We start from the raw sequence: 54,849 nt of genomic DNA on the forward strand, positions 1-54,849 counted from the left end.
GACCGACACCCTCCGGACCGACACCCTCCGGACCGACACCCTCCGGACCGACACCGTCCGCGCACCCGCCCCCTCGGCCGGGACCCGACGCCGCGGCCCTCGCGGCCCCGACCGCCGCCGTGTCCACCGGCCCGCCCTCGGCCCCGGGCCACGCGGACCGGGGTGGGGCCGCCGCTCCCCCGCCGGTCCCGCCCACAGCGCAGGACGGCGCCGACGGGCCCCCGAGACCGCGGAGACGCCGCCAGGCCCTGCTCGTGCTCGCCGGCTGCCTGGTGATCGTGCTCGCGGTGGTCGCGGTGCTGCTCGTGGCCCTGCGCGACCCGGACACCGCGCCGGCGGCCCAGGGGTCCGCGGCGCCCGCGGTCAGCGCGCCGACGGCCGAGGTCACCGGGTCGGTGCCCACGCCGCCCACCCCGGGCTCGATGGCGGTCGCGCCGGGCGGGCGGATCGCCTACGTCGCCAACCGCGAGCCGCGCGTCCTGACCGTCGTCGACCTCCTCACCGGCACCACGCGCCGCACCGTCCCGGTGCCCGAGGCCCCGCCGCGCTTCATCGCGTTCTCCGCCGACGGCGCCCGGGCCTACGTCAGCGCGTACACCGAGGACGACGCCGTGAACGTCGTGCAGGTGATCGACACCGCCACGGGCGGCGTCGTCGCCGTCGTGCCGGTGGACCGGCGGCCCTACGCGCTGGCCGTCGCCCCCGACCAGCGCAGCGTGTGGATCCCCAGCCACGACGACGCGACCATCGACGTCCTCGACACGACCTCGCTCACCATCAGCCGGCGGATCGACGTCGCGCCGAACCCGCACTGGATCGCGTTCGGGGGTGGCCGCGCCTACGTCGCCAACCACGAGTCGGACCTGGTGACGGTCCTCAACACGACCACCGGGGCCACCCTCGCGACCGTGCCCGTCGGCCGGAGCCCGCACGCGCTCGCGGTCTCCCCCGACGGCTCGCGGGTGGCGGTCGCGAACTACGACGGGAGCACGGTGTCGTTCATCGACACCGCCACCAGCCAGGTCGCCGTCACCGTGCCGGTCGGCCGCGGGCCCCAGTACGCCTCGTTCGCCGGCGACGGACGGCACGTCTACACCGCGAACGTGCAGGACGGGACGGTGTCGGTGATCGACACGACGACGTCGACGGTGACGGGCACGGTGCCGGTGTGCTCGTCGCCGACCAGCGTCGTGGTGGTGCCCCCGGAGAACCGGACCGCGCGCGTGACCTGCCTCGACGAGTCCCGGCTCGCCGTGCTGCAGATCGCCCGGTGACGCCGGCCGGCGCCGGGGCGCGGGGCCCTGCAGGAGCCTAGGCTCGCCCGCGGTGGCGGAGCGGAGCACGGGGTGGCCCGGCGCGGCGGGCCGGTGGGTCCTGCTCGCCGTCCTCACTGCGGTCGCGACGGTCGCGCTCGCGGCGCTGGCGGTCCCCTCGGCGGCGCTGTTCGCCGGGCTCCTGGTGGCGACGGTCCTCGCGCTCGCCGGCCTCGGACCGCGCGCCGTCGCCCCGCGCGCCACCTCGGCCGCGCAGGCGGTCATCGGTGTCGTCATCGGCCTGCTCGCGCGCCCGGAGACCCTGGCCGCGGTGGCCGCCGACTGGCTGCCGGTGCTGCTCATCAGCGTCGGCACCCTGGTCGCCAGCATGGCCGCGGGGCTGGTCATGGGCCTGCAGCGCGGGGTGTCGGCGCTGACCGGGGTGCTCGCGCAGACCGCGGGCGGCGCGTCCGGGCTCGTCGCGATCAGCCGGGACCTCGGCGGGGACGAGCGCGTGGTCTCGGTCGTCCAGTACCTGCGGGTCGGGCTGGTGACCGCCGCGATGCCCGTGGTCGCGGTCGTCGGCTACGGCGCGACGCACGTCGACGGCACCGGCCCGCCGTCCGACGCGGGGCCGGCGGCGCCGTGGTGGCTCGGGGTCGTCGTGCTGGTGGGGTGCAGCGTGGTCGGCGCGCCGATGGCCCGCCTGCTGCACGTGCCGGCGGGCGCGCTGCTCGGGCCCATGGTCGTGGCGGCCGCGGTGGGCCTCACCGGCATCGTCGGCGGCGCGACCGTGCCGGGCCTGGTCGTCGACGTCGCCTACGCCGTGATCGGGTGGCAGGCGGGCCTGCGCTTCACGCGGTCCGCGCTGCTCACGGTGCTGCGGGTCCTCCCCCTCGCGACGGCGCTGATCCTCGCGGTGATCGTCGTGTGTGCCGGCCTGGGGCTCGTGCTGTCGTGGGTCACGGGCATGACGCTGCTCGAGGGCTACCTCGCGACCACCCCCGGCGGCATCTACGCGGTGCTCGCCACCGCGATCTCCTCGGGCGTCGACGTCACCTCGGTGGTCGCGGTGCAGGTGCTGCGCGTGCTGCTCATGCTGCTCGTCGCTCCCCTGCTGGCCCGGGTCGTGGGGCGGCGGGCCACGAACTGATCAGGAGCGGCGCAGCCCGTCGAGCAGACGGGCCGGCGACAGGGCGACCGCGAAGGGTCGCGTCACCTCCACGACCTCGTCGCCGACGGCCTCCGCGACGGTGACGTACCGCCCGCTGCCGTCGAGCTCGAGCACCTCCAGCGCGGCGGCGCCCTCCGGGTCGAGCAGCCAGTAGCTCGCCACGCCCAGCCGCTCGTAGTGCGCCTTCTTGGTGTTGCGATCGTGGAGGCGGGTGCTGCTCGAGGCCACCTCGACCGCCAGCAGCGGCGCCACCGGGAGGTTCGCCCGCGTGAGGTCGGCGTACCGGCAGACGATGACGTCGGGCTGGACCTCGTCGACCGTGCTGGTGGTGACCGCGAAGGGCGCCGCCAGCACGTGCAGCTCCGGGGGGCACGCGGCCCGCAGGACCGTGTAGAGCGTCAGCGCCATCTCCTGGTGCGGCCAGCCCGGCGCTGGGCTCACGAACAGCATCCCGTCGATGAGCTCACGACGACGGCCGTCGTCGGGCATCGCGTGCAGCTCGGCCACCGTGTAGGCCGAGGTCGACGCCGGCTCGCTCACGGGTGCCATCGTCGCGCTCCTCCCCTCTCCTCACCAGCGCCTACCGGAGCCGGCGGATCCCCGTCGGGGTGCTGGAGTAGACGCCGAGCGTGTCCAGCCCGGCATCGACGGCCGCGCCGCCGAGCGCGTCCGCCCACTCCTCGTCGTCGGCACGGACACCGGGCGGGCCGAGCCGTTCGAGCACGAAGAGGCAGGAGCCGCGCCCGCCCGCGGTGTCCAGCGGGCCGTCCGCGAAGTGCGCCAGCACGTCGCGGAGGCCCTGCACGAGGTGCGGGTCGGGTCGTCGCGGTGTGTCCTCGAGCGGGACGACGACCGGCGCCTGGCGGCGGTCGCCGTCGACGAGCATCAACCAGACGCAGCCGTCCTGGCGGGCCGGTCCGACGATCGCGTCGACGCGGGCGAGCACGTCCTCGTCGGTGAGGAGGGGCGCGGCGTTCTCCGGGCTGAGTGTCATGCGCCCACCGTGGGCGCCCCGGGGCCCGCGTGGGTGCCGTTTCGCACAAGCCACCGCGCTCCACGCCTCGACATCGACGCTGGGGACACTCCCGAGAGATCGAACTGGAGAGCTCCCCGTCACGAGGTCGGGCGCAGCCGCCCCAGCAGCGGGATGGCCGTGATCTTCTCCTCGGTCAGCGCGTCCCAGTCGATCCGGCCGGGGTGGCGGGCCTCGCGGGTGCAGGTGACGACGCGGTCGGCCGTGACGACGAGGTCGAGACGCACGTCGTGGTCGGTGACGGGGATGTCGCCGACGGGGACGATCTGCTGCTCGTGCACGGTCGTCACGACCGGCGTGTCCGGCGCGACCAGCCCGGCCTCGCTCGCCACGGCGAACTCGAGGTCGGAGAACCCGCCGCCCTTGCCCAGCCGCGCGCCGTGCTCGTCGACGGCGACGCACCCGGTGACGACGAGGTCGACCGGCTCGAGGTCCTCGACGGCCACCGTGCGCCCCGACCGCGACGCCCCCTTGATCGACGACGCCTTCCGTGGCGTGTCGGCGAGGTGCTCGGGGTCGAGCAGGACGAACGGCGCCTCCTCGGCCAGGCGCGGCACGGCCATGTAGACGGTCTTCCCGTCCTCGAGAGCGCGCTGGCGGACCGGCCACTGCGCGGCGTCGGGGTTGCACTTCAGCGTCCGCGCCCGCTGCCAGACGTCGGTGCCGCGCAGGCGCTCGGCGGCCGCCTCGGCGCCGCTGACGTTCGGGATGCGCCCGTGCGCGCCCGGGAACCGCGCGAGCTTCCCGTCGCGCAGCGCGTCCCAGACCCGCTCGCGCACGGCCGCCTTGGCCTCGTTCACCGCCGCCGGTCCCCCGGCGTCCGCGTCGTGCCGGCGTGCTCCTCGTGCCACGGACGACACGCTACGGCCACCGCTTATTGACAGAATTTCTTGTCAATGTTGTCGTGGGGCCGTGCTCGACGTGGACGTGATCGACGAACCGGCCGCCGCCGCGGCGGCCCTCGACCCGCTGCGCGCGCGCCTGCTGGCCGCGCTCGCCGAGCCCGGATCGGCCTCCACGCTGGCCGGACGGGTCGGCCTGACCCGACAGAAGGTCAACTACCACCTGCGCACGCTGGAGGCGCACGGCCTGGTCCGCGAGGTCGGCCAGCGCGCCCGGCGCGGGCTGACCGAGCGGATCGTGGAGGCCTCCGCCGCCTCCTACCTCGTCTCTCCCGCCGCGCTCGGGGAGGCCGCGAGCGACCCCGGGCGTGTCTCGGACCGGCTCTCGGCCCGCTACCTGCTGGCGCTCGGCGGCCGCCTGGTACGCGAGGTCGGCGATCTCGCCCGCCGCGCCGACGCCGCGGACAAGCGCCTGGCCACCCTCGCGATCGACACCGAGATCGCCTTCGCCTCGGCCGCCGACCGGGCCGCGTTCGCCGACGAGCTCGGCGCCGCGGTCCGCGACCTCGTCGCCCGCCACCACGCCCCGGGCGGGCGCCCCCACCGCCTCGTCGTCGGCGCGCACCCCGTGCCCGCCGCGACCCCGGCGACCCCGGACACCCAGGAGGACCCGTCATGACCGAGCAGGACCAGCGCACCGTCGACCTCGAGGTGACGGTCCCCGGCACGCCCGAGCAGGTCTGGGACGCCATCGCGACCGGGCCCGGCATCAGCTCCTGGCTGCACCCCACCCGCGTCGACGAGCACGTCGGCGGTGCCTTCGGCTTCGACATGGGCGGCTCCGAGGAGGCGGCGCACAGCACTCCGCAGGGCACGGTCACCGCCTACGACGCGCCCGAGCGCTTCGCCACCGAGGCCGCCTGGTCGATCGGCACGGAGAGCACCACGCTCGCCACCGAGTGGCTGGTCGCCACCCGCGACGAAGGTACGTGCGTCGTGCGGATGGTGATGAGCGGGTTCGGGTCGGGTGACGACTGGGACGACGAGATCGACGCCCTGCGCGAGGGCATGGGGGTCGCGCTGGAGACCCTGCGCCTCTACCTCGCGCACTTCGCCGGGCGCCGGCCCGTGACGGTCGACGCCGCAGCGCGGCTGGGCGGTCCGGCGGAGGACGCGTGGTCGCGCCTGGTCGCGGGCACCGGCCTGCCGGAGGCCCGCGTCGGCGAGCGCCTCACGCTCGGCGGGACGCCGGAGCTCGCCGGGACGGTCGAGGCCCTCTCCCCTGGCCGCTGGCACCGGGCCGCCGTCCTGCTCCTCGAGACGCCGGCGCCCGGCGTCGCCGCGCTCGTGGCGGCGGGACGGGACGCCCACGCCTCGGTGCACCTGACCTTCTTCGACGGCCCCGGGACCGACGCCGCCGCCGTCGCCGACCGCGAGCGGCCCCGCTGGCAGGCCTGGCTGGCGACGGTCGGGTCCGAGACCGCCGGGCAGACCCGATGAGCCCCACCCGCACACGGCTCGCGCTGGCCGTGCTCACCCTGCCCGCCCTGCTCGTCGCGCTCGACCTGTCCGTGCTGCTGGTCGCGCTGCCGACCCTGGCCGAGGACCTCGGCGCCGACGCGGCTCAGCAGCTCTGGATCACCGACGTCTACGGGTTCCTCGTCGCCGGCTTCCTCGTGACGATGGGCAGCCTCGGCGACCGGATCGGCCGGCGGCGCCTGCTGCTCGTGGGCGCCGCCGCGTTCGGTGCGGCGTCGCTGGCGTGCGCGTTCGCCCCGACCCCGGAGGTGCTCATCGCGGCCCGCGCGCTGCTGGGCGTCGCCGGCGCCACGCTCATGCCCTCGACGCTCGCGCTGGTCACGAGCCTCTACCCCGACCCGCGCCGCCGGGGCGCCGCGATCGCCACGGTGTTCTCCGCGATCATGGCCGGCGGGGCCCTCGGGCCCGCGCTCGGTGGGCTGCTGCTCGCCCACTCCTGGTGGGGCTCGGTGTTCCTGCCCGGCGTCGCCGTCATGATGCTCCTGCTCGTCGCCGGGCCGCGGCTGCTGCCCGCGGGCGAGGGCACCGAGGTCGGGCGGCTCGACCTCACGAGCGTCGCGCTGTCCCTGCTCGCCCTGCTGCCGGTGGTCCACGGAGTCAAGGAGCTCGCCCGGGGCGGTGTCGGCGACGTCGGCGTCGTCACCCTGCTCGCGCTCGGGGTGGGCCTCGCCGCCGGCGTGGCGTTCGTCCGCCGCCAGCGCCGCCTGGCCCACCCCCTGCTCGACCTGCGCCTGCTCGCCCACCCGGCCCTGCGCGGCGCGCTGCTGACGATGCTGCTGGGCGGGGTGGTGATGGGCGGGATGTTCCTCGTCGTCACCCAGGACCTGCAGCTCGTGGCGGGCCTCGACCCGCTGGCGGCGGGGCTCGCGACGCTGCCGGGCACCGTGGCGATGCTGCTCGGCGTGCTCGCCGGGCCCGTCCTCGCGCGGCGGGTCCGCCCGGCGTGGGTGATGGCCGGCGGGACGGCCCTGGCAGCGCTCGGGCTGGCCGGCGTCGCGGTCGCCCCGAGCACGGTGTCGATGCTCGCCGCCTTCACCGTCGCGCTGCTCGGCATGGGCCTGCCCGGCGGGCTGGGCGTCGGCCTGGTGATCGGGTCCGCGCCGCCCGAGCAGGCCGGGTCGGCGTCCTCGCTCTCGGAGACCGGCCAGGAGCTCGGCATGGCCGTGGGGCTCGCCGGGCTCGGCAGCCTCGCCGTCGCGGGCTACCGGGCGCTGCTGCCCGCCGACGTCCCGGCGGCCGCCCGCGAGGGGCTCGCGAGCGCGGTCGCGACCGGCGACCCGGCGCTCCTCGCGCCGGCCCGGGAGGCGTTCACGGGCGCGGTGGGCCTGACCGCGGCCGTGTCCGCGGTGGTGCTCCTCGGGGTGTCCGCGCTGGTCGTCGCCACGCTGCAGCACGTCCCGGCGACGGCGACGAGCGAGCCCGCGACCGCGCCCGAGCTCGTCGACGCGTGAGCGGCGCCCGACCTCACGCCCCGCGCCACCGCCCGGGTGGGACCCCGTGCTCGGCACGGAAGCGACGCACGAAGTAGCCGGCGTCGCGGAACCCCACCCGGGCGGCGACGGCGGTCACGGTGAGGTCGGTGTCGGCGAGCAGGCGGCGGGCCTCGCGCAGGCGCCGCTCGGTGATCCACTGCTGGACCGTGCGCCCGGTGCGCCGGCGCACCACCGTCGTCACGTGGCCCGGGGTCAGCCCGACCGCGTCGGCGACGTCGCGCAGCGACAGGGGCGCGCGGAACCGCTGCTCGACGACGTCGAAGACCGCCGCGAGCAGGGGCTCGTCGCGGTCGCGGAGCTCGTCGGTGACCACCGCCTCGAGCCGCGTGAGCCCCACGAGCAGCAGCGTCAGGTACGCGCGGACCGCCGCGGCGGCGCCCTCCCGGCGCTCGCGGAGCTCGGTGTCGAGGGCCCGCACGTGCCCGACCCACCGGTCGCGCTCGTCGTCGGGGAGCGTGAAGCGCTGCCACCCGCCCCGCCCGTGGCCGACCAGCGGGGCGAGCAGGGGGTGTGAGCGCCACGAGACCAGCGAGCCGGTGGTGCCGGGGTCCACGACGTCGGCCGGGAAGTAGACCATCCACAGGTCGCTCTGCGTGGCGAGGTGCCCGGCGTGCGGGGCGACGACCGCCCCCGGCGCGAGCACCGCCACGTCGCCCGCGGCGAGCGGGACGTCGCGGCCGTCCACCCGCAGCGCACCTGCACCCGCCTCGACGAGCAGGAGCAGGAGGAAGTCGTGGGCGTGCGGGGTGCCGACCGGGGCCCCCGCGGGCGGGAGGTCCCGGACGTCGGAGACCCCGCGCCGGTGCTGCACGGTGACGTCGAGGCCGTCCGGCGAGCGGGGGTAGTCGACGACCGGGACGTCTCCCGTACCCGACGATCGTCCCATCGCACCCGACCCGCGTCCCTTGTCCGCAGGTGGACCCACGGGGAGCGTGGACGACGACACCGAATCCCGTCCCACGAGGAGAGCGAAGCATGACCGAGCCCGAGCGCGCCACCGCGGAATCCTCCCGTCCCGCCCGGGCCTTCCTGCCCGCGATGGGCCGGGAGTCGTTGCTGCCCGTCTACGACCTGACGAGCCGCCTGCTCGGCGCCGGCCCCGCCCACGCCCGGCTCGTCGCGCAGGCCGCGCCGCCGGCCGGCGGACGGGTCCTGGAGATCGGCTGCGGCACCGGCAACGTGCTGGCGGCCGTGGCCCGCCGCCACCCGGACGTCGAGCTCGTGGGCATCGATCCCGACACGGCCGCCCTCGACCGGGCCCGCGGGAAGCTGCCGGCCGGGGTGCGCCTCGAGCACGCCTACGCCGACGACCTGCCGCTGCCCGACGCCGACGTCGACCGGGTGCTGTCGTCGCTGATGCTCCACCACCTGCCGCCCGAGCAGCAGCGCGGCGCGCTCCGCGAGGTCCGGCGGGTGCTGCGTCCGGGCGGGTCGCTGCACCTCGTCGACATGGAGGGCGAGCCCTCGCGGAGCCCGCTGGCGCGCCTGACCACCGCGGCGATGCGGTGGACGGCGCGGGGCGCGGGTGGGGGCCAGGAGGCGCACGGCCACGGTCACGGTCACGGGCACGGCCACCAGGACGACGGCGACGAGCCGCGGCGGCACCTCACCCGCGCCGACGACGTCCTGGCCCTGATGCGCGAGGCCGGCCTCGTCGACGCCGCGGTCGTCCAGCGCCGCCGCTGGACGCTCGGGACGCTGGGGTTCTACACCGCCCGCGTGCCCGCCTGATCGCGCTCCGGCGTGACCCCGAGCAGGGCGAGGAGCTCGGCGGCGGACCCCGCTCGGTGGTCGAAGCGGTCGCCGGGCGCGGGCGGGTCGGCGCCGGGCCGGTCGAGGTAGGCGGTGCGCAGGCCGGCGGCCGCGGCCCCGCGCAGGTCCCAGGCGTGGGCGGCGACCATGAGCACCCGTTCCGGCGGACGGCCCGCGTGCGCGATCGCGAGCCGGTAGACGGCGGGGTCGGGCTTGTAGCTCGCGACGGTCTCCGTCGACAGAGCGGCGTGCCAGCGCAGCCCCGCGTGCGCGTTCATCCGCAGCAGCGTGGTGCGGTCGGCGTTGGACAGCCCGATCACCGCGACGCGGGCGGCGAGGGCGTCGAGCAGGGCGACGGTGTCGGGCCAGGCGTGCAGGCCCCGCATGACGTGGGCCGCGGCGACGAGGGCGTCCTCGGTCGGCGCCGGGCCGCCGGCGTGCGCGACGACCGCCTCGGCGGCCTCGCGGTCGAGGACATCGGCCGTCGCGTAGGGCCGCTCGCCGGACACGACGCGGGCGTGCTCGCCGGCGACGTGGCGGTGCCAGCGCGCGAGCAGGTCGTCGGGGTCGCCCGCGCCGCCCGTCAGCCCGGTGATCGCGGCCCGCAGCCCGCCGTCGTGGTCGACGAGGGTGCCGAGGATGTCGAAGACCACGGCGTCGACGTCGTCGATGGTCAGCACGGTCGGGCTCCTCTCCCGGCGGCGGGTGATTGCTGGTCCCCCAGCGCCGCTGTGATCGCCGTGATCGCCGCGACCGACCGGGTGACGTCCTCGGGCGTGGTCGACCAGTTCGACACCGAGAACCGCAACGCCGGCCGGCCCTGCCACACCGTGGTGCCGACCCAGCAGGTGCCGTCGCGGGCGACCGCGGCGGCGAGCTCGCGGGCGTCGCCGGCGCGCGGCCGGACCAGCACCTGGTTGAGCACCACCTCGTTCAGCACCTCGAGGTCGGGGTGGCGGGCGAACTCCTCGGCGGCCTGGCGGGCGAGCGCGCAGCAGCGGTCGACGAGGTCGGCGACGCCCACACGCCCGAGGTGGCGCAGCGCCGCGTGCACCGGGAGCGCGCGGGCCCGCCGCGAGCTCTCCGGGACCCGGCTCGAGGGGTCGGCGCCGGCGAGCGGGAGGTAGGCGGCCGAGGTGCTCATCGCCGCCGTCAGCGCCGCCCGGTCCCGGACGATCGCCATCCCGCAGTCGTAGGGGACGTTGAGCCACTTGTGCGCGTCGACCGTCCAGGAGTCGGCGCGCTCCGCCCCGGCGACGAGGTGCCGGCGCGCGGGCGAGGCCGCGGCCCAGAGACCGAAGGCGCCGTCGACGTGCAGCCAGGCGTGCTCCCGGCCCGCGACGACGTCGGCGATCGCGTCGAGCGGGTCGCAGGCGCCGGTGTCGACCTGGCCGGCCTGGGCGTTGACGAGCACCGGCCCGTCGATCGCCGCGAGCAGGTCCCGCAGCACGTCGGCGCGCATCCGGCCCTGGTCGTCGGCCGGGACGCGCACCGCCCGCGCCGACCCGAACCCGAGCAGGCGCAGGGCCTGCAGGATCGTCGAGTGCGCCTGCGCGCCGATGACCACCGTCGGCACCGGCGCCCCGGCCAGCCCGTCGGCCTCGACGTCCCACCCGACGGCGGCGAGCAGGGCGTGGCGGGCGGCGGCGAGGCCCACGACGTTGGCCATCTGCGCGCCCGTGGTGAACCCGACGGCGCACTCCCCCGGCAGCCCGAGCAGGTCGAGGACCCAGGCGCCGGTGACCTCCTCCACCGCTGTCGCCGCCGGCGACATCACCCGTGCGGCGACGTTCTGGTCCGCGGCCGCGGCCATCCAGTCGGCGCCGAGCGCGACCGGCAGCGCCCCGCCGGTGACGAACCCGAAGTAGCGCGGCCCGGGCGTCGCCACCAGCCCGGGCTCGAGCGCGGCGGCGAGGTCGTCGAGGACCTGCTCCGCCGGGGCGCCGTGCTCCGGGAACGCCCCGAGCCCGGCGCGCAGAACAGCGTCGTCGTCCACCGGGCGCCCGACGGGCCGGTCGGGCAGCGACGCGAGCCAGGCGTCGGCGAACCGTCGGGCACGGTCGAGGACGGGGTCGAAGCGCGGGTCCGCCACGTCCGGAGACGTTAGACCGCAGGTCGGTCCTCGGCCGGGGCCTCGACGGCGGAACGGCGGGCGTGCGCCAGCGCCCAGGCGCCGAGCAGGGCGACGACGAGGACCTCGGCCAGCGCCAGGCCGCGCTCGAGCAGGCCGAGCGGCACCGCGCGCCACCACGGCACGCCGGTCACGCCGCGCAGGCCGATGGCCCCGACGATCGGCAGGAACGACGCGAGCGCCAGCCACGAGCCCACCCGGACGCCGCGCAGGTGCGGGCGCGCGGCCGGGTCGCGACGGTGCCGGCGGGCGAGCAGCAACGCCCCGAGCGGCAGCGCCACGAACGCGACGAGGCTCGCGTAGCGGTGGATGTAGCCCGAGACGCTCGGGCCGATCGACCAGTTCGTCTTCTCGAACGCGACGACCAGCAGCAGCCCGACACACCAGGCGCCGAGCAGGACCACCGGCAGCGAGCGGGCCGGGGTCAGCCGGGCCGCGACCAGCGCCGCGATCACCCCCGCCGACCCGAGCGCGAGCGCGACGACCGCGACGTCGAAGAGCCAGCCGCCCTCGACGACCGCGTACTCGCTGATCGTGCGGCGCACCGGGTCGATCCGCGCGGACGGGCCGACGAGGTGCATCGCGCCGATCACCACGAGCGCCAGCACCACGGCCGCCATGCCGGCCCGCGCGCCGGGCGCCACCACCCGGTCCGGCGCCGCGCCGGTGGTCGTCAGGTCAGGGGACGTCACGCGGGGATCAACGTCCCGCCCGGCGGCGACGTTCCCTCGACGTTGCTGCGACGTTGCTCCGACCGCCGAGCGACTGCGGAGAATGTCGCAGATCATCCGCGCTCGTACTCCGCAGTACTGCCGTACGATCCGCCGGAAACGCCGTGCGTCCCGCGGCAGAACAGTCGCCGCCGTTCGGCGCAGAAAGTGCGGTCGTCTTTCCTGTTACCGCCGTTCGTGCGACCGACGGTAGCAGTTCCCGTCATTACCCGGTACATCGTGTACCGCCCACCCGGAATCGGCGGGACACAATTCTTCCCGGCATGGTCGACAGCATGAGAGCGGCACAGCGCTACGACCAGGTCGTCATCACCGGGCTGGCGCACCTCGATGCGCCGAACGTCGTGGGCTCCACCGAGCTCGAGGACCGCCTGGGCGACACCCTCGCCCGGCTGCGCATCACCCCCGGCCTGCTCGAGAAGCTCTCGGGCATCGTCGAGCGCCGCGTCTGGGACGAGGGCACGAGGCCCAGCGAGGTCGCCGCGCGGGCCGGCGAGGAGGCCCTGGCGCGCAGCGGCGTCGACCGGGAGGCCATCGGCGCGCTGATCAACACCTCGGTCAGCCGCGACCACCTCGAACCGTCGACCGCGAGCATCGTCCACGGCCGGATGGAACTGCCGCCCGAGGCCGTGAACTTCGACCTCGGCAACGCGTGCCTCGGTTTCCTCAACGGCATGAACCTCGTCGCGACGATGATCGAGCGCGGCGAGATCGACCACGGCCTCGTCGTCGCCGGCGAGACGAGCCTCTTCGCGATGGAGTCGACGATCGCGCGGCTCGCGGGCCCCGAGGCGACGCGCCACATGTTCCACGAGCAGTTCGCCACGTTGACCGTCGGTTCGGGCGCGGTGGCCATGGTGCTCTCGCGCGCCGACGGGCCGGGCGGGCACCGCTTCCTCGGCGGGCTCGGGCGGGCCAGCACCACCGGCAACGCCGACCTGTGCGTCGGGCAGGCCGACGAGATGCGCACCGACACCCGTGGCCTGCTCATGGCCGGCATGGAGCTCGCCGGGCGCACCTGGAAGGAGGCCGTCGACAGCTTCTCCTGGGACGCCGCCGGCTACGACGTGTACTGCCTCCACCAGGTCAGCAAGGTCCACACCCGCGCGGTCGCCGAGCAGCTCCAGCTCGCCGAGGAGCGCTTCCCGTCGCTCTACCCGCGCTTCGGCAACATCGGCCCGGCCGGGGTGCCGACGGTGCTGAGCAAGGCCGTCGAGGACGGCACGGTCTCCGACGGCTCGCGGGTGATGCTCATGGGCGTCGGCAGCGGCATCAACGCGGCGGCGGCCGAGGTGGTCTGGTGATCGGGGCGGTGATGGGGGCGCTGCGCCCGACCCGGTCCCCCGACACCCTGACCGTCCCGGGCCACCCGTCGACGCCCCGGTCGGTCGAGATCGGCGGCCACCGGATGGCCTACGTCGACGAGGGCTCGGGCCCGCCCGTCCTGCTCGTGCACGGCAACCCGACCTGGTCGTTCTACTGGCGCTCGCTGCTGGCCGCGCTCCCGGCCGCGGGGATGCGGGCGATCGCGCCGGACCACATCGGCATGGGCCGCTCCGCGCGCCCGGGCGCCGACGAGTACCCGCACACCCTGCGCCGCCGGGTCGACGACCTGGGCGCGTTCGTCGACGCGCTGGGCCTCGACGAGCCGATCTCCCTCGTCGTCCACGACTGGGGCGGGCCGATCGCGCTGTCCTGGGCCGCGGAGAACGTCGAGCGGCTCGACAAGCTCGTGCTGCTCAACACCGCCGCCTTCCCGCTCCCCGCGGGCCACCGGATCCCGTGGACGCTGCAGGTCGCGCGGCTGCCGGTCGTCGGTGACGTCGCGGTGCGCGGGCTCGGCGCGTTCTCCCGCGGCGCCCTCGTGCTGGGCACCGCCCGGCGCTGGCTGCCGGCCGAGGCCCGCCGCGGCCTGCTCGCGCCGTACGACAGCCCCGCCCACCGGACCGCCGTGCACGCGTTCGTGCAGGACATCCCGACCGACCCCGGCGACCCCGCCCACCCCGTCCTCGAGCGCCTCGCCCGGCGGCTGCCGCTGCTCGACGATCTCCCGGTCCAGGTCTGGTGGGGCATGCAGGACCCGGTGTTCGACGGGCGGATCCTCGCCGAGCTCGAGGCCCGCCTCCCCCGCGCCGAGGTCCACCGCCTCGCCGACGCCGGGCACTACGTGCTCGAGGACGCCGCGGACCGCATCGTGCCGGGCGTGCGGGACTTCCTGGCCGGGCCCGGATGACCGCCGTCGGGTCCCCCGCCTCGCTGGACGACCTGTTCGTCGACCACGCCGCCGCCGACCCCCGCCGGCCCGCCCTCGTGCTCCCCGGGCCGCTCGGGACGCACCGCACCGTCGACTTCGGCACGCTGGCGCGCCGCGTCGAGGACACCGCCGCAGGGCTCGTCGCCGCGGGCATCGGCCCGGGCACCCGCACCGCGCTGCTCGTGCCCCCGATCGCCGACTTCTTCGTCCTCGCCTACGCCCTGCTGCGGGTGCGGGCGGTGCCGGTGGTCGTCGACCCCGGCATCGGGCTCGCGCGGGTGCGGGACTGCCTCGCCGAGGTCGCGCCGGAGGCGTTCGTCGGGGTCGCGAAGGCCCACCTCGCGCGGCGGGCGCTGGGCTGGTGCCCCGACGCGCGGATCGCGGTCACCGCCGGCCCGGTGCCCGTCCCCGGGACCATCGGCGTGCGCCGGCTCGGCCGCGAGGGCGCCCGTCACGCTCCGGTCGCCGTCGCCCCGCCCCCGACCGGCACCCCGGCGGCGATCCTCTTCACCAGCGGCAGCACGGGCCCGCCCAAGGGCGTCGAGCACTCCCCCGCGGGCCTGCTCGCCCAGGCCGGCCTGGTCCGTGACCTCTACGGCCTCGGCCCCGGCGACGTCAGCCTCGCGACCTTCCCGCCGTTCGCCCTGTTCGGCCCGGCGCTGGGCATGACGACCGTCGTCCCGCGCATGGACCCCACGCGCCCGGCGGCGGTCGTGCCCGCGCGGCTCGTGCGCGCCGCCCGGCGCACCGGCGCGACGGTCATGTTCGGCTCCCCCGCCGTGCTCGACCGCCTCGGCCGCGGCGCCCCGGCCGGCACGCTGCTGCCCGACCTGCGGCAGGTCGTGTCGGCCGGCGCGCCCGTCCCCCGCGCCACCCAGCGCCGCGTGCTGGCCCTCCTCGGCGCCGGCGCCCAGGTCCACACCCCGTACGGCGCCACCGAGGCGCTGCCGGTGACGACGATCGGCAGCGACGAGCTCCTCGCCCTGCCCGACGACGGCATCTGCGTCGGGCGCCCGGTGCCCGGCGTCGACGTGACCCTGATCCCCGTCACCGACGGACCGGTCACCTCGGTGGCGGCGGCCGGCGAGGTGCCCCCGGGCGAGGTCGGCGAGGTCGTCGTCCGCGGCCCGGTGATCCGCGCGGGCTACGCCGAGCGCCCCGACGCGACGGCCGCCGCCACGGTCGACTGGGACGGGGTGCCCGCGCACCGCATGGGCGACCTCGCGTCGCTCGACGACCAGGGGCGGCTCTGGTTCGCCGGCCGGGTTGCGCACGTCGTGCACACCGCCGACGGGCCGCTCTACAGCGTGCCGTGCGAGGAGGTGCTCAACCGGCACCCGGCGGTCCGGCGGTCGGCGCTGGTCGGCATCGGCACCCCGGGGGCCCAGCGGCCGGTGCTCGTCGTCGAGCTCGCGACGCCGGGACGGCTGGACGACGCGTTGCGCGCCGAGCTCCTCGGCCTCGCCGCGGACGACCCGCGGACCGCGACCGTCCACACCCTGCTCGAGCACCCCGGCCTGCCCGTCGACCCGCGCCACAACTCGAAGATCGACCGCCCGGCGCTCGCCGCCTGGGCGACCCGGGAGCTGGCGTGAAGGCGCTGGTCACCGGGGGTGGCGGGTTCCTCGGCGGGGCGGTCGTCGACGCCCTGCTGGCGCGCGGGGACACGGTCACCAGCGTCGCCCGCGGCGACTACCCGGACCTGCGCGCCCGCGGCGTGCGCACCGTGCGCGGCGACCTCGCGGACCCCGCGGTGGCGCGCGAGGCCGTGACCGGCGTCGACGTCGTCCTCCACGTCGCCGCGAAGGCCGGCATCGGCGGGCGCACCGCCGACTTCCGCCGCAGCAACGTCGAGGCCACCCGCGTGCTCCTCGACGCGTGCCGGGAGGCGGGCGTGGGGCGGCTGGTGTTCACGAGCACCCCGAGCGTCGTGCACACCGGCGGTGACCTGCACGGCGGCGACGAGTCGCTGCCCTACGCCACGCACTTCGACTCCGCCTACCCGGAGACGAAGGCCGAGGCCGAGCGCCTCGTGCTCGCCGCGGACGGGCCCGACCTCGCCACCGTCGCCCTGCGTCCCCACCTCGTCTGGGGCCCCGGCGACACGCAGCTCGTGCCCCGCATCCTCGACCGCGCGCGGCGCGGGCAGCTGCGCCTGGTCGGCGACGGCTCGTCGGTGGTCGACACGACCTACGTCGCCGACGCGGCGGCGGCCCACCTCGACGCCGCCGACCGCCTCGCGCCCGGGGCCGCCTGCGCCGGGCGGGCGTACTTCATCACCTCGGGGGACCCGCGCCCGATCCGCGAGCTCATCGACGGGATCCTCGGCGCGGGCGGGCTCCCGCCGGTGACCGCCACCGTGCCCCGGCCCGTCGCGGTGGCCGCCGGCGCGGCCGTCGAGGCGGTGTGGTCGCTGCTCGGGCGCACCGACGACCCGCCGATGACCCGGTTCCTCGCCCGCCAGCTCGCCACCGCGCACTGGTTCGACATCGGCGCCGCCCGCCGGGACCTGGGCTACGCGCCGCGGGTCACGCTCGAGGAGGGGTTCGCGCGGCTGGCACGGTCGCTGTCGGCCGCGACGCGACCCGCGACCTGATCAGGGGCCGATCCAGCCGGACCCGTCGGCGTCCCAGGGGCCGGCGGCACCGATCCCGTCGGCGAGGCCCACGCACCGCTCCCCCGCGAAGACGCCCGCGCGGTAGTGGAGGCCGTCGGGGGTGGGGTCGACGGCCAGGGCGACGTCGTAGGTGCGCGGGTGGGCGACCTCGTCGACGTACTGGACGTCCCACGCGACCGGGGCGAGGTCCTCGGGCGGACCGCCGTCGGGGTCGCCGAGCTGCGCGGACTGCCAGGTGGCGACGGCGTCGGCGTACCAGGAGAGCACCGCCACGTTGTTGACGTGCCGGTTGGTGTCGACGTCGGAGATCCGCGTCGTGATCCGGTGCGCGAGGGGGTAGCGGTCGTGCTCGCGGCGCGCGGCCTCCGGGCGGGGAGCGGCGTCGCCGGGCTCGTCGATGGCGAGGGCCGCGAGGTCGGCGCGCAGCTCGTCGGGCAGCTCGCTCGGGCCCGCGCCCGTGGCCAGCACCGTCACCGAGTCGGACACCGCGACGCACCGCTCGCCGGCGAACACGCCGTGGCCCCAGGAGTACGACGACCCGCCGATGCGCCGCACGCCGGAGCCGATGCGGAGGCCGACGCGGAGGTCGACGTCGAGGGTCGTCGGCGCGAGCCGCCGGATCCGCTGGGCGGCGAGCAGGATGCGGAACGGGCCGAAGCCGCCGTCGGCGACCAGCCGGCGGAACCGGGGCAGGACCGCCGCGACCCGCGCCTCCTCGAACCACCGGGCCAGCGCCACCGTCGTCACCCGGCCGTCGCCGCCGAGGTCGGCGTAGCGCGGCGCCAGGGCGCGCGCGACGGGGTAGGCCGACGGGTCGGTCAGCGGGCCCGCGCCGGGCAGGGTCGGGCCGGCGGGGAGCACCGGGGCGGAGTCGGCCATGCGGGTCATCGTCCCCAACCGGGCCCGGCCCGCACCCGGCGCCGCCGACGGGATCACATGTGACGGGCGACCCCGGGGCACCCACGCCGGGTGACCCCGCCCGTGACCTTCCCGCCCGGCTTCTTCGACCGCGCCGACGACGGCGACGACGCCGCCTTCTACGGCCCGCCCCGGCTCGTGCAGCACATCGACGACGGCGCGATCGCCGCGGTCGGCGCGTTCTACGACGAGATCGGGGTCTCCGGCGACGTCCTGGACCTCATGAGCTCGTGGGTCTCGCACCTGCGCACCCGCCCGCGGCACCTCACGGTGCTCGGGATGAACGCCGCCGAGCTCGACGCCAACCCGATGGCCGACGAGCGGGTGGTCCGCGACCTCAACACCGACCCGACGCTGCCCTTCGCCGACGCGTCCTTCGACACCGTCGTCTGCACGGTCTCGATCGACTACCTGACCACGCCGGTCGCGGTGTGCGCCGAGGTCGGCCGCGTCCTGCGACCCGGCGGCGCCTTCGCCCTGACCTTCTCGAACCGCTGCTTCCCCACCAAGGCGATCCGTGGCTGGCTCGCCGCCGACGACCGTCGGCGCGCCGCGATCGTCGCCACCTACCTGCGCGAGGCCGGCGCGTTCGACGAGCCCGTGGCCGAGCGGCGGGCGTCCACCGACGACCCGGTGATCGCGGTGCACGCACGGCGTCGTGCGGAGGGGCTCACTGCCTGACCAGCTCCTCCAGCACCGCGCGGGTGGCGGCGTCGGCGGGCACGAACGACTCCAGCGACAGCTCGTCGAGCGTGACGTCCCAGGCCGCGCCGAAGTGCGTGATCGTCGAGTAGAGCCGCAGGTCGCCCGCCGGGTGCGCGAGGTGCAGCGGCAGCATGACGTGCGCCGCCCCGGCCGCGGCTCCCGTCGGGGCGGGCGGGGCGTAGCCGGTCAGCTCGTCGCGCAGGGCGACGAGGCGCGGGTCGCCGGTGAGGTCGGTGAGGCGCTCGAGGCGGTGCAGCAGGTGCCCGGCCCACTCGGCGAGGTTGCGGACGTGGGGCGCGAGGCCGTCGGGGTGCAGGCTCAGCCGGTAGACGTTGACCGGCGGTGTGAGCAGGGCCGGGTCGAGGAGGGCGAGCAGCGCGCCGCCGGCCCGGTTGGCCATGACGACGTCGCCGCAGCGGTCGACGACGAGCGCGGGGAACGGCTCGTGGCCCGCCAGCAGGTGCTCCAGCGCGCCGCGGACGGCGTCGAGGGCGGCCGCGTCGAGGCGCGACTCGCTGTAGGTCGGGGCGAACCCGGCGGCGAGCAGCAGGGTGTTGCGCTCGCGCAGCGGGACGTCGAGGTGCTCGCACAGGTCGACGAGCAGCTCGCGGCTCGCCCGGGCCCGGCCAGTCTCGACGAAGCTCAGGTGGCGGGTGGAGACGCCGACGTCGAGGGCGAGGTCCATCTGGCTCCGCCGGCGGCGGGTGCGCCAGCCGCGCAGCAGGTCGCCGGGCGCGGGGCGGGACTCGAGCGTGGTCATACCGGTCACGGCCACCGACGCTAGGGCGCGCCGGGGGCGACGGCCATGACCTACGAGGTCATCGACCCGGTTACCCGCACCGACGCAGGCTTCTCCCCGACAAGCCGCACCGGCCCCGAGGAGGACCCCATGAGCGCCCCGACCACCCCGACCACCGCCGCCCCCACCACCGGCACCCACCGCGGCCTGCGGGCGGTCCTGCGCCTCGACGCCGCCGCGTCCGGGGCCCTCGGGATCGCCGCCGCCGCGGGCGCCGGGGTCCTCGACACCTGGCTGGGCCTGTCGAGTCCGCTGCTGCTCGGGGTGGGCGTGTTCCTCGTCGTCTACGCCGCCGGGCTGGTCGCGCTCGCCGCGCGGCCGGTGGTTCCCCGCCCCCTGACCTGGGTCGTCGTGCTCGGCAACAGCGCCTGGGTGCTGATGAGCGTCGCGCTCGTCGTCGGCGCCTGGGAGCAGCTGACCGTGCTCGGCGCGGTGGTCGTCCTCGCCCAGGCCGCCGCGGTGGCCGTGTTCGCCGACCTGCAGTGGGCGACGGGGCTGCGCCGACCCTGATCCCGGGTCGCGTCCGGCGGTTACTGGCTCGTATCGCTCGCCCGGCGAGGGATACGAGCCAGTAACCACGTGTCAGGCGCGCCGGGAGAGCCGCGGCCGGCGCCAGGGCCGCGGGAAGCCGAAGCGCACCGACACCCCGGGCGAGGCGGCGACGTGGTCGGGCGGCCGCCCCGCGAGGTCGGGGAAGCCGGCCGCGTCGAGCAGGGTGTCGTCGAGCTCGCGCAGCTCGGCGTGGTGCAGCGGCCAGGGCTCGTGGACGTTCGGGACGTACCAGTCGACGCCGAGGTGGCGCTCGTGCAGCCCCCAGCGGGCGGTGAGGAAGTCCTCGAGCGGGCCGGCGGGCATCGGGGAGCCCACCCGGATCCGCACCCGGCTCGCGTGCGGCCGCTCGGTGACGTAGGTCCGCTCGTCGGCGGCGTCGGCGATGTCCATCGACGCCCAGCGGTACGGCAGCCCGAACGCCGCCCGCGCGCCGGCGACCACCGCGAGCCGCGAGGCGTCGAGGCTGCGGAACACGATGCCCCGGACCCCGCGCTCGTCGACGGTGTAGAGCCGCACGTTGGTCTCGGGGAACGTGCCCAGCCACGGGATCGACGGCCCGCGCAGCACCCCGGCGCCGACCATGCGGAACGGCACGAGCCCCACCCAGGTCACGCCGTCGTGGACGTCGGGGTGCACCCCGGGCGGGAGCAGCGGCGCGACCGCCGACGGCGCGACCGCCCAGTGCAGGAAGGCGACGTCGCACCAGCGCTGGGTCATCATCGTCGGGCCCGTGTAGCCAGGGGCGTCGCGGGTGACGGGCTCGATCGGGGCGCTCACGTCCGGGTCATCCCCGCAGCGGACGGCCCCCACGCATCTCCGCCGCGAGACGGAGGCGGACGCGAGCGCCTGCCCGCCGACGCGAGCCCGAAGTCCGCGATCGAGAAGCTCCAGGGCCAGGTGCTCGACCCCCTGATGGCCGGCCTCGTCCACGACGGCGCGCTGCGCCTCGAGGAGCGGGCGTTCCTCGGGATCCCCCGCTCCCCCCGCTACCCCGCCGCCGACCGCACGCGTCGCGACGCGGCGGTCGCCCGGCTGCGGGCCGTCCTCGTCGACGGCGCCGCGCCGACCCAGGACGACGCCGCGCTCGTGGCGCTCGTCCGCGCGGTCAAGGCCGAGGACAAGCTGCTCGACGCGCCGCGCCGCGAGCTGCGGGACCGCAGCAAGGTCATCGCCGAGGGCGAGTGGGCCGGCGAGGCCGTCCGGCGCGCCATCGCCGACGTCCACGCCGCCGTGGCCGCCGCCGCGGGCGCGGGCGCGGTGGCGGCGAGCAGCTGAGGCACACGGGCGGGAACGGACGGGAACAACGCCCGCGGCCCGCCGGGTTGTCCCTGGCACGTCCCGCTCCCGTCCCAGGAGGTCCTCGTGGCCCTGACGATGTTCGGTGGCCCGCTGTCGCGGAAGGTCCCCGAGACCCGCACGTTCACGGTCGAGGGCCCCGCGCACTCGCTGCTGCTCGAGCCGTTCACGCGGCGCGTGCGGGCCGAGGTCGACGGGGTCACCGTCCTCGACACCACCGACGGCGCCCTGCTCTACGAGACCGGGCTGCCCCCGCAGCTCTACGTGCCCGAGGCGGACCTGCGCGCCGACCTCCTCGAGCCCAGCGACACCGTCACCCACTGCCCCTTCAAGGGCGACGCGACCTACCGCTCGCTGCGCGTCGGCGACCGCGTGGTCACCGACGCGGTCTGGGCCTACCCGGACCCCAAGCCCGAGACGTCCTGGCTCGCCGGGCGCGCGGTGCTCGCCGTCGAGGCCGCCGACCGGTGGCTCGACGAGGACGACGAGGTCATCGGGCGCCTGCCCGACCCCTACCACCGCGTGAGCCTCCGGAACACCAGCCGCCACGTCGCCGTCACGACCACCGACGGCGTGTCCGTCGCCGACGCCGCGAGCGGGGCGATCCTGCTCGGCGAGACCGGGCTGGTCGACCGGCTCTACCTGCCGCGCGAGGCCGTCGCGGCGACCCTCGAGCCGTCCGGGAAGCGCACGGCCTGCCCGTACAAGGGCTACGCGACCTACTACTCGGTGCGCCTGCCCGACGGTCGCGTGCTCGCCGACGCCGCCTGGTCGTACGAGACCCCGACCGACGAGTCGCGAGCCATCGAGGGCCTCGTGTCCTTCGACCACGACGAGCTCACGGTGACCGCGAGCGTCAGCCGCTGATCACTCCGGCACGGGCTCGGTCGCGGGTTCCGGGGCGGGTGCGGTGACGGGCCCGGTGGCGGGCTCGGTGGCGGGCTCGGTGGCGGGCTCGGCACCGCGCTCGACCGACGCGTCGCGCAGCACCTGCGCCTGCCCGGCGTAGCGGGCGGTCTCGGTGATGAGGTGGAGCAGGATCCAGCGCAGCTCGATGTGCCCGCGCCGGTCGTCGCGGACGGCGTCGTCCAGCGATTCGGCGCCGGCGAGCGCGTCGCGCCCCTTCTCGCACGCCTCGAGGTAGGCGCCGACCACTTCCTGGGGCGTCTCGACGTCGGCGAGGCGGTAGCCGGGCTCCTCGTCGTCGACGTAGCTCGGGATGTGGCGGCCGCCCCGTCCGCCCCAGCGCTCCACCAGCCAGGTGCGCTCGACCTCGGTGAGGTGCTTGACGATCGCGAGCAGGCTCGGGCCGTCGGCCGGGACCCGCCGCCGCAGGGTGGCCTCGTCCAGCCCGTCGAGGGCCACGACGACCAGCGCGCGGAAGTAGTCGAGCCAACCCTCGAGCGCCTCGCGCTCGTCGGCCACCTCGGGCGGGGACGGGCGGCGCTGCAGGGGCGCTTGGAACAGCACCGGCTCTCCCGGAGTCGTCTCGCTCACACCTGACACACCGTCTGTCGTCGGTCGGACGCGGAACGTTACACCCGCGGGTGGCGCCTATTCCTCCACGAGGCGCTCGAGGGCGGGCAGGGCCGCCTCCAGGGCCGCGCGCTGCTCGGGGTCGAGCCGGTCGAGGCGCTGCGCCAGCGAGGCCGTCCGCTCGGTGCGGATGCGCCGGATGGCGTCGTGGCCCTTGTCCGACAGGTGGACCAGCGCCGACCGCGCGTCCTGCGGGTCGGGTGTGCGCACGAGCAGGCCCGCGTCGTCGAGGGCGGCCAGCACCCGGCTCATCGTCGGCGGGGTGACCGCCTCGCGGCGGGCGAGCTCGGAGAGCCGCAGCGGGGCGTGGTCCTCGAGCGTGGCCAGCACGGACGTCTGCAGCGGGGGCAGCGCGGCGGCCGAGTCGACCCGGATGCGGCGGTTGAGACGGCCGACGGCCAGCCGCAGGCGCGACGGCAGGTCGGGATCGGACGATCCGGACCCACCGGACGACCCCCTGCGCGGCTCGGCCTGGGTCCCGGTGGCGGAAGTGGACATACCGCATGGTCCCACGAGCGGGGCCCGTGCCGGTGGAGGCGCCGGCCTCACCGCCGATCCCGACGACGGATCTCAGAGCTTGCGGAGCCGGATCCGCCGCACGGTGTGGTCGCCGCCCTTGGTGAGCACGAGGTCGGCCCGCGAGCGGGTCGGGGCGATGTTCTGGCGCAGGTTCGGGCCGTTGATCTCGTCCCAGATCGTGCCGGCCCGCGCCCGCGCGGTGTCCTCGTCCATCTCGGCGTAGCGGCGGAAGTAGGACGCCGGGTCGCGGAAGGCCGTCTCGCGCAGCGCCAGGAAGCGCTCGACGTACCAGCGCCGCACGTCGCCGGGGTGGGCGTCGACGTAGACGGAGAAGTCGATGAGGTCCGAGACGGCCAGCGCGCTCGCCCGCTCGCCGGTCTGCGGCGCGGGCTGGAGCACGTTGAGGCCCTCGAGCACGAGGATGTCCGGCCGCGAGACCACCCGCTGCTCGTCGAGGACGTCGTAGACGAGGTGCGAGTAGACCGGCACCGGCACCTCGGGCTTGCCGGCCTTGATGTCCGAGACGAACCGCAGCAGCGCGCGCCGGTCGTAGGACTCCGGGAAGCCCTTGCGCCCCATCAGCCCCCGCCGCTCGAGCTCGGCGTTGGGGTGCAGGAAGCCGTCGGTGGTGACGAGGGCGACGTCGGGGTGGTCCGACCAGCGCGCCAGCAGCAGGCGCAGCAGCCGCGCGGTCGTCGACTTGCCGACCGACACCGAACCGGCGATGCCGATGACGAACGGCGTCGCCTCCTCGTCCTGGCGCAGGAAGGTGCGGTAGGCGTCGAGCAGGCCCGCGTTGGCGCGCACGTGCAGGTCGAGCAGGCGCGACACCGGCAGGTAGACGTCGCGGACCTCGTCGAGGTCGACCGGGTCGCCCAGCGACCGCAGCTCCTCGAGCTCCTCGGCCGTCAGGGGCACCGCGCTCGTGTCGCGCAGCTGGGCCCACGACGCGCGGTCGAAGTCGACGAACGGGCTACCGCTCACGAGCGCGGCCCCGCTCCGCCACGCACGCTGCCGCTCACGAGACCCTCGCCGGCGAGGCTCCGTCGCACATGGCGGGACATTGTTCTCGCGGCCGTGGGGTCCCCCGCCAGCGCGTGCGGCGCAGGTCACCGAACCGATCCGCTACCCGTGCTGCTGGGCCGTCGACACCAGGGCGTACTCCACCACGCACACCTCGGGCGGCAGGCCCAGCACGTGCACCACCGCGGCGGCGACGTGCTCGGGCGTCAGGCCCAGCGCCTGCATCCGCTCGCGGAAGGACACGACGTCGGGACGCCCCGGTTCGTCGGCCGCGAGCAGCTCGGTGGCCACGAAGCCGGGCGCGACCGTGGTGACCCGCACGCCGCGCGGGCCCACCTCGCGGCGCAGGGTCTCGTCGACGGCGTGGGCGGCGAACTTGCTCGCCGCGTACACCCCGCCCGCGGCGGTGGGGATGCGCCGCCCGGACATCGACGAGATCGTCACGAAGCTGCTGCCCGCGTCGAGGTGGGGCAGCGCCGCGTGGGCCGTCGCGAGCAGGCCCCCGACGTTGACCTCGAACACCTCGCGCCAGCGCGCCGGGTCCGTCTCCCCCACCGCGCCGACGTGCATCGTCCCGGCCGCGGCCACCACCGCGTCGAGCCCGCCGAGGTCCCGCGCGAGCCGGTCGACGGCGTCGGTGACCGCCGTCGCGTCCGTGACGTCGGCCGCGGCGGCGTGCCCCCCGACCTCGGCCGCCAGGGCCTCGAGGCGATCCGCGCGCCGGGCCAGCAGCCCGACGGTGGCCCCGGCGTCGGCGGCGGCCCGCGCCACGGCCGCCCCGATGCCCGACGACGCGCCCGTGACCAGCACCCGCCGGCCCTCCAGTGCACCCACGGCGATCACCGTAGAGGGCGCCGTCGGTGCCCGCGGCTACGCTCGACGCCATGGCGAACGTGGCGACGAACGACCGGGTCTCCCGCGAGGAGCTCGACGCGTTCCTGCGCACGCGGCACAAGGCGATCGTCGTCACCCACCGCCGCGACGGGGGCGAGCAGACCTCCCCGGTGACGCTCGGCATCGACGCCGACGGCCGCCTGCTCGTGTCGACCTACCCGGAGCGGGCGAAGGTCGGCAACGTCCGGCGCGACCCCCGGGTGGCCATGTGCGTGCTGTCCGACGACTTCGACGGCCCCTGGGTGCACGTCGAGGGCACCGCCGAGGTGCTCGACCTGCCCGACGCGCTCGAGCCGCTGTGCGAGTACTTCCGCTCGATCTCGGGCGAGCACCCCGACTGGGACGAGTACCGCGAGGCGATGGCGAAGCAGGGCAAGTCGCTGATCCGGCTGACCGTGCAGCGCTGGGGACCGATCGCCACGGGCGGCTTCCCGGCCCGGTTGACCCGGTTGACGTCGGGCTGAGGCGGGGACTCGGTCGACCGTGGACGTCCTCCTGTCGGTGCTGGGCCTGGTCGGGTTCGTCGCCGTCACCTTCACGACGGCGATCTTCGTCGCCGCCGAGTTCTCCCTGACCAGCCTCGAACGCAGCCAGATCGACAACCACGTCGCCGAGGTGGGCGACCGGCGGGCCAAGGTCGTCCAGCGGGCCCACCGCAACCTGTCGTTCGAGCTCTCGGGCGCCCAGCTCGGCATCACCATCACCACGCTGATCACCGGCTACCTCTCCGAGCCCGCGATCGCGACGCTGATCTCCCCGCTGCTCGAGGACGTCGGCCTGCCCCCGGGCGCGGCCGGCGGCACCGCCTCGATCATCGCGCTGATCGTCGCCACGGCCCTGTCGATGACCTTCGGCGAGCTCGTCCCCAAGAACCTCGCGATCGCGCGGCCGATGGGCACCGCGCGGATGGTCGCCGGGCTGCAGGCCGGCTTCTCCCGGATCTTCTCCTTCTTCATCGGCGGGCTGAACGGGTCGGCCAACTGGATCGTGCGCCGGCTCGGGATCGAGCCCGCCGAGGAGCTGCGCTCGGCGCGCTCGCCGCAGGAGCTCGGCTCCCTGGTGGCCACGAGCGCGCAGCAGGGCACGCTCGACGAGGGCACCGCGGAGGTCATGGCGCGCTCGCTGCGGGTCAGCGAGCGCCGCGCCGACGAGCTGATGACCCCGCGGGTGCGCGTCGAGGCGCTCTCGCAGGACGACACGGTGGACGACCTGCTCGCCGCCACCGTGCGCACCGGCTTCTCCCGCTTCCCCGTCGTCGACCGCGACCTCGACGACATCAAGGGCGTCGTCCACGTCAAGCAGGCCTTCTCCGAGCCCCGGGCCCGGCGCGCCACCACCAAGCTGCGCAACCTCATGCGCACCGCCACGACGGTGCCCGACTCCCTCGACGGCGACGAGCTGCTCGACCGCCTGCGCGGCGCCGGGCTGCAGATGGCGCTGGTGGTCGACGAGTACGGCGGCACCGCGGGCATCGTCACGCTCGAGGACCTCGTCGAGGAGATCGTCGGCGACGTCCGCGACGAGCACGACCGCGGCGAGGCGGCCCGCGTGCGCGACGAGGGGCCCGACAGCTGGATCGTCTCCGGGATGCTGCGCCCGGACGAGCTCGAGGACCTCGTCGGCTGGGGATTCCCGGAGAACGAGGTCTACGAGACGCTCGCGGGCTACGTCGTCGCCGAGCTCCAGCGCCTGGCCAACGTCGGGGACGCCGTCACCCACGACGACTGGCAGCTCATCGTGACGCGCGTCGACGGCCGGCGGATCAGCGAGGTCCGGGTCGTCCGCCCGCCCCAGGTCGAGCCGGCCGCGGTCACCGCGAGCGGCGTGGAGGAGGGCTCGTGAGCGACTACGTCGCGCTGCTGCTGATGATCGCGCTGCTCGGGGGCAACGCGTTCTTCGTCGGCGCCGAGTTCTCGCTGATCTCCGCGCGCCGCGACCGCCTCGAGGCCCTGCAGGCCGAGGGCACGGCCGGCGCGGCCACGGTGCTGCGCGCCTCCGAGCACCTGTCGATGATGCTCGCGGCCGCCCAGCTCGGGATCACGATCTGCTCGCTGGCCCTCGGCTCGCTCGGCGAGCCCGCGGTGGCCCACCAGCTCGAGGCCGTCCTCGAGCCCCTCGGCGTGCCGACCGTGGTGACCCGCGCCCTCTCGTTCGCCATCGCGCTGGCGATCGTGACGATCCTGCACATCGTCATCGGCGAGATGGTGCCCAAGAACATCGCCATCGCCGGCCCGGAGCGCACCTCGCTGTGGCTGGTGCCCGCGCTGGTGGCGTTCCTCAAGGTCACCCGGCCGGTCATCGTGGTGCTGAACTGGTGCGCGAACCACGTCCTGCGCCTGTTCGGCGTCACCCCCGTCGACGAGCGGGAGGCGGCGTACACGCCGCAGGAGATCGCCGAGATGCTCTCGGAGTCGCGCCGCGAGGGGCTGCTCGACGCCTCGCAGACCCGCCGGCTCACCCAGGCGCTGAGCTCCGCGGAGCACACCGTCGCCGACGTCATGATCCCGCTCGACCGCGTCACCGTCCTGCCGCCGAACCCCACGGTCGGCGCGGTCGAGGAGGCCGTCGCGCGCACCGGGTTCTCCCGCTTCCCCGTGCAGGCCCCGCTGGGTCCCGACGCCCACCCGCGCCTGGACACCCACCGCCACGAGCTCGGCACGACGCCGATCACCCCGGACGCGCCCGGCGAGGACGACGACCACGAGCCGGTGGTCGCCCTCGACGGGTACCTGCACGTCAAGGACGTGCTCGACCTCGGGGACGTCGACGGCGACGGCCGGTCCGACGACGAGGCCGGCGACCAGCCCGTCCCGGCCGACCGGGTCCGGGCCCTGCCCGAGCTGGCGCTCTCCGCGCCGGTGGACGAGGCGCTGGCGGCCCTGCGCCGCGAGGGCTCGCACCTCGCGCGGGCCGTCGACGAGGAGGGCTCCACGGTGGGCCTGGTCGCCCTGGAGGACCTCGTCGAGGAGTACGTGGGCACGGTGCGCGACAGCACGCACGTGTACCGGTCGTCGGGGGCACGCACGTGACCGGTGACGTGACCGGTGCCGACACCTCGCCGATCCGCTCCGACGTCCTCGTCGTCGGCGGCGGCATCAGCGGCGTCGCCTGCGCGCGGGCGCTCCTCGCGGCCGGCACGCCCGTCCGCGTGCTGGAGCGGTCGAACCGGGTCGGCGGGCGGTTGACGAGCCGGCCGCTGCCCGACGGCGCGTCCGAGCACGTCGTGGACCTCGGCGCCGCCTACTTCACGGTGCGCGACGAGGAGTTCTCGGCCGTCGTCGACGACTGGCACGCCCGCGGGCTCGCCCGCCCCTGGACCGACACGCTCGCGAGCCACGACGCCGACGGCACTTGGTCGTCGAAGCAGGGCCCGCAGCGGTGGTGCGCGCCGGGCGGGCTGCGCTCGCTGGTCGCCGACCTCGCCGAGGGCCTCGACGTCGCCACCGGGCACACGGTCGAGGCCGTCACCCCCGGCCCCGCGGTCGACGGGCTCGCGGCCCGGGCGGTCGTGCTCGCGATGCCCGACCCGCAGGCCGCCCGCCTGCTGCACCCCGCGCTGCGGGCGGCCGAGCTCGTCGCCGACCGGACGTGGGAGCCGGTGATCTCGGTGGCCCTCGGCTACGGGCACCGCAGCTGGGAGCGGTTCGCGGCGGCGTTCGTCAACGGGCACCCCGACGTCGACCTCGTCGCCGACGACGGCGACCGGCGCGGCGACGGCGCCCCGGTGCTCGTCGCGCACACCAGCAGCGCCCGGGCCCGGCGCCACCTCGACGACCCCGACGGCGCGATCGCACCCGTGGTCGCGGCGGTCGCCGAGCTGCTCGGCCTGGACGACGCGCCGGCCTGGACCCACGCCCACCGCTGGTCCTACGCGAGCCCCGCAGAGCCCCGCGAGGACGACTTCGCGCTCACCGACGACCTCGTCGGGCTGTGCGGCGACGGCTGGGGCAGCCCGAAGGTCGAGACGGCCTGGCGCTCGGGCACCCTGCTCGGCCGGGCCGTCGCGGACCGCCTGTCCCGCTGATCCGCCTGGTCGATCGCCCACCGGATCGCCGCTGACCGGGCCTGCCGACGGCACGGCGCCACGACGAGCGGTCCCTCCGTCGCGCCCCGTGACCGCCGACCGCGCGGTGCTCCCCGCCCGCCGTGGGGCAGGCAACCCCGCCGGATCCCCGCGTCCGGTTCGTCTACTGTCGCTCACGGAACGGTTACGAGCAGGTCACGGCTCCCCCGACGGTCGACCTCGCTCTCCCCGATCGGCGAGCACCGACCCCGACGGTGCCGCCGGGCCGTTCCCGTAGTGGAAGGCAGCACGTGACACGGCAACGCTCCCCCAGGGGCCGTGACGCGCACGAAGGACCGCGCCGACGCGAGCCCCGCACCGTCCCGTTCGTCATGCCCGAGGGCGCCGTCCGCGGCGCCTCCCGGCACCGCTCCCCCGGCCGCTCGGCGATCCGGCACGGCGCGGTCGCCGCGGGCCTGACCGGCAGCGCGCTCGCCCTCGTCGGGCCGGCGGTCATCGCCCTGCCCGACCAGGACCCGCAGGGCGCCGCGACCACCCTCGAGCTCTCCTCCCAGGGCGCCGCCCTCGCCGGCACCTCCTCGTCGGCGTCCCCGGCCGGCGCGCGGTCGGCCGTGGCGCCTGTCAGCGGCCCGGGCACGAGCGCGGCGGCGGCGGACCTCATCAAGGCCACCGAGCGCGACCGCGCCGCGGACGCCGCGACCGCCCGCGAGGTGCGGGCCCGCGCGGCCGAGGAGCAGCGCGCCCAGGAGGCCGCCGCCGAGCGGGAGCGCACCGCGTCGGTGACGAACTGCGGGGCCTCGGGCTCCTACGGCGGCGTCGCGGACGCCGTGCAGGAGGTCGGCAACGCGATGGAGTGCGTCTTCCCCGGCCACGACGTCCTCGGCGTCGGCAGCCGCGGCGGGCAGTCCGACCACCCGGACGGGTACGCGCTCGACTTCATGACCACGAGCGGCGACGCGCTCGCCGACTGCGTCATGGACAACGCGAGCGACCTGGGCGTCTCCTACGTCATCTGGAACCAGCGCATCAACACCGGTTCCGGCTGGGAGAGCATGGAGGACCGCGGCGGCGCCACGGCCAACCACGAGGACCACGTGCACATCTCGTTCGAGCGCGGCGGCTCCCCCGACGTCTCGGCGCTGCGCAGCTGCACATAGCGCCCTCACCGCGGGACTTCACAGAGACGTGACACGTTTGGTCCACTACACCGGTGTCGACGGAGACGAGTGGACCGAGCACGGAGAGTGATCTCGGCCGGCGGACGCTGCGCAAGGTCGTCCGCCGGCTGATGCCCCTGCTGGGGCTGCTCTACTTCGTCAACTACCTGGACCGCGTCAACATCGGCTTCGCCGGCCCGAACGGCATGAACGACGAGCTGGGCCTGACGGCGACGGTGTTCGGGCTGGCGTCGGGGATCTTCTTCGTCGGCTACCTGCTGCTCGAGGTGCCGAGCAACCTCGCGCTGCACCGCTTCGGGGCGCGGCGGTGGATCACGCGGATCCTGGTGTCCTGGGGCATCGTCGCCACGGTCATGGCGTTCGCGCCGAACGCCACCGTGCTGATCGTCCTGCGGTTCCTGCTCGGCGTCGCCGAGGCGGGCTTCTTCCCCGGGATCATCCTCTATCTGACCTTCTGGTTCCCGGCCGAGTACCGGGCGCGGGCGGTCGGCTGGTTCATGGTCGCGGTGCCGGTGTCGACGGCGATCGGCTCCACGGTCAGCGCGCTGATCATCTCCGCGGGCGACGGCCTGTTCGGCCTGTCTGGCTGGCGGGTCATGTTCCTGTTCGAGGGGATCCCGGCGATCCTGCTCGGCTTCCTCACGCTGTGGGCGCTCACCGACAGGCCTGAGGACGCCCGCTGGCTCGCCGACGACGAGCGCCGCTGGCTGCGCGACCGCCTCGACGCCGAGTCCGCCCAGGTCCGGGCCGCCGACCACTGGCCCCTGCGCCGCGCGCTGACCGCCCCCCGGATCCTCGTGCTCGCCTTCGTCTACTTCGGCATCACCTACGGGCTCTACGCGCTGGGGTTCTTCCTGCCCACGATCGTCGCCGGCTTCGAGCAGCAGTTCGGCACGAAGCTCGACACGATCGAGAAGGGCCTGGTCACCTCGCTGCCCTACGCCGTGGCCGCCATCGGGATGGTGCTGTGGAGCCGCGCGGCCGACCGGGCCGCGACGCGCACCGACGGCGGCTTCCTCGCCGGCGAGAGCGGGCGGCGCTGGTGGCTCGCGATGCCGATGCTCGTCGGCGGGATCGCGATCCCCATCGCGCTCTACCTGCAGGACCCGTTCTCGGCGATCGCCGCGGTGACGGTCTGCGCCGTCGGGATCTGCTCGGCGCTGCCGACCTTCTGGCCGCTGCCCTCGCAGTTCCTCACCGGCGCGGCCGCGGCGGGCGGGATCGCGCTGATCAACTCGCTGGGGAACGTCTCGGGCTTCGTCGCGCCGTACGTCACCGGCGGGCTCGCCGACCTCACCGGCAGCCAGCGCGCCGGTCTGTGGGTGGTCGGCGTCGTGACGGTGCTGGCGGCCGTCGTCGCCCTGGTCGTCGGACGCCGGACGAGTCGCGGGGCGGCCACCGTGGACGCGAGTTAGGCTGCCGATCCTCCGCTCGAGGGTGAGGGGACCCCACGTTCGCACGCTCGAGAGGGACCGTCGTGCCCACACCCGACCGCGCCGCCTGGCTGCGGCGCAAACCGGTCGCCGCGATGGCCGCCGAGTCCGGGGCCGACGCCTCGGACGGGCACGAGGGCGGCGAGCTCAAGCGCTCGATCGGCCTCGGTCAGCTCGCCGCCATCGGCATCGGCGCGACCGTCGGCACCGGCATCTTCTTCGTGCTCTCCGCCGCCACGCCGGAGGCCGGGCCCGCGGTGGTGCTGTCGTTCGTCATCGCCGCGATCACGGCCGGGCTCACCGCGCTCTGCTACGCCGAGCTGGCGTCGGCCGTGCCGGTGTCCGGGTCGTCGTACTCCTACGCCTACGCGACGCTCGGCGAGGCGGCGGCCATGGCGGTCGCGGCCTGCCTGATCCTCGAGTACCTCGTGTCGTCGGCCGCGGTCGCGGTGGGCTGGTCGGAGTACGTCAACGCGCTGTTCCGGGCGACGATCGGCGTGCGGGTCCCCGACGCGCTGTCCGGCGCGCCGGGCGCGGGCGGCGTGTTCAACCTGCCCGCCGTGGTCCTCGTCATCCTCTGCACGCTGCTGCTGGTGCGCGGGGTCAGCGAGTCGGCCGTGGTGAACACGATCATGGTGGTGATCAAGCTCGGCGTGCTGCTGCTCTTCGTCGCCATCGCGTTCACCGCGTTCGACGTGGACAACTTCGCGGAGTTCGCCCCGCTCGGTCTCGGCGGCATCGGCGCGGCCGCGGGCACGGTGTTCTTCTCGTTCATCGGGCTCGACGCGGTGTCGACGGCCGGCGAGGAGGTCCGTGACCCGCGGCGCAACCTCCCGCGCGCATTGATGCTCGCGCTCGTCGTCGTCACCGTGGTCTACCTGCTCGTGGCGGTCTCGGCGCTCGGGGCGCAGCCGTGGGGCGAGTTCGAGGGCCAGGAGGCCGGCCTCGCGGCGATCATGGGCGAGGTGACCGGGGCGGCCTGGCCGGGGATCGTCATCGCGGCGGGCGCCGTCATCTCGATCTTCAGCGTCACCCTGGTGACGATGTACGCGCAGACGCGGATCCTGTTCTCGATGAGCCGCGACGGCATGCTCCCGCCGCTGCTCTCGCGGGTGAACCCCCGCACCCTGACCCCGGTGCCGACGACGGTGCTCGTCGGCGTCGGCGTCGCCCTGCTCGCGGGGCTCGTGCCGCTCGACGTGCTCGCCGACCTGGTCAGCGTCGGCACGCTCGTGGCGTTCTGCGTGGTGTCGATCGGCGTCATCGTGCTGCGGCGCACCGCGCCCGACCTGCCCCGCGGGTTCCGCGTGCCGGGCTACCCGGTGACGCCGATCCTCTCGATCGCCGCCTGCGTCTACCTCATCGTCGGGCTGCAGTGGATCACGCTGGTCGTGTTCGTGCTGTGGCTCGGGGTCGCGCTGGCGTTCTGGGCGTTCTACGGGGCGCGGCACTCGCGGCTGGCGACGGCCGAGCGGACCGCTGGGGAGCCCTCGTGACCGTCCTCGTCGGCCACCTGCCCGGCACCGACCCCGACGGCCGGGCGCTCGTGCTCGGGGGACGCCTGGCCCGCGCGCTCGGCGGCCCACTCGTCCTGTGCACCGTCACCGGCCCCGGCGAGGACGCGGCACCCGCCGTGCCCGAGGCACCCGCGATCGAGGGCGTCGAGGTCGAGGTCACCTCGATCGCCGACCGCTCCGTGCCCGGTGGGCTCGCCCGCGCCGCGCACGCCCACCAGGCCGCGGTCGTCGTGCTCGGCGACGCACCACCGGGCCCCGGCTCGATCGGTGCCCGGCTCGCCCGCGCCGCGGACGTCCCGGTCGCGCTCGGCCGCGACGGGGCGCTGCACGAGGGCCCGATCACGCGCGTGACCTGCGCGTGGGGCGGCGGACGCCACGCCGAGCGGGTGCTCGCCACCGCCGTCGACCTCGCCCGCCGCACCGGCGCCACCGTGCGCGTGGCGTCGTTCGGGCCCCAGCGCGGGCGCACCGTGCCGCCGGAGGCGGGGCTGCACGCCGAGCAGATCGTCGTCGAGCAGTGGCGCGAGCAGATGGAGGGTGCGCAGCGCGCGGCGCTCGCCCAGCTCGGGGTGACCGACGCCGAGACCCTCGCCGCCGCCGACGCCACCGTCGAGGAGGCGGTGACGGGCATCGGCTGGGACCCGGGCGAGCTGCTCGTCGTCGGCGCCAACGCCGTCGGCACCGCCACCCGCGTCCTGCTCGGCGACCCCGGCGCCGCGGTGCTGCGCGCCGCGCCCGTGCCGGTCGTCCTCACGCCGGGGACGACGACCCTGTCCTGAGCGTCAGGTGTCCCCCGCCGCGCGCCGCTCCCGCGGGGTGATGCCGTAGGCGTCCTTGAACCGCCGCGTGAAGTGGGCGGCGTCGCGGAAGCCCCACTCGTGGGCGACGGTCGCGATGGCCTTGTGCCGCGCGCCGGGCCGGCCGAGCTCGTCGTGGGCGGCCTCGAGGCGCCGGGCGATGATGGTCTGCTCGAGGCTGCTTCCGGCGTCGGCGAAGAGCTCGAAGAGCCGGCGCCGCGAGAGCGCGTGCACGGCGGCGATCTCGTCGGCGTCGAGGTCGGGGTCGCGCAGCCGCTGGCGGACGTACTCGTGGACCTGCGCGAGCAGGGTCTCCCGGGTCGCGCCCGGGTCGCGCGGGCCCGTGGACGCGAGCAGGGCGCGGACGAGGTCGATGGTCGCCGACCCGATCGCGGCGGCCTGCTCGGAGGCGGCGAGGCGGTCGGCGGCGGCGAAGAGGTCCACGATGTGCCGGGTGACGAGCCCCGCGAGCGGGCTGGCGTCCAGCCGCGCCCCGGCCTCGCGGACCACCTCGGGGGGCAGGCCGAGCGCGTCCAGCGGCACCTGCAGCGCCCGCGACGCCCCCGACGTGGCCCAGGAGAAGGCGAAGGGCGCCGAGAGGTCGACCATCATGAGGCGGCCCGGCGCGACGGTCTGCCGGTGCCCGAACTGCTCGTGGCGCGCGGTGCTCCGCTCCTGGACCGCGAGCGCCACGATCGGCGTCTCCTCCCGCCGCGCCCGGCGCACGTCGCGGGACATCGCCATCCCCGAGGACTCGCTGCGGAAGAGGGCGAGGCGGCCGAGCTGCCAGAGGTCCATGCGCGCGTGCAGGTCGGCGTGGGGCGCGAGCGTGACGGTGGCGGCGCTCGTCTCGGCCATCAGCGTCGTGACGATCTCGGCCCGCGCGGTCGGCGGCACGTCGCAGGAGTCCAACACGAGCATGGTGACTGAGCGTAGAGAGCTGGGGCCACCAGACCAAGCCTCCGACGCACCGAGAGGCAAGAAGTCCGCACGCTGGGACAACTCCGGCACCGGTGCTCTACCTACGGTGATCAGACCGTCGTCCGATCGAGGAGCACCGGGATGACCGACGCCCACCAGACCCCCGACACCATCGTCCTCGTCCACGGCTTCTGGGTGACCCCGCGGTCGTGGGAGCAGTGGGTCGCCCGCTACGAGGCCCAGGGCTTCCGGGTGATCGCGCCCGCGTACCCCGGCTTCGAGGTCGAGGTCGAGTCCCTCAACGCCGACCCCTCCCCCGTCGAGGCGCTCACGGTCCCCGCGATCGTCGAGCACCTCGAGGAGATCCTGCGCGGCCTGTCGTCCCCGCCGATCATCATCGGGCACTCCGCCGGCGGCGCCTTCACCCAGATCCTGCTCGACCACGGCTTCGGCGCCGCCGGCGTCGCCCTGAACTCGGCGCCGACCGAGGGCGTGCCGGTGATCCCGCTGTCGCAGGTCAGGGCCACGTTCCCGGTGCTGAAGAACCCGGCCAACCGGCACCGGGCGATCCGCTACGACTTCGCGCACTGGAACTACGCGTTCACCAACACCTTCCCCGAGGAGCAGGCCCGCGCGCTCTACGAGCGCTACGCCGTGCCGGTGTCGGGCCGCATCCTCGTCGAGAGCGCGCTGGCCAACCTCACGCCGGGCCACCAGGGCACCTGGGTCGACTACCACAACGACCGCCGCGCGCCGCTGCTGTTCGTCGCCGGGAGCTGCGACAACATCATGCCGCCGAAGGTGCAGTGGTCGAACGCGGCGCACTACAAGTCGGAGAAGACGATCACCGAGGTCGTCGAGTACGGCAGCAAGCCCCACCTCCTGCCCGCCGCGCCGGGCTGGGAGGAGATCGCCGACTACGTCCTGGCCTGGGCGCTGCGCCACGCCACGACCCCGCCACCGATCGTCCCCGCCCCGGACGCGCCGACCGAGGCGATCACGGTCTGAGCGGCACCGCGCCGCCACCGCCCGCGGGTTGTCAACCGTGGTTGACACGGTCTGTTCGTCAACGTAGGTTGACAGACATGGCTGATGCGACGGCGGTGGCGGCGGCGGCCACCTCGCGGGACCCGGCGACGGGCCTCGCGGCGGTGGCGTCGCTGCGGACGCTGCTGGAGTCCCTCGAGGAGCTGCAGGTGCGCAACGCGCGCGACCAGGGGTGGTCGTGGCAGCAGATCGCCGACGGGCTGTCGGTCAGCCGGCAGGCGGTGCACAAGAAGTACCGCCGCCACCTCGACTGAGCACAGGAGGCGACGTGTTCGAACGGTTCACCGACCCGGCGCGCCGGGTCGTCGTGCTCGCGCAGGAGTCCGCGCGCGAGCGCGGGGACGACACGATCCGCAGCGAGCACCTGCTGCTCGGCGTCTGCCGGGCGACCGACAGCCGCGGGGCCGCCCTGCTCGCGGCCCACGGGGTGACGCTGCGCGAGGTCGAGGACGACCTCCGCCGCTCCACGGTGTCCGACCGCGACGCCCTGGCCAGCGTGGGGATCGACCTCGATGAGGTCCGCGAGCGCGTCGAGGACGCCTTCGGCCCCGGCGCGCTGGAGAGCACCCGGGCCGCGGGGCGCCGGCGGCGCCGCTGGGGGCACCGCCCCGTCGACCGGGGCGCGAAGAAGGTGCTGGAGCTGGCGCTGCGGGAGGCCGTGCACCACGGCGACCGGACGATCGGCACCGAGCACGTGCTGCTCGGGATGCTGCACACGGCCACCGGGCGCGCGGAGCCCCTGCTCGCCGCCCGCGGCGTCACGCTGGCCGGGATGCGGGCCGCTCTCGACCACGACGCGCCCGGGGCGGCCAGCGGCTGACCGCGAAGCGTCAGAAGGACGGGCTGTTCGCGTAGAAGATCAGGAGTCCGAGGATCAGCAGGCCGCCGAGGACGAAGGCGAGGTCGCTCTTGCCGCGGTAGACCGTGCGGTTGGCGAAGATCAGGCTGGCGTCGCGGCGGGCACGGAAGTACTCCGCCCAGCGCCGCCCCACGACGAACCCCAGCGTGACGCCGACGACGATGCCTGCAGCGATGAGCGTGCCCACGGATGACCCCCTGGTCTCGTGCGCCCCAGTGTCACCTCTGGCCACACGATCGGGTGAGACGACACGCCGCACACCCGTTTGCGCCGGGCGAGACGTCGGGCGAGGGAGTCCTCTGCTGCGTGCGACGCAGCGAGGGCGTCCCTCGCTGCGATCGGGCCGCTCGCGGGTTGGGGAGCGAAGGTCACACCGGCTGCCTGGCAGGCAGCCACGGTGACCTTCGCTCCCCGATCAACCCCGCACCGAGCGCACGGGCCCTACTCGGCGAGCTCCTCCAGCGGCGGGCAGGAGCAGACGAGGTGCCGGTCGCCGTGGGCGGCGTCGATCCGGCGCACCGGCGGCCAGATCTTCGTCGGGCGCCCGCCGGCCGGGAAGGCGGCCTCCTCGCGGGTGTAGGCGTGGTCCCACGACCCGCCGAGCACCGAGCGCGCGGTGAACGGGGCGTGGACCAGCGGGTTGTCGTCCGCCGGCCACCCCCCCGACTCGACGCGGGCCACCTCGCCGCGGATCGCGATCATGGCGTCGCAGAACCGGTCGATCTCGGCGAGGTCCTCGGACTCGGTCGGCTCCACCATGAGCGTGCCAGCCACGGGGAACGACATCGTCGGGGCGTGGAAGCCGTAGTCGGCGAGGCGCTTGGCGACGTCGTCGACCGAGATGCCCGAGGCCTTCGTCAGCGGGCGCAGGTCGAGGATGCATTCGTGGGCGACGAAGCCGTCCGGCCCGGTGTAGAGCACCGGGAAGTGCTCGTGCAGGCGCTTCGCGACGTAGTTCGCCGCGGCGACGGCCGTCAGCGTCGCGCGGCGCAGGCCGTCGACCCCCATGAGCCGGACGTAGGCCCAGGAGATCGGCAGGATCGACGCCGAGCCCCACGGCGCGCCCGCGACCGGGCCGACCCCGGTCGCCGGCCCCGCGGTGGGCTGGGCCGGGTGGTTCGGCAGGAACGGCGCGAGGTGTTCGGCCACACCGACCGGACCGACGCCGGGACCGCCGCCGCCGTGCGGGATGCAGAAGGTCTTGTGCAGGTTCAGGTGGCTGACGTCGGCGCCGAAGCGGCCGGGCCGCGCGAGCCCGACCAGGGCGTTGAGGTTGGCGCCGTCGACGTAGACCTGCCCGCCCGCGTCGTGCACGGCCGCGCAGACCTTGCGCACGTGCGGCTCGTACACGCCGTGCGTCGACGGGTAGGTGATCATGATCGCGGCCAGCGCGTCGCCGACCTCCGCGATCACCTCGTCCAGGTGGTCGCGGTCGACGTCGCCGCGGTCGGTCGTCTTCACGACCTTCACGCGCATCCCCGCCGAGATCGCCGACGCCGCGTTGGTGCCGTGCGCCGAGGCCGGGATGACGCAGACGTCGCGGTGGGAGTCGCCGCGGCTGCGGTGGTAGGCGCGGATCGCGAGCAGTCCGGCGAGCTCCCCCTGTGAGCCGGCGTTGGGCTGCAGCGAGACCGCGTGGTAGCCGGTGAGGTGGACCAGCCAGTCCTCGAGGTCCCGGATCACCTGGAGCATCCCCGGCGCGTCCGAGGCCGGCGCGAACGGGTGCAGTTCGGCGAAGCCCGGGTAGGTGATCGGCTCCATCTCGGCGGTCGCGTTGAGCTTCATCGTGCAGGAGCCCAACGGGATCATGCTGCGGTCGAGCGCGACGTCCTTGTCGGCGAGCTCGCGCAGGTAGCGCAGCAGGGCGGTCTCGCTGCGGTGCCGGTGGAAGACCGGGTGGGTGAGGTACGACGACGTGCGCGCGAGCGGGGTCGGGATCGCGTCGCCGGTCGCGGCGTCGAGGTCCTCGGCGTCCATCTCCCCCGCGCCCAGCGCCCGCCACAGCGCGCGCAGGTGCTCGCGGGTGGTGCGCTCGGAGCAGGAGACGCCGACGTGGTCGGCGTCGACCTCGCGCACGAGGATCCCCTCGGCGCGGCAGGCCGCCACCGCGCCGGCGGCGCCCGTGCCCATCCCGTCGCTTCGCTCGCCCCGTGCCGGGACCCGCACCAGCACGGTGTCGAAGAACTCGCGGTGCACGACCTCGACGCCGCCCTTGACCAGGCCCGCCGCCAGCACGGCGGCCATGCGGTGGGTGCGGCGCGCGATGGTGCGGATGCCCGTGGGGCCGTGGTGCACGGCGTACATCGCAGCGATCACCGCGAGCAGCACCTGGGCGGTGCAGATGTTGCTCGTGGCCTTGTCGCGGCGGATGTGCTGCTCGCGCGTCTGCAGCGCCAGGCGGTGGGCAGGGTCGCCGTCGGCGTCGACCGACGTGCCGACCAGGCGCCCCGGCAGCTGGCGCGCGAGGCCCTGGCGCACGGCGAGGAACCCGGCGTGCGGACCGCCGAAGCCCAGCGGGACGCCGAAGCGCTGGGTCGACCCGACCGCGACGTCGGCGCCGATCTCCCCGGGCGGGGTGACCATCGCGGCCGCGAGCAGGTCGCAGGCCACGACGACCGCGGCGCCGCGCTGGTGGGCGGCCTCGACGACGCCGCGGTGGTCGCGCAGCGCGCCCGAGGCGCCGGGGGCGGCGAGCAGGAGGCCGAAGAAGTCGTCGGCCGGCAGCGCCACCGCTTCCCCCGTCGCTCCGCTCGCCCCACCCGTCACGTCGACGACCTGGATCTCGATGCCGAGCGCCTCGGCGCGGGTGTGCAGCACGGCGATCGTCTGCGGCAGCGTGTCGGCGTCGACGAGGAACCGCGACGACTTCGTCTTGTCCGCGCGGCGCAGGAGCAGCATCGCCTCGGCCGCGGCGGTCGACTCGTCGAGCATCGAGGCGCCGGCGACGTCGAGGCCGGTGAGGTCGCAGACCATCGTCTGGAAGTTCAGCAGCGCCTCGAGCCGGCCCTGGGAGATCTCGGGCTGGTAGGGCGTGTACGCGGTGTACCACGCCGGGTCCTCGAGGACGTTGCGGCGGATCACCGGCGGGGTGATCGTGCCGTGGTAGCCGAGTCCGAGCATCGGCTCGAGGACGGTGTTCCGCGCCGCGAGCCATCGGAGCTCGTCGAGCACCTGGGCCTCCGTCGCGGGCGGGGGCGGCGCGGCACCGGTGGCGTCGTCGGACCAGTCGGCGGGGTCGGTGCGGATCGACGTGGGCATCGCCCGGTCGGCGAGCTCCTCCAGCGAGCCGACGCCGACCGTCTCGAGCATGCGGGCCAGGCCGCGCGCGTCGGGGCCGATGTGGCGGTCGGCGAAGGGGACGCCGTGCTCGAGGGCAGCGAGCGGGGCGGAATCCCAGGACGAGGAGGGTGCGGGACCGTGCGGTGCGTTCATGACGCCTCCGGTGCAGGGCGGGCTGGGGCCTCGCGCGACTCGGACGTCCCCGTCCGTCGCGCGGCCTCCCCCTCTGCCGCTGCCCGCTCCCGTGCGGGCGCCTGAGAGCTTCGCCGGTGGGGTGGGCTCACCCTCGGCTTGCACCGTCGGCGGGATCGCGCTCCGGGCAGGACCCGGACCGGTCACCACTTTCCAGAGGTCGTCTCCTCTGCGCGGTCGGGGTGCCTGAGAGGTTCCGGGGAGGAGTTGCTCCTTCGGCGCCTGCGCCCAGAGGCTTCTGACTGCAGGTCTCTCCCGCGCGGTGTCCAAGAACGACGCGATGAGGGTACCTCAGATGGCGTCGCCGACCCAGGACCTGCGTGGGCCGCATCACCGGTTCCGGGCGCTGCCGAGGTCGTCAGCGCTGCCGGCGCGACGACACCCACGGCATCCTCGGGAGATCATCGTGGAGAGCACGCCGCGCGACCTTCGGGCCCGCCGGGACCCCAGGGGCACGTTGCGCACGATCAGCGGGCCGTGAGGTCTGCCGAACGTGCCCCTCGCCGACCGGCTCTCCAGGACGATCTCCCCGGAGTGTCGTCAGCGCTGGTGTCACCCGGCGGTGCGTGTCCCCCGGGCCCGGCGGGAGGCGAGCTCGTCCTCCGGCGCGTGGTCGACGGCGGCGGCGTCGGCGCGCTCGGCCGGGAAGCGCGAGATGCTCCCGGAGATCTCGCGCATGGCGCCGCCGACGGCGATGCCGAAGACGCCCTGGCCGCCCTGGAGCAGGTCGACGACCTCCTCGGGCGAGGTGCACTCGTAGACCGTGACCCCGTCGGAGAAGAGGGTGATGCGCGCGAGGTCGCGCACCCCGTGGCGACGCAGCTGCTCGACGGCGACGCGGATGTTGTTCAGCGAGACGCCGGTGTCGAGGAGGTTCTTGACCACCTTGAGCACCGCGAGGTCCTTGAACGAGTACAGGCGCTGCGAGCCGGAGCCGGTCGCGGTGCGGATGCTCGGCACCACGAGCTTCGTGCGCGCCCAGTAGTCGAGCTGGCGGTAGGTGATGCCGACGATCTGGCAGGCGGCGGGACCGCGGTAGCCGAGGACGTCACCGGTGTCCGCATCCGTGTCGCCGAACAGCTCGTCGGCGAACAACAGGCCCTGCTCACCCTCCGGGCCGAGGGGCTCGAGCTCGGGGCCGGCGGGACCGCCGTCCTGACCACCGCTCACCGACTGCCTCCCTCGTACCGTGGTGTCGCCGACGGTACGAGCGGCGGAGACGGGGGTCAACGCGACGCGCGGCGACTCTCGACCTCGAGTTCAGGGTGAGAGTAGCGGGGCGTCGGACACGCTATGTGTCCGCCCCTCGGAAGTCCTCCGGGGACACCGAGTCGAGGAACTCGCGGAACTTCTCGACCTCGTCCTCCTGCTCGTCGGGGATGACGAGCCCGGCCTCGGAGAGCACACCCTCCTCGGCGTGGATCGGCACGCCCACGCGCAGGGCCAGCGCCACGGAGTCGCTGGGACGGGCCGACACGCGTACGTCGCCGTCGAAGACGAGCTCGGCGTAGAAGGTGCCCTCCTGCAGATCGATGATCCGCACCTGCTCCAGGCGCCGGTCCAGCGCGCCCAGCACGTCCTTGAGCAGGTCGTGCGTCAGCGGACGGGCCGGCTTGACGCCCTGCTGCTCGAGGGCGATGGCGGTGGCCTCCACCGATCCGATCCAGATCGGGAGGTAACGGTCACCCTCGGCCTCCCGCAGGAGGAGGATCGGCTGGTTCGCGGGGAGCTCGACCCGCACACCCACGACACGCATCTCGCTCATGCGACTCGCCCTCCTCCTGGTCGGGCCCGCAGGCTCCGTCTCCCAGCCCTCGGTCGACGAACCGTGACGCTACACGCTCCGCGACCGCCGCGCGCGCGTCCGAGGGACGCTCCGGGCGCGCGTCGCCGAGCGGGTGCGGGGCCCGTGTGCCGGGGTCGTGGCGGGCTCGTGACGGCCGTGTGACGCCCTGGTCGGCGGCGTCCCGTGGCCCCGCCGTCAGCGCCGCAGACCGTGGCGCAGGCCCGCGCCGACGAGCAGGGCGTGCAGGCGCCCGGACAGGGCGGCGAGCTCGGCGGACAGCTCCTCGGCGCGCCGGGCCGCCTCCGGGCCGCGACTGCGCGCGACCGGCGTGACGAGCTGCGCGAGCAGACCGACCTCGCGGTCGGCGCCGGCGCGCACGGAGCGCAGCAGGCGGGGCTCGACGCCGAGGCGGGCGAGCGAGGCCGCGGTGCGCGCGACGAGCACGTCCTCGGGCTCGTAGCGCCCGTCGGCGTCGGGGCGCAGGATGCCGTGGCTCTCCAGGCCGTCGAGCAGCGCGGCGTCCACGCCGTCCTCGGCGAGCAGCACGTCACGACCCACGGTGTCCCCGCGCGCGACCCCGGCGACCGGGCCGTCGGGGTCCTCGTCGGGCTCGACGCGGTCGGCCACCGAGGCGAGGCTGCGCAGCCGCGCCGTGGCCCCGGCGCTGGGGCCACCGCCGTTCGCGGAGGGACCCGAGGGGCCACCGGGACCCCCGGGCCCGCCCGGTCCCCCGCCGTCGATCGCCGGGCCGCCGGCGAGCGCTGTCCCGGTGCTGCCGGTGGTCCCGGCGCCGCCGCCGACCGGCAGGTCACCGGGCAGCGACGGGCCGCCGGGCACGGGGTTCCGGTCGAACTCCTCGAGCCGGGACCGGATGACCTTGAGCGGCAGGTAGTGGTCGCGCTGCGCGGACAGGACGAACCGCAGCCGGACGACGTCGTCGTGCGAGAACTGGCGGTAGCCCGCCGGCGTGCGCGCCGGGCGGATCAGCCCCTCGGACTCGAGAAAGCGGATCTTGGAGATCGTGATCTCCGGGAACTCGGCGCGCAGCGCGTCCAGGACCGAGCCGATCGAGAGGGGGGCTCCCCCCGGCTCCGGCAGCCCGGCGGCGGTCACTCCAGCCCCGCCCCCGCCCCGGCCGACCCGCCGTCGCGGGGGCCGGTGAGGAAGACGAGACGGAACTTGCCGATCTGCACCTCGTCGCCGTTGGCGAGCACCGCGGTGTCGACCGGCTCGCGGTTGACGTACGTGCCGTTGAGGCTGCCGACGTCGACCACCACGAACTCCGCGCCGTCGCGGCGGAACTCCGCGTGCCGGCGGGAGACGGTGACGTCGTCGAGGAAGATGTCCGAGTCGGGGTGGCGACCGGCGCTCGTGGTGTCGCGGTCGAGCAGGAAGCGCGATCCCGCGTTCGGGCCACGCTTCACCACCAGCAGCGCCGAGCCCGCCGGCAGCGAGTCGACCCCGGAGACCGGGGCGCCGCGCGACTCGGTCTCGGGCTCGGCCAGGAAGTCGGCCCGGAAGACCGACGTCGTCTCGCCCTGACGCTCGGGGGGGACCGGGGGACCGCCTGTGCTCACCGTGCTCCTCCGTCGTGTCGTGCTCGTCCAGGTCGTCCCGCCCGTCCCCGGAGGCCGCCGCGCGGCGCGGTGGAGGCGCCGGTGCGGGGCTCGGTGACGGATCGTCGCGAGGTGGCCGACACGGTACCGGTCCCCGTCACGGGGTCGAGGCCCTCCCCACCCTCGGTGAGCGGACGTCGGCGTGCCGTGGCGGAGCGTGCAGGGCCGTGTCCCGTCGAGGCCTCGGTCGAGCCCGACAGCCACCCCGACCGTGCCTCAGGACCCCTCGACGAGATCCTGGTACGCGGCCGCGTCGAGCAGCTCGTCGAGCGCGCGGGGGTCGGGCACCCGCAGCTCCATCATCCAGCCCGAGCCGTAGGGGTCGGAGTTGATGAGCTCGGGGGTGTCGGCCAGCGTGTCGTTGACCGCCGTCACCTCGCCGTCGAGCGGCGCGTAGATCTCCGAGACCGACTTCGTCGACTCGACCTCGGCCACCGACTCGCCCGACGACACCGACGTCCCCACCGACGGCAGCTGGACGAAGACCACGTCGCCCAGCTGGTCCTGCGCGTAGTCGGTGATGCCGACCCGGACGACCGAGGAGTCGCCCTCGGTCGCCGTGATCCACTCGTGCTCGGCGGTGTAGCGCAGGCCCTCGGGGACCACGGGCGGCTCCTCACGTCATCGGGGCACGCAGCGGTTACCGCGGCGTACGGGCGGCGGCAGGCTAGCGGGCGGGCGGGGCGACGGGCGAGCGCACGAGCTGGATCAGGTAGAGCGTTCCCGACCACAGGTGCAGCGCGATCCCCCAGGCGGTGAAGGCGTAGGCGAACGGACGGGCGAGGTCGGCACCGGGCCAGTCCATCTGCGCGAGCAGGAGCAACGGGAACGCGTAGAGCAGGTTCAGCGTCGCGGCCTTGCCCAGGTAGAGCACGGGGAACGCGAGGTAGCCCTTGCGGCGCAGCACCGGCAGGGCGAGCGAGACGACGAGGTCGCGCCCGATGATCAGCGCGAGCACCCACCACGGCACGATCCCGCGGACGAGGAACGCCACGAGCGTCGCCACGGTGTAGAGCCGGTCGGCGAGCGGGTCGAGCAGCTCGCCCAGTCGGCTGTACTGGTCGAGGGCGCGCGCGATGCGCCCGTCGAGCCAGTCGGTGACGCCGCTCGCCACGAGCACGACCAGCGCCCAGCCGTCGGCCTGCGGACCCAGCAGGAGCCACAGGAACAGCGGCACCCCGAGCAGGCGCACGAAGCTCAGCGCGTTCGGGACGGTGAGCCAGCGCTCGTGGGCGAGCTCCCGGAGGGTCACGCGCGCAGTATCCCTGCGCGGCTGCCCCTCAGCGCGCCGTCCAGCCCATGTCCATGATCACCGGCGAGCCGGTGAACGACGAGCCCGCGCGGGTCTGCAGGAAGGCGACGACGTCGGCGACCTCGGAGGGCTCGATGAGCCGCTTGCTGGCGTGCGGGGTGAGGATGACCTCCTCGAGCACCCGGTCCTCGCTGATGCCGTGGGCGCGCGCCTGGTCGGCGATCTGCTTCTCGACCAGCGGGGTGCGCACGTAGCCCGGGCAGACGGCCGTGGCGGTGATCCCGTCGGCGGCGCCCTCGAGCGCGAGCGTCTTCACCAGGCCCAGGACGCCGTGCTTGGCGGACACGTAGCCGGCCTTGAACGGGGACGCCGCCAGCGCGTGCGCGGACGCGATCGCGACGAACCGCCCGCCCTCGGGCGCGGCGCGCAGCGACTCCCAGGCGTACTTGGCGAGCAGGAACGGGCTGGTCAGGAGGATCCCGAGCAGCGCGTCCCAGCGGTCCTCGTCGAAGTCGGCCACCGGGGAGACGTGCTGGAAGCCGGCGTTGGCGACGACGAGGTCGAGGCGCCCGAAGTGCTCGAGCGCGGTGTCGACGGCCGCCCGGTTGCCCTCGCGGGTCGTGAGGTCGGCGCCCAGCGAGGGCCCCGGCAGCGTCTCGTCGCTCTTGAGGTCGACGCCGAGGACCGACCACCCGTCGCCGTGCAGCCGGTCGACGATCGCGCGCCCGATCCCGCTGCCCGAACCGGTCACCACGGCTGCTCGCTGCTCGTTCTCCATGCCCCGACCGTAGGCTCTCGGGCCGTGATCGTCCCCGACCCACGGGTCGCTGCCTCTCCCGACGGACCCTCCGACGCCCGTCCCGACGCCCCGGCCCTGGGCCTCCCGGCCCAACCCGCTCGCCCGGTGCCCGACGTCCGGCGGATCGCGGTCCTGCGCGCCAACGGCATCGGCGACTACGTCGTCGCCGAGCCCGCCCTGTCCTCGCTGCGCGACGCCTACCCCGACGCCGAGATCACGCTGCTCGGCGCCAGGCACCACGAGGCGCTGCTCGCCGGGCGGCCGTCGCCGGTGGACCGGGTCGTCACCGTGCCGCTGGTGCCCGGGGTGCGGGTGGGCCCGGACCCGGACGCGAGCGAGGAGGAGGTCGAGGCGTGGTGCGCGGAGCGGCGCGCCGAGGGCTACGACCTCGCCGTCCAGCTCCACGGCGGCGGCCGGAACTCCAACAAGCTGCTGCTGCGCCTCGGGGCCAAGGTCACCGTCGGTGCCGCCACCCCCGACGCGCCCCGCCCCGACCGCTGGGTGCCCTACTGGCCCTACCAGCACGACACCGTCCGCTGGCTCGAGGTCGCGGCCGCCGCGGGCGCGACGACGAGCCGCATCGAGCCCCACCTGGCGGTGACCGAGGCCGACCTCGCGGCCTCCCGCGCCGTCGTGCCGCCCGGGGACGCCCCGCTGCTCGTCGTGCACCCGGGTGCCACCGACGCCCGGCGCTGCTACCCCGAGGAGCGCCTCGGGGCCGTCGCCCAGGACCTCGCCGACCTCGCCGACCACGGCGCCCGCGTCGTCGTCGCCGGCGGACCGAGCGAGGCCGACCGGGTCGCGCGGGTGGTGTCGGGGATGCGCGACGAGCCCGAGACCGCCGTCGGGACCCTCGACCTGCCCGGGCTGGTGGGGCTGCTGTCCCGCGCGACGATGGTGCTGGGCAACGACTCGGGCCCGCGGCACCTCGCCGGCGCGGTGGGCACGCCGACGGTCGCGGTGTTCACCTACGCGAACCTCGCCGACGTCGCCCCGCTGACCCGCACCTGGCACCGCGTGCTCGTGTCGTGGCACGGCGGCTGCCAGGTGTGCGGACGCCGCGTGCTCGACGGCTGGTGCGGGCACGAGGCCAGCGCCACCCACGACGTGCCCGTCGAGGAGGTCCGCGAGGCCGCGCTCGACCTGTGGGGCCAGGCCGTCACCTGACCCGCCTCACCTGACCCGCCTCACCTGACCCGCAGCGTCGTCCCCTCCTCGGCCGCGACGATCTCGCCGATCACCGGGTGCCCGGGGATCTCGCCGGCGAGCAGCAGCCCGCCCGAGGTCTGGGCGTCGGCGAGCAGCAGCGCCGTGGTCTCGTCGACGTCGATCCGCGCGTGCGGGCGGACCCAGTCGAGGTTGCGCCGCGAGCCGCCCGGCACGTTGCCCGCTGCGGCCGCCTCGCGGGCGCCGTCGAGGAACGGGACGGCGGCGCTGTCGATCACCGCGGTGACGCCGGAGGCGCGCGCCATCTTGTGCGCGTGGCCGAGCAGGCCGAAGCCGGTGACGTCCGTGCCGGCGCGGATGCCCGCGGCGAGCGCGGCGCGCGAGGCCTCGGCGTTGAGGGTCGTCATGACGGCGATCGCCTCGGCGAAGGACTCGCCGGTGGCCTTGTGCCGGTTGTTGAGCACCCCGAGCCCGAGCGGCTTGGTCAGCGTCAGTGGGGTGCCCGGGCGGGCGGCGTCGTTGCGGATGAGCGCGTCCGGGTCGGCCGTGCCGGTCACCGCCATGCCGTACTTGGGCTCGGGGTCGTCGACCGAGTGGCCGCCGGCGACGTGGCACCCGGCCTCGTCGGCGACCGCCAGCCCGCCGCGCAGCACCTCGGCCGCGAGGTCGTAGGGCAGGACGTCGCGCGGCCAGCACAGGAGGTTCAGCGCGATCACCGGGCGCCCGCCCATGGCGTAGACGTCGGAGAGCGCGTTGGCGGCGGCGATGCGGCCCCAGTCGTAGGGGTCGTCGACGACCGGGGTGAAGAAGTCGGTGGTCGCGATGATCGCGAGCCCGTCGCGGATGCGCACGGCCGCGGCGTCGTCGCCGTCCTCCAGCCCGACGACGAGCTCGCCCTCGCGCGCGGTCGACGGGGACGGCACCAGCCCGCGCACCACGTCCTCGAGCTCGCCGGGCGGGATCTTGCAGGCGCAGCCGCCGCCGTGGGCGTAGCCGGTCAGTCGCGGGGTCGTGGCGGTCACGACCCCGTTCTACAGCCTGTGCAGGCCGTCCAGCACCCGCTGCATGATGTCGCGCGACGGCGCCCCCGACGTGGCGACGGCCCGCGGGTGCACGAGCAGCAACCCCGCGCCCGCCATGTCGTCGATGATCACGCGAGCCACGCCCAGCGGCACCGCGAGCAGCGCGGCCACCTCGGCCACCGACCGCGGGTCCTCGACGACGTCGCCCAGCGCGACGTGCTCGGGGTCCTCCAGCGGCGGGCGCGGCGAGGGGATCGACACGAGGGTCTCGACGGCGAGGTCGGCCCTCGCCCGGGTGCGCCCGCGGGTGCGGACGTACGGGCGCACGCGGGTGCGGGTGCTCTCGGGCGGCGGCGTGGCGGTGATGAACAGGGGGATGGTCGGCGCGTCGTCGGGCTCGGGCTGGCGACGGGCCGGCGGGGGCGCCTGCTCGGGGACGACGGCGTCCTCGGCCGCGGCGCGCGCGGCCTCCCGGCGGGCCCGGCGGGAGTGGGAGGCGAACCGGGCCCCGGTGAGCGGGAGGCTGCCGGTCTCGCCGGGCAGGACCGGGCCGCCGGACTCCTCGGACGCGTCCCCGATGGCGCCGGCGGCACGGTCCGGGGCCTCGGCGTCCTGGGCGTCCTCGGGCTCGAGGGCCTCGTCGGCGAGGGCGCGCGGGAAGCGGGCGCCGGTGCGCCCGACCCGGGCGCGGCGGCGGCGTCGCGCGCCGGCCGGGCCGTCGGACCCGTTCCCTTCGCTCACGCTCCGCTCCCCCTCGGTGACCACGAACGGCTCAGTCCGACCGTTCTCCCCCGTCCGCCGGACGACACCGACGGTCACCGGACGAACAGGAGCCGGAGTCACGATAGAGCAGGCCTCGGTCCCGTCACACGGTTCGCCGTGACCGGTCGTCGAGAGCGTGACCATCGTGACGTCGCGTGACCTCGTCGTCACTCGGTGACAGTGACATCACGCCCGTGGGACGAGTCGGTAGCGACCGGATCGGACGCGGTGTCCTCCGGCGACGGCCCGCTGTGCAGGGACTAAGCTCGTGCCCAGCCCCATCTCGGACCTCTCTCCGTGGGGCTGTTTCCACATCGGGGCTCGGGGTCGTCGTCGTTCCACCCGGTTCGCCGGGACGGCGATCCCGGGTCCCGTTGCCGGTTCCGGCACGGCCTCCGACGTGCTAAGCACCGAGGCCGCGCACCCGGATGCGCTCGTCACCGAGGGCCACGACGTCGCCCGGTCCCAGCTGGCGTCCCCGGCGCGACTCGCCGCGACCGTTCACCGTGACCTCGCCGGCCTCGAGGACCTCCCGGGCCGCCGCACCGTGCTCCACCAGCCCGGCGAGCTTGAGCAGCTGGCCGAGCCGGATCGTCTCGTCCCGGATCTCGACGTCCCGGATCGGGCTCCTGGCGTCGGGCGCGCGCTGCTCCACCGGGCGAGTGTGCCCCGCGCCTCCCCCACGGAACCCGGCGCGGCGCGGGAGCCGGTGGTGTGATGGCGGCGATGGTCGCCCTGCTCGTCGCCGCCGGGTTCGCCGCCGGGCTGACGGGCTCGATGGCCGGGCTGGCGTCCCTCTTCTCCTACCCCGCCCTGCTGGCGGTGGGCCTCTCCCCCGTCGCGGCGAACCAGACGAACACCATCGCGCTGGCCGTCAGCAGCGTCGGGTCGATGCTCGGCTCGCGCCCGGAGCTACGTGGCCAGGCGCCTCGGGTGCTGCGGCTGCTCCCGCTCACGATCCTGGGCGGGGCGATCGGCGCGGGCCTCGTGCTCGTCACGCCGTCCGACGCCTTCGCGCTCATCGTGCCGTTCCTCGTCGCCGGCGCCTCGCTGGTGCTCCTGCTGCGCTCCCGACCCGACGCCGCGCCGGTGACCTCGCGCGCCGGTCGCGCAGCCACCGTCGTCGGCGTCGTCGCGGTCGGCGTCTACAGCGGCTACTTCGGCGCGGCCGCCGGCGTGGTGATGATGGCCCTGCTCGTGCGGGCCCTCGCCGACAGCCTCGTGCGCGTCAACGCCGTGAAGAACGTGCTGCTCGGGGCGTCGAACGCCGTCGCGGCCATCGGCTTCGCGGTGCTGGGCGAGGTGTCGTGGTCGGCGGCCCTGCCCCTCACCGCGGGCCTGCTCGTCGGCAACTACTGCGGCCCGGCCATCGCCCGCCGCCTGCCACCGACCGTGCTGCGCGTGGGGATCGCGCTCGCGGGACTCGTCCTCGCCGCCGTGCTGCTCCACCGCGCCCTGACGACCTGAGCGGGGCCGCGGGTCGAGGACGCCGCCGCCTGGAGCCACGGGTCGGGTCGGTGGGCGGGAGGACCGGTCGCGAGGAGCTATACACAAGATCGCGTCGAGATCGACGCCGTCGCGACGCGCCTAAGGCGCGCGCCCTGGCCCGGGTAGATCGGGGCCGCTCAGGCCGCCCAGACCGCTCGGGCCCCCGCCCAGGCCGCTTCGACCCCCGCGCCGGCCACTCGACGGTCGCAGGTCCGGCCGCCTCGCGCCGCGCACGACCGCCGGTGAGTGGACGACACTCCCTCGCGCTACGCCTTTTGCTGACTCCGAGCACGTGCCCCGGCAGCGGCACAGCGGCGACCTATGTCCAAGATCGCGTCGAGTCCGCCCTGCGGTGGCGTCGACATCGACTCCGTCGCGACGCGTCGGGTTGGCCGCTCGGGCCGCTCCGTCGTTCAGCGGATCGGGGTCCGACCGCTCGGAGAGTTCCGGGTGCAGCCTTCTCACTCCCTCCCACGGCCGTTGCTGGGTCGACGACACCCCCTCGCGCCGGCCCACCTCACCCCGAGCACCGTGCCCGGCAGCGACATCGCGGCGAGCTATGCCCAAGATCGCGTCGAGTCCGCCTCGCGTGGCGTCGATCTCCGATGCGCCCGACTCGGCACACCGGCCCCTGCGACTGATCGACCCGCGCGCCGCCTCCTCGTGCGCGACCTCCTCGTGCGCGGGCTGCCGTTGGCGACGTCCTCGTGCGCGACCTCCTCACGCACGTCTCCTCGCCCCCGACACGCCCTACCGGTCGGTCTCTGCAGGTTGTTCCACGCGCACCGTGTCGCCGCAGACCGCGGGCGCCCGCGTTCGGTCTGGGCCACCGGCCGGCAGCTCGTCGGGCGCGGATCGGGCACACCGTTCTCGACGCGATCTTGGGCGTAGCTCATGCCGCGCCCACATCGGTCGGCGCCCCGCGACTGCCGCCGTGGCACCGTCACCGGCAGCTGGCTGCTCGCTCGTGTCCAGCTCGAGACCGTCGTTCTCGACGCGATCTTGCGCATAGCTCACGCCCCACCCCACGTCGGTCGGCGGCCTTGGCGCCGTCGCGAAGGTCAACCGCGCGCCCGTCCCCGCTCGGGACCGTCGCTCTCGACGCGATCTTGCGCATAGCTCGATGAGGAGTGGTGGCCGACCGGCGGGCAGGCCCGACGGAACCGGCGCCGAGCCGGCGGCGTCGAACCCCGTTTGAGCACCGAGCCCCTCCCCGTCGATCCACCCACGGCCCACGGACCCGACGACCTCCTCCGGCGCGCGGCCGCCCTCCTCAGGGCCCGGCCGAACGGCGTGCTCGCCGGGCCCACCGCGGCCGCGCTGTGGATCGGTGAGCTCAGCGGGTTGGTGGCCGACGACGACCGGGAGGGGGGGTCGGTGCTGGTCCCGGGCCTCGCGAGCCGTCCCCTCGAGGTCGTCGTCGCGGGCCGGGGTGGGCGCGCGTCGCCGGGGGTGCGGGTGCGGGCCGACCGGCTGGCGCCCGACGAGGTCCGCGAGGTCGTCCACGAGGGCGTCGGGCGGCTGCGGCTCACCAACCCGCTGCGGACGTCGTTCGACCTCGCCCGCACGCTGCCGCTGGACGAGGCGGTCACGGTCGTCGACGCCATCGGGGCGCGGCACGGCCTGGAGTCCGGGGAGCTCCGCAGCACCGCGCACCGCCACCCCGGGGTGCGGGGGCGGCGGGCGGTGTTCCCGGTCGCCGACCTCGTGGACCAGGGCAGTACGTCGCCGGCGCGAACGCGGGTCCGGCTCGCGATCCGGCGGGCCGGGATCGACGTGCCGCTGGCCGGGCGGGCGATCATCGACGAGGACGGGGTGATCGCCGGGGTGCTCGACCTGGTGTGGCCGGACGACGGGTGCGGCATGCAGGTCGGGCGGACGAGGCCCGACGCCGCCGCGCGGGCGGGGCGGCTCCCGGAGCTCGGCTGGCACATCCGCCTCGTCCCGGACGACCTCTCGGCCTACTGGCTCTCCTGGGAGGCCCGGGGCCTGCTCGCCCAGCGCCGGGGGCGGACGCTGCCCCGGCTGATCACAAGGTCTGCCCGCCGTCGACGGTGACCGTCTGCCCCGTGATCGCGCGGCTCTCGACGAGACCGAGCACCGCGGCGGCCACGTCCTCGGGCGTCGTCTCGCGGTCGAGCAGCGCCGACGCGGCGAGCTCCCGCCCGCGCTCCTCGTTGCCGGCCCACCAGCGGGTCAGGACGAGGCCCGGCGCCACCTCGTTGACCCGCACCGGAGCCAGGGCCCGGGCGAGCGAGCGGGTCAGACCGTGCAGCGCGGACTTGCTCACCGCGTAGGGCAGGGACGACCCGTTGCCGGTCAGCCCGGCGATCGAGCCGATGTTGACCACGACGCCGTCGTCGGCGGCGCGCAGGTCGTCGGCCGCGGCCCGGGCGCAGTACCAGGGCGCCATGAGGTTGACCGCGAGCAGTTGCTGCCAGACGTCGTCGGTGGCGCCCTCGAGGTCGTCGAGGGGCAGCGGGATCGTGGCGCCGGCGTTGTTGACGAGCACCGCGACCGGCCCCAGACGCTCGCGCACATCGGCGACCATCGCGCGCACCGCGGCGTCGTCGGTGACGTCCGCCCGCACCGCCAGCGCGCGGCCGCCCTCGGCCTCGATCTCGGCGACCGCGGACTCGGCGTCGTCCGACGAGCGCCGGTAGGAGATCGCGACCGCGCGCCCGGAGCGGTGCAGCGCGAGGCTGCACGCGCGCCCGATGCCGGTGCCGCCGCCGGTCACCAGGGCGGTGCCCACCGACGGGCTCACGAGCCGCTCAGCTGGCGCTTGACCTCGCCCGACACCCGCCGCCCGTCGGCGCGCCCGGCGACCTGCGGCTGGACGACCTTCATCACCTGGCCCATCTGCTTCGGCCCCTCGGCGCCCGTCTCGCCGATCGCCGCGGCGACGAGCGAGGTCAGCTCCTCGTCGGAGAGCTGGGCGGGCAGGTAATCGGTGAGCACGGCCTGCTCGGCCCGCTCCCGCTCGGCGAGCTCGGTCCGGCCCGCGCCGTCGAAGGCCTCGGCGGACTCGCGGCGCTTCTTCTGCTCGCGGCCGAGGACCGTCACGACCTCGTCGTCGGTGAGCTCGCGGTGGCTCTCGCCCGCGACCTCCTCGGTGTTGATCGCGGACAGCGCCATCCGCAGCGTCGCCACCCGCACCTCGTCGCGGGCCTTCATCGCGGTGGTGAGGTCGCTGCGCAGTTTCTCCTTCAGCTGGGCCACGGTCCCACCGTAGTCACGTGACGCGACGGAGAAGCGGGGTCGGCATGACGCGCAGCACGCGGCCGAGGACCGCCCAGGGCCAGGTCGGCACGTAGGCGTGGGCCGGCGCCTTCTCGATGGCGTCGACCATGGCCCGCGAGCCGGTCACCGCGTCGACCGACATCGGCCGGCGCACGCCGCCGTTGAGGTCGGTGCGGATGTAGCCCGGGGCGAGGGTGGTGACGCGGATCGGGGTGCTCGCGACGTCGACGCGGATGCCCTCGGCGAGGTGGGAGAGCGCCGCCTTCGTCGCGGCGTAGGTCGTCTGGGCGCCCTTCAGCCCCCGGTCGGCGGCCACCGACGACACGACCACCAGGTGCCCCGAACCCTGCGCCCGGAAGATCTCCATCGCGGCCTCGCACTGCGCCAGGGCGGCGACGAAGTTGGTGCGCGCCGTCGCGAGGTTCGCGTCGAACCGCCCGGTGCCGATCGGCGCGCCCTTGCCCAGCCCGGCGTTGACGACCACGCGGTCCAGGCCACCGAGCTCGTCGCGCAGCGCGCGGACCGTCGTGAAGACGGCGTCGTGGTCGTCGACGTCGAGGGCCGCGACGGCGACCCGGACACCGGTCGGCGCGAGCTCCTCGCGCAGCGCCTCCAGACGGTCGAGGCGGCGGGCGACGAGCGCGAGGTCGTGGCCCCGGGCGGCGAGCTCGCGGGCCATCCCCGCGCCCAGGCCGGAGCTCGCTCCCGTGATCAAGGTCGGCATGGACCGAGTGCCTACCAGGGTCAGCGGTGGGCCAGCACGTTCACCACGACGCCCTGCGGGGTCCGGACGAAGAACCGGCGCACGCCCCAGGGCTCGTCCGTGAGCGGGTGGACGATCTCGTAGCCGGCCGCGACCGCCCGCTCGTAGAGGGAGTCCACGTCGTCGACCTCCACCGACACCCGGCTGTCCTCGGGCGCGGTGGCGTCGCGCGAGATCAGCTGGACCTGCCAGTTGTCCGCGGCGCGGTGGTTGACGACCCAGCCCATGTCCATCGGCGTCTCCATCCCGAGCAGGCCGGTCCAGAACGGCGCCTCGGCGGCGGGGTCGGCGACGGTGAGGTTGGGGACGATGCGGCGCACGGTCATGGGGCCAGCCTGCCGCCGGGGAGGTCCGCCGTCTTGGACGGATCGGAGCCCGCGCCACGGGATCGGCGACTGTGGTGTTCTCCCCGACGTGGCCGACGACGAGCAGCTGCGCGCCGCGCTGGTCGAGGACCTCGACGCGGGGTTCGAGGCGGTGGTGCGCACCCACGGCGACGTCGTGCACGCGGTCGCCCGGCGCACGGCCGAGCGGGCCGCCGACGCGGAGGACCTCGCCGCCGAGGCGTTCCTGCGGGCCTACCGGGCGCTGCGGGGCTACGACCACGACCGCATCGCGCGGCTCGACCTGCGGCCCTGGCTCC

General features: G+C 75.5%; 60 protein-coding genes and 1 riboswitch (1 of these 61 only partly in view). Of the genes, 29 read left to right on the forward strand and 31 right to left on the reverse strand.

Annotation, left to right across the window (positions count from 1 at the left end; all coding sequences use genetic code 11):
- Nucleotides 1–254: 254 nt before the first annotated feature.
- Nucleotides 255–1,274, forward strand: a complete 1,020-nt coding sequence (locus PH190_RS27745; RefSeq protein WP_274234773.1) for a beta-propeller fold lactonase family protein — start codon at nt 255–257, stop codon at nt 1,272–1,274.
- A gap of 52 nt (nt 1,275–1,326) precedes the next feature.
- Nucleotides 1,327–2,406, forward strand: coding sequence for an AbrB family transcriptional regulator (locus PH190_RS27750; protein WP_274234774.1), 1,080 nt, complete (start codon nt 1,327–1,329; stop codon nt 2,404–2,406).
- Here PH190_RS27750 and PH190_RS27755 read toward each other — a convergent pair whose 3' ends face one another.
- The 3 genes from PH190_RS27755 to PH190_RS27765 form a co-directional block, all read right to left on the reverse strand.
- Nucleotides 2,407–2,976, reverse strand: coding sequence for a Uma2 family endonuclease (locus PH190_RS27755; RefSeq protein ID WP_274234775.1), 570 nt, complete (start codon nt 2,974–2,976; stop codon nt 2,407–2,409). It lies immediately after the preceding gene.
- 31 nt (nt 2,977–3,007) lie between these two features.
- Nucleotides 3,008–3,421, reverse strand: coding sequence for a hypothetical protein (locus PH190_RS27760; RefSeq protein WP_274234776.1), 414 nt, complete (start codon nt 3,419–3,421; stop codon nt 3,008–3,010).
- Nucleotides 3,422–3,540: 119 nt separating this feature from the next.
- Nucleotides 3,541–4,311 carry a 5-formyltetrahydrofolate cyclo-ligase gene (locus tag PH190_RS27765; RefSeq protein ID WP_274234777.1) on the reverse strand — a complete coding sequence of 257 codons (771 nt, stop codon included), beginning with the start codon at nt 4,309–4,311 and terminating at the stop codon, nt 3,541–3,543.
- Between the two features lie 61 nt (nt 4,312–4,372).
- Here PH190_RS27765 and PH190_RS27770 point away from each other — a divergent pair, with 61 nt between their 5' ends.
- From PH190_RS27770 to PH190_RS27780, 3 genes are read left to right on the forward strand one after another with little or no spacing between them, the layout of a single operon-like run.
- Nucleotides 4,373–4,981, forward strand: coding sequence for an ArsR/SmtB family transcription factor (locus PH190_RS27770; RefSeq protein ID WP_274234778.1), 609 nt, complete (start codon nt 4,373–4,375; stop codon nt 4,979–4,981).
- A complete protein-coding gene (locus PH190_RS27775) occupies nt 4,978–5,802 on the forward strand; it encodes an SRPBCC family protein (RefSeq protein WP_274234779.1) in 825 nt (274 codons plus the stop codon). The genes PH190_RS27770 and PH190_RS27775 overlap by 4 nt, the downstream gene beginning before the upstream one ends.
- Nucleotides 5,799–7,292 (forward strand): MFS transporter, encoded by a 1,494-nt coding sequence (locus PH190_RS27780; RefSeq protein WP_274234780.1) that lies wholly within the window; start codon nt 5,799–5,801, stop codon nt 7,290–7,292. The genes PH190_RS27775 and PH190_RS27780 overlap by 4 nt, the downstream gene beginning before the upstream one ends.
- Before the next feature lie 13 nt (nt 7,293–7,305).
- Here PH190_RS27780 and PH190_RS27785 read toward each other — a convergent pair whose 3' ends face one another.
- A complete protein-coding gene (locus PH190_RS27785) occupies nt 7,306–8,220 on the reverse strand; it encodes an AraC family transcriptional regulator (RefSeq protein ID WP_274234781.1) in 915 nt (304 codons plus the stop codon).
- A gap of 89 nt (nt 8,221–8,309) precedes the next feature.
- On the opposite strand from PH190_RS27785, the gene PH190_RS27790 reads away from it, so the two are divergent.
- Nucleotides 8,310–9,065, forward strand: coding sequence for a class I SAM-dependent methyltransferase (locus PH190_RS27790; protein WP_274234782.1), 756 nt, complete (start codon nt 8,310–8,312; stop codon nt 9,063–9,065).
- On the opposite strand, the gene PH190_RS27795 is transcribed toward PH190_RS27790, so the two are convergent.
- From PH190_RS27795 to PH190_RS27805, 3 genes are read right to left on the reverse strand one after another with little or no spacing between them, the layout of a single operon-like run.
- Nucleotides 9,041–9,766, reverse strand: coding sequence for a haloacid dehalogenase type II (locus tag PH190_RS27795; RefSeq protein ID WP_274234783.1), 726 nt, complete (start codon nt 9,764–9,766; stop codon nt 9,041–9,043). The genes PH190_RS27790 and PH190_RS27795 overlap by 25 nt on opposite strands.
- On the reverse strand, nt 9,760–11,178 hold the full coding sequence (locus tag PH190_RS27800) for a pyridoxal phosphate-dependent decarboxylase family protein (RefSeq protein ID WP_274234784.1): 1,419 nt from the start codon (nt 11,176–11,178) through the stop codon (nt 9,760–9,762). The genes PH190_RS27795 and PH190_RS27800 overlap by 7 nt, the downstream gene beginning before the upstream one ends.
- 11 nt (nt 11,179–11,189) lie before the next feature.
- The gene (locus tag PH190_RS27805) at nt 11,190–11,909 is read right to left on the reverse strand and encodes a DUF998 domain-containing protein (protein WP_274234785.1); all 720 of its coding nucleotides are present in this window, start codon (nt 11,907–11,909) and stop codon (nt 11,190–11,192) included.
- A gap of 314 nt (nt 11,910–12,223) precedes the next feature.
- Here PH190_RS27805 and PH190_RS27810 point away from each other — a divergent pair, with 314 nt between their 5' ends.
- From PH190_RS27810 to PH190_RS27825, 4 genes are read left to right on the forward strand one after another with little or no spacing between them, the layout of a single operon-like run.
- Nucleotides 12,224–13,252 carry a 3-oxoacyl-ACP synthase III gene (locus PH190_RS27810; protein ID WP_274234786.1) on the forward strand — a complete coding sequence of 343 codons (1,029 nt, stop codon included), beginning with the start codon at nt 12,224–12,226 and terminating at the stop codon, nt 13,250–13,252.
- Complete coding sequence (locus PH190_RS27815) at nt 13,249–14,181, forward strand: alpha/beta fold hydrolase (protein WP_274234787.1); 933 nt, start codon at nt 13,249–13,251, stop codon at nt 14,179–14,181. The genes PH190_RS27810 and PH190_RS27815 overlap by 4 nt, the downstream gene beginning before the upstream one ends.
- A complete protein-coding gene (locus PH190_RS27820; protein WP_274234788.1) occupies nt 14,178–15,797 on the forward strand; it encodes a fatty acid CoA ligase family protein in 1,620 nt (539 codons plus the stop codon). The genes PH190_RS27815 and PH190_RS27820 overlap by 4 nt, the downstream gene beginning before the upstream one ends.
- The gene (locus PH190_RS27825) at nt 15,794–16,798 is read left to right on the forward strand and encodes an NAD-dependent epimerase/dehydratase family protein (RefSeq protein ID WP_274234789.1); all 1,005 of its coding nucleotides are present in this window, start codon (nt 15,794–15,796) and stop codon (nt 16,796–16,798) included. The genes PH190_RS27820 and PH190_RS27825 overlap by 4 nt, the downstream gene beginning before the upstream one ends.
- Here the strand turns inward: PH190_RS27825 and PH190_RS27830 are convergent, their stop codons facing one another.
- Nucleotides 16,799–17,698, reverse strand: a complete 900-nt coding sequence (locus tag PH190_RS27830) for an acyl-ACP thioesterase domain-containing protein (RefSeq protein WP_274234790.1) — start codon at nt 17,696–17,698, stop codon at nt 16,799–16,801.
- A 90-nt stretch (nt 17,699–17,788) separates the two neighbouring features.
- On the opposite strand from PH190_RS27830, the gene PH190_RS27835 reads away from it, so the two are divergent.
- Nucleotides 17,789–18,418, forward strand: coding sequence for a class I SAM-dependent methyltransferase (locus PH190_RS27835; protein WP_274234791.1), 630 nt, complete (start codon nt 17,789–17,791; stop codon nt 18,416–18,418).
- Here PH190_RS27835 and PH190_RS27840 read toward each other — a convergent pair.
- Entirely contained in the window at nt 18,408–19,202 is a 795-nt protein-coding gene (locus PH190_RS27840; RefSeq protein ID WP_274234839.1) for an MmyB family transcriptional regulator, read from the reverse strand. The two genes, PH190_RS27835 and PH190_RS27840, sit on opposite strands and share 11 nt — an antisense overlap.
- Nucleotides 19,203–19,331: 129 nt before the next feature.
- Here PH190_RS27840 and PH190_RS27845 point away from each other — a divergent pair, with 129 nt between their 5' ends.
- A complete protein-coding gene (locus PH190_RS27845) occupies nt 19,332–19,751 on the forward strand; it encodes a hypothetical protein (protein WP_274234792.1) in 420 nt (139 codons plus the stop codon).
- A 72-nt stretch (nt 19,752–19,823) separates the two neighbouring features.
- Here PH190_RS27845 and PH190_RS27850 read toward each other — a convergent pair whose 3' ends face one another.
- A complete protein-coding gene (locus tag PH190_RS27850) occupies nt 19,824–20,570 on the reverse strand; it encodes a YqjF family protein (protein WP_274234793.1) in 747 nt (248 codons plus the stop codon).
- On the opposite strand from PH190_RS27850, the gene PH190_RS27855 reads away from it, so the two are divergent.
- Nucleotides 20,475–21,068 (forward strand): GOLPH3/VPS74 family protein, encoded by a 594-nt coding sequence (locus PH190_RS27855; protein WP_274234794.1) that lies wholly within the window; start codon nt 20,475–20,477, stop codon nt 21,066–21,068. The genes PH190_RS27850 and PH190_RS27855 overlap by 96 nt on opposite strands.
- 87 nt (nt 21,069–21,155) lie before the next feature.
- Nucleotides 21,156–21,956, forward strand: a complete 801-nt coding sequence (locus PH190_RS27860) for a DUF427 domain-containing protein (protein WP_274234795.1) — start codon at nt 21,156–21,158, stop codon at nt 21,954–21,956.
- Here PH190_RS27860 and PH190_RS27865 read toward each other — a convergent pair whose 3' ends face one another.
- From PH190_RS27865 to PH190_RS27880, 4 genes are all read right to left on the reverse strand, one after another.
- A complete protein-coding gene (locus tag PH190_RS27865) occupies nt 21,957–22,586 on the reverse strand; it encodes a DinB family protein (protein ID WP_274234796.1) in 630 nt (209 codons plus the stop codon).
- Nucleotides 22,587–22,643: 57 nt separating this feature from the next.
- Nucleotides 22,644–23,123, reverse strand: a complete 480-nt coding sequence (locus PH190_RS27870) for a MarR family transcriptional regulator (RefSeq protein WP_274234797.1) — start codon at nt 23,121–23,123, stop codon at nt 22,644–22,646.
- A gap of 72 nt (nt 23,124–23,195) precedes the next feature.
- Complete coding sequence (gene coaA, locus PH190_RS27875; RefSeq protein ID WP_274234798.1) at nt 23,196–24,128, reverse strand: type I pantothenate kinase; 933 nt, start codon at nt 24,126–24,128, stop codon at nt 23,196–23,198.
- A gap of 141 nt (nt 24,129–24,269) precedes the next feature.
- Nucleotides 24,270–25,001: an SDR family oxidoreductase gene (locus PH190_RS27880; RefSeq protein WP_274234799.1), complete on the reverse strand. Its 732-nt coding sequence runs from the start codon at nt 24,999–25,001 to the stop codon at nt 24,270–24,272.
- A 50-nt stretch (nt 25,002–25,051) separates the two neighbouring features.
- Here PH190_RS27880 and PH190_RS27885 point away from each other — a divergent pair, with 50 nt between their 5' ends.
- The 8 genes from PH190_RS27885 (at nt 25,052) to PH190_RS27920 (ending at nt 33,992) form a co-directional block, all read left to right on the forward strand.
- The gene (locus PH190_RS27885; protein WP_274234800.1) at nt 25,052–25,525 is read left to right on the forward strand and encodes a PPOX class F420-dependent oxidoreductase; all 474 of its coding nucleotides are present in this window, start codon (nt 25,052–25,054) and stop codon (nt 25,523–25,525) included.
- 19 nt (nt 25,526–25,544) lie between these two features.
- Entirely contained in the window at nt 25,545–26,903 is a 1,359-nt protein-coding gene (locus tag PH190_RS27890) for a hemolysin family protein (RefSeq protein ID WP_274234801.1), read from the forward strand.
- Nucleotides 26,900–28,090, forward strand: coding sequence for a hemolysin family protein (locus PH190_RS27895; protein WP_274234802.1), 1,191 nt, complete (start codon nt 26,900–26,902; stop codon nt 28,088–28,090). The genes PH190_RS27890 and PH190_RS27895 overlap by 4 nt, the downstream gene beginning before the upstream one ends.
- Nucleotides 28,087–29,085: an NAD(P)/FAD-dependent oxidoreductase gene (locus PH190_RS27900; RefSeq protein ID WP_274234803.1), complete on the forward strand. Its 999-nt coding sequence runs from the start codon at nt 28,087–28,089 to the stop codon at nt 29,083–29,085. The genes PH190_RS27895 and PH190_RS27900 overlap by 4 nt, the downstream gene beginning before the upstream one ends.
- 371 nt (nt 29,086–29,456) lie before the next feature.
- Nucleotides 29,457–30,242, forward strand: coding sequence for a VldE C-terminal domain-containing protein (locus PH190_RS27905; protein WP_274234804.1), 786 nt, complete (start codon nt 29,457–29,459; stop codon nt 30,240–30,242).
- Nucleotides 30,243–30,373: 131 nt separating this feature from the next.
- Complete coding sequence (locus PH190_RS27910; RefSeq protein ID WP_274234840.1) at nt 30,374–31,678, forward strand: MFS transporter; 1,305 nt, start codon at nt 30,374–30,376, stop codon at nt 31,676–31,678.
- A gap of 113 nt (nt 31,679–31,791) precedes the next feature.
- The gene (locus PH190_RS27915) at nt 31,792–33,192 is read left to right on the forward strand and encodes an APC family permease (protein ID WP_274234841.1); all 1,401 of its coding nucleotides are present in this window, start codon (nt 31,792–31,794) and stop codon (nt 33,190–33,192) included.
- On the forward strand, nt 33,189–33,992 hold the full coding sequence (locus PH190_RS27920; protein ID WP_274234805.1) for a universal stress protein: 804 nt from the start codon (nt 33,189–33,191) through the stop codon (nt 33,990–33,992). Before PH190_RS27915 ends, PH190_RS27920 begins: the two co-directional genes overlap by 4 nt.
- 3 nt (nt 33,993–33,995) lie before the next feature.
- Here the strand turns inward: PH190_RS27920 and PH190_RS27925 are convergent, their stop codons facing one another.
- The gene (locus tag PH190_RS27925; protein WP_274234806.1) at nt 33,996–34,931 is read right to left on the reverse strand and encodes an AraC-like ligand-binding domain-containing protein; all 936 of its coding nucleotides are present in this window, start codon (nt 34,929–34,931) and stop codon (nt 33,996–33,998) included.
- A 141-nt stretch (nt 34,932–35,072) separates the two neighbouring features.
- On the opposite strand from PH190_RS27925, the gene PH190_RS27930 reads away from it, so the two are divergent.
- The 3 genes from PH190_RS27930 (at nt 35,073) to PH190_RS27940 (ending at nt 36,798) form a co-directional block, all read left to right on the forward strand.
- Nucleotides 35,073–35,939: an alpha/beta hydrolase gene (locus PH190_RS27930; RefSeq protein ID WP_274234807.1), complete on the forward strand. Its 867-nt coding sequence runs from the start codon at nt 35,073–35,075 to the stop codon at nt 35,937–35,939.
- A 77-nt stretch (nt 35,940–36,016) separates the two neighbouring features.
- Nucleotides 36,017–36,232 carry a helix-turn-helix domain-containing protein gene (locus PH190_RS27935; RefSeq protein WP_274234808.1) on the forward strand — a complete coding sequence of 72 codons (216 nt, stop codon included), beginning with the start codon at nt 36,017–36,019 and terminating at the stop codon, nt 36,230–36,232.
- Between the two features lie 14 nt (nt 36,233–36,246).
- A complete protein-coding gene (locus tag PH190_RS27940) occupies nt 36,247–36,798 on the forward strand; it encodes a Clp protease N-terminal domain-containing protein (protein ID WP_274234809.1) in 552 nt (183 codons plus the stop codon).
- Nucleotides 36,799–36,808: 10 nt separating this feature from the next.
- Here PH190_RS27940 and PH190_RS27945 read toward each other — a convergent pair whose 3' ends face one another.
- The 9 genes from PH190_RS27945 to PH190_RS27985 form a co-directional block, all read right to left on the reverse strand.
- The gene (locus PH190_RS27945; protein ID WP_274234810.1) at nt 36,809–37,024 is read right to left on the reverse strand and encodes a hypothetical protein; all 216 of its coding nucleotides are present in this window, start codon (nt 37,022–37,024) and stop codon (nt 36,809–36,811) included.
- 254 nt (nt 37,025–37,278) lie between these two features.
- Complete coding sequence (gcvP, locus tag PH190_RS27950; protein ID WP_274234811.1) at nt 37,279–40,269, reverse strand: aminomethyl-transferring glycine dehydrogenase; 2,991 nt, start codon at nt 40,267–40,269, stop codon at nt 37,279–37,281.
- Between the two features lie 203 nt (nt 40,270–40,472).
- Nucleotides 40,473–40,576, reverse strand: a riboswitch (glycine riboswitch).
- A 284-nt stretch (nt 40,577–40,860) separates the two neighbouring features.
- A complete protein-coding gene (locus PH190_RS27955) occupies nt 40,861–41,478 on the reverse strand; it encodes a MerR family transcriptional regulator (protein WP_420791719.1) in 618 nt (205 codons plus the stop codon).
- A 121-nt stretch (nt 41,479–41,599) separates the two neighbouring features.
- Entirely contained in the window at nt 41,600–42,073 is a 474-nt protein-coding gene (locus PH190_RS27960; protein WP_116710890.1) for a bifunctional nuclease family protein, read from the reverse strand.
- 216 nt (nt 42,074–42,289) lie between these two features.
- On the reverse strand, nt 42,290–43,207 hold the full coding sequence (locus PH190_RS27965; protein ID WP_274234812.1) for a MerR family transcriptional regulator: 918 nt from the start codon (nt 43,205–43,207) through the stop codon (nt 42,290–42,292).
- The gene (garA, locus tag PH190_RS27970; protein WP_274234813.1) at nt 43,204–43,671 is read right to left on the reverse strand and encodes a glycogen accumulation regulator GarA; all 468 of its coding nucleotides are present in this window, start codon (nt 43,669–43,671) and stop codon (nt 43,204–43,206) included. Before garA ends, PH190_RS27965 begins: the two co-directional genes overlap by 4 nt.
- A gap of 255 nt (nt 43,672–43,926) precedes the next feature.
- The gene (gene gcvH, locus PH190_RS27975; RefSeq protein WP_274234814.1) at nt 43,927–44,316 is read right to left on the reverse strand and encodes a glycine cleavage system protein GcvH; all 390 of its coding nucleotides are present in this window, start codon (nt 44,314–44,316) and stop codon (nt 43,927–43,929) included.
- Nucleotides 44,317–44,377: 61 nt separating this feature from the next.
- Nucleotides 44,378–44,962, reverse strand: a complete 585-nt coding sequence (gene clsA / locus PH190_RS27980) for a cardiolipin synthase ClsA (RefSeq protein WP_274234815.1) — start codon at nt 44,960–44,962, stop codon at nt 44,378–44,380.
- 28 nt (nt 44,963–44,990) lie between these two features.
- Nucleotides 44,991–45,740, reverse strand: coding sequence for an SDR family oxidoreductase (locus tag PH190_RS27985; protein WP_274234816.1), 750 nt, complete (start codon nt 45,738–45,740; stop codon nt 44,991–44,993).
- 24 nt (nt 45,741–45,764) lie between these two features.
- Between PH190_RS27985 and PH190_RS27990 the strand changes: the two genes are divergently transcribed.
- On the forward strand, nt 45,765–46,928 hold the full coding sequence (locus tag PH190_RS27990) for a glycosyltransferase family 9 protein (protein ID WP_274234817.1): 1,164 nt from the start codon (nt 45,765–45,767) through the stop codon (nt 46,926–46,928).
- A 20-nt stretch (nt 46,929–46,948) separates the two neighbouring features.
- Here PH190_RS27990 and selD read toward each other — a convergent pair whose 3' ends face one another.
- From selD to PH190_RS28005, 3 genes are all read right to left on the reverse strand, one after another.
- A complete protein-coding gene (selD, locus tag PH190_RS27995) occupies nt 46,949–47,950 on the reverse strand; it encodes a selenide, water dikinase SelD (RefSeq protein ID WP_274234818.1) in 1,002 nt (333 codons plus the stop codon).
- A 9-nt stretch (nt 47,951–47,959) separates the two neighbouring features.
- Nucleotides 47,960–48,691, reverse strand: coding sequence for a DUF742 domain-containing protein (locus PH190_RS28000; RefSeq protein WP_274234819.1), 732 nt, complete (start codon nt 48,689–48,691; stop codon nt 47,960–47,962).
- Between the two features lie 424 nt (nt 48,692–49,115).
- Nucleotides 49,116–49,334: an RNA-binding S4 domain-containing protein gene (locus PH190_RS28005; RefSeq protein ID WP_274234843.1), complete on the reverse strand. Its 219-nt coding sequence runs from the start codon at nt 49,332–49,334 to the stop codon at nt 49,116–49,118.
- Nucleotides 49,335–49,429: 95 nt separating this feature from the next.
- On the opposite strand from PH190_RS28005, the gene PH190_RS28010 reads away from it, so the two are divergent.
- Entirely contained in the window at nt 49,430–50,179 is a 750-nt protein-coding gene (locus PH190_RS28010) for a sulfite exporter TauE/SafE family protein (protein ID WP_274234820.1), read from the forward strand.
- A gap of 1,215 nt (nt 50,180–51,394) precedes the next feature.
- Nucleotides 51,395–52,258 carry a hypothetical protein gene (locus PH190_RS28015; protein WP_274234821.1) on the forward strand — a complete coding sequence of 288 codons (864 nt, stop codon included), beginning with the start codon at nt 51,395–51,397 and terminating at the stop codon, nt 52,256–52,258.
- On the opposite strand, the gene PH190_RS28020 is transcribed toward PH190_RS28015, so the two are convergent.
- From PH190_RS28020 to PH190_RS28035, 4 genes are read right to left on the reverse strand one after another with little or no spacing between them, the layout of a single operon-like run.
- Complete coding sequence (locus PH190_RS28020; RefSeq protein ID WP_274234822.1) at nt 52,230–52,967, reverse strand: SDR family NAD(P)-dependent oxidoreductase; 738 nt, start codon at nt 52,965–52,967, stop codon at nt 52,230–52,232. The two genes, PH190_RS28015 and PH190_RS28020, sit on opposite strands and share 29 nt — an antisense overlap.
- On the reverse strand, nt 52,964–53,422 hold the full coding sequence (locus PH190_RS28025) for a GatB/YqeY domain-containing protein (protein ID WP_274234823.1): 459 nt from the start codon (nt 53,420–53,422) through the stop codon (nt 52,964–52,966). Before PH190_RS28025 ends, PH190_RS28020 begins: the two co-directional genes overlap by 4 nt.
- A 13-nt stretch (nt 53,423–53,435) precedes the next feature.
- The gene (locus PH190_RS28030) at nt 53,436–54,167 is read right to left on the reverse strand and encodes an SDR family oxidoreductase (RefSeq protein ID WP_274234824.1); all 732 of its coding nucleotides are present in this window, start codon (nt 54,165–54,167) and stop codon (nt 53,436–53,438) included.
- Nucleotides 54,168–54,187: 20 nt separating this feature from the next.
- Nucleotides 54,188–54,532, reverse strand: a complete 345-nt coding sequence (locus PH190_RS28035; protein WP_274234825.1) for a VOC family protein — start codon at nt 54,530–54,532, stop codon at nt 54,188–54,190.
- An 88-nt stretch (nt 54,533–54,620) separates the two neighbouring features.
- Between PH190_RS28035 and PH190_RS28040 the strand changes: the two genes are divergently transcribed.
- Nucleotides 54,621–54,849: the beginning of an RNA polymerase sigma factor gene (locus PH190_RS28040; RefSeq protein ID WP_274234826.1), read on the forward strand. It continues 335 nt past the right edge of the window; 229 of the gene's 564 nt are visible here — the first part of the coding sequence; it begins with the start codon at nt 54,621–54,623; its stop codon lies off the right edge, out of view.

It is taken from the genome of Actinomycetospora straminea (assembly GCF_028737255.1).
GTDB lineage: Bacteria > Actinomycetota > Actinomycetes > Mycobacteriales > Pseudonocardiaceae > Actinomycetospora > Actinomycetospora straminea.

Coding starts and splice junctions, on each gene's coding strand:
- PH190_RS27840 (WP_274234839.1), bottom strand. CDS start 19,202: ATGACCACGCTCGAGTCCCGCCCCGCGCCCGGCGACCTGCTGCGCGGC.
- PH190_RS27755 (WP_274234775.1), bottom strand. CDS start 2,976: ATGGCACCCGTGAGCGAGCCGGCGTCGACCTCGGCCTACACGGTGGCC.
- PH190_RS28010 (WP_274234820.1), top strand. CDS start 49,430: ATGGCGGCGATGGTCGCCCTGCTCGTCGCCGCCGGGTTCGCCGCCGGG.
- PH190_RS27830 (WP_274234790.1), bottom strand. CDS start 17,698: ATGGCCGACTCCGCCCCGGTGCTCCCCGCCGGCCCGACCCTGCCCGGC.
- PH190_RS27790 (WP_274234782.1), top strand. CDS start 8,310: ATGACCGAGCCCGAGCGCGCCACCGCGGAATCCTCCCGTCCCGCCCGG.
- PH190_RS27905 (WP_274234804.1), top strand. CDS start 29,457: ATGCCCGAGGGCGCCGTCCGCGGCGCCTCCCGGCACCGCTCCCCCGGC.
- PH190_RS27930 (WP_274234807.1), top strand. CDS start 35,073: ATGACCGACGCCCACCAGACCCCCGACACCATCGTCCTCGTCCACGGC.
- PH190_RS27885 (WP_274234800.1), top strand. CDS start 25,052: ATGGCGAACGTGGCGACGAACGACCGGGTCTCCCGCGAGGAGCTCGAC.
- PH190_RS27925 (WP_274234806.1), bottom strand. CDS start 34,931: ATGCTCGTGTTGGACTCCTGCGACGTGCCGCCGACCGCGCGGGCCGAG.
- gcvP (WP_274234811.1), bottom strand. CDS start 40,269: ATGAACGCACCGCACGGTCCCGCACCCTCCTCGTCCTGGGATTCCGCC.
- PH190_RS27810 (WP_274234786.1), top strand. CDS start 12,224: ATGAGAGCGGCACAGCGCTACGACCAGGTCGTCATCACCGGGCTGGCG.
- PH190_RS27775 (WP_274234779.1), top strand. CDS start 4,978: ATGACCGAGCAGGACCAGCGCACCGTCGACCTCGAGGTGACGGTCCCC.
- PH190_RS27915 (WP_274234841.1), top strand. CDS start 31,792: ATGGCCGCCGAGTCCGGGGCCGACGCCTCGGACGGGCACGAGGGCGGC.
- PH190_RS27870 (WP_274234797.1), bottom strand. CDS start 23,123: ATGTCCACTTCCGCCACCGGGACCCAGGCCGAGCCGCGCAGGGGGTCG.
- PH190_RS27845 (WP_274234792.1), top strand. CDS start 19,332: ATGAGCGCCCCGACCACCCCGACCACCGCCGCCCCCACCACCGGCACC.
- PH190_RS27960 (WP_116710890.1), bottom strand. CDS start 42,073: ATGAGCGAGATGCGTGTCGTGGGTGTGCGGGTCGAGCTCCCCGCGAAC.
- PH190_RS27910 (WP_274234840.1), top strand. CDS start 30,374: ATGCCCCTGCTGGGGCTGCTCTACTTCGTCAACTACCTGGACCGCGTC.
- PH190_RS27780 (WP_274234780.1), top strand. CDS start 5,799: ATGAGCCCCACCCGCACACGGCTCGCGCTGGCCGTGCTCACCCTGCCC.
- PH190_RS27785 (WP_274234781.1), bottom strand. CDS start 8,220: ATGGGACGATCGTCGGGTACGGGAGACGTCCCGGTCGTCGACTACCCC.
- PH190_RS27760 (WP_274234776.1), bottom strand. CDS start 3,421: ATGACACTCAGCCCGGAGAACGCCGCGCCCCTCCTCACCGACGAGGAC.
- PH190_RS27985 (WP_274234816.1), bottom strand. CDS start 45,740: ATGGAGAACGAGCAGCGAGCAGCCGTGGTGACCGGTTCGGGCAGCGGG.
- PH190_RS27935 (WP_274234808.1), top strand. CDS start 36,017: ATGGCTGATGCGACGGCGGTGGCGGCGGCGGCCACCTCGCGGGACCCG.
- PH190_RS28035 (WP_274234825.1), bottom strand. CDS start 54,532: ATGACCGTGCGCCGCATCGTCCCCAACCTCACCGTCGCCGACCCCGCC.
- PH190_RS27820 (WP_274234788.1), top strand. CDS start 14,178: ATGACCGCCGTCGGGTCCCCCGCCTCGCTGGACGACCTGTTCGTCGAC.
- PH190_RS28030 (WP_274234824.1), bottom strand. CDS start 54,167: ATGCCGACCTTGATCACGGGAGCGAGCTCCGGCCTGGGCGCGGGGATG.